The following is a 45,163-nucleotide window of genomic DNA, read 5'->3' as shown; positions in this document are numbered from 1 at the left end:
GTCGGGCGGGGGTTGCAGACCAATGAGGGTGTCGCGGAGCTCGGTGATCGAGGACATGAGACCAATGTACTCGCCAAAACGTTCGACGACGAGGTTTGTACACAACCTATCTGCCATCGAATCAAGCTGTGCGGCAATCTATGTCACACGAACATCAGTGGTGAACCGCAGTGAACCGTGGTGAACAGAAACCCCAGCAGTCACAGGCTGCTGATCGAACAGGGTTGTCATCGCCACTACGCAGCCGACAACAGGAGCGGGTGCGACGCCGAGGATGTGCAACGAAACAGCCGACTGCCCGCGCATTTTCCCTGAGCCCAGCCGAGTCGCACCGCATCGGCAGACGAAAGCGGGTCGCGACCCGGAAGACCGCCGGCTCCGTCATCTGTGCCATCGGATCGGCAACCTGATCAACGCCAACCTGCCATACACCTACGGTCAGTAATCGGAATCCGCGACGTTTCATCCGTCCTCGGTTCCGTGGGTCAGTCGTAGAACGGCTGGCGACCGTAGCGGTCTGCGGTCACGACATCGATGTCGTTTCGCAATGTGAGGTCGCGGATGGTGGCTGTGTTCGCCCCGATCCCGGCCCAGTGAGGATCGGTGTCGCTTGCCAGGCACCAGGCATGGTCAGCGGGCCATACAAAGGCCGGCGGGTCGTGAAACATTGCAGGCGTTTCGTGCGTCAAGGGCTCCTCCCACGCCTTGAGGTCGGACAGTGTGCCGACGTAGACGTGGTAGCCGCGGTTGGGGATGTACATCCGAGGGCCACCCGGTATAGGAGACACGACACCTGAATAGCCGGCCCAGATCGCGAAGTAGCACTCGTCCGAGCTGCGCGTCGCCGCAGCCAGGGCTCTACACGTCCTGGCGACGATGGCGTGCTCGTAGCCCTCATAGGCGGGCTCTGTGAAGTCCTCGCTCGGAACGCTCTGGTGAGGACGGTCTGGATCCGGTATGAAACGGACCCGTGCGTAGGCCTCGAACTCAGGAGGGCCGAACAGCGCTAGAGCTTTCCAAGCCTGGCCCGACGCGACGTCGTCGGTCGCGTCACGACTTCGTGTGATCCAGTCCGCGGCTGAGACGTCAGCACAGAAACGCAGCATGCCACGACTATGCGCCGGACGGGGTTGCCGCGGCCATCCTTTGTGAGAACGCCGGGGCGTCTCATCTGATGCAATATGCAGTCGATTACTTACCAGGTGAACCAGGTCAGACCAGACTTCGGAGCGAAGCAAGAAGTAGAAACCGCGGCCCTCCACATTCCACCAGAATGGAAGCCGCTGAACGGCATAGACATGTCAGACGGAGTAGACATGATCGGGTGGACCCGACATCGGTGCCGGCTCCGCCGCGGTCACCGACATCCTCGCCGACCCGCACATGTTCGCGTTGGACGTCCCGGCCGACTCCTCGGGCAGGAACATCTGCCGACATCGGACCGTGTGGCTGACGATATGGCTATTCGCTTCGCGGGCAGTTCGATGAGCTGAGAGCAGGGGTCAGGCCGCAGAGTCCCTGACCGGAACGGGGGCGATTTTCCGGGCCTGTCGCGACACGCGGCTACCCTGGTCACACGACCCCGGGCCGTTCACGGACCGATCCGGGTGCAACCGACCAGGGAGGGCATCATGGCCATCGATCGGGACAAGAGCAGAGCGGTGTCGGAGGTCGTGCGTCAGCACCCGGCGATGAGCCTGGTCGCGGTGTCACCGGGCATCGCGGTGTTCGTGACGTTGCTGCTGCTCGACCAGACCTTCCTGGCGATCCTGTTCCTCGTCCTGGCCGTCGGCGGGGGCGCATACCTGCTGACGCGCAAGCGCTGACGGTGTCGCCTGTTCAGCACCCGCGGCGAGCTGGGCGACCCCGCTACAGTGGTGCCCAACGAGCACCCGGCAGGGTTGAAAGCGCGGTGAAGGGAGTCGGCGTCGTGGGCACTGAACCGGGTCGGCGCGCCTGCGCCGGACGGACTCCCGGGTTGCGGACGAGTCGGCTGGGCGGCTGACCATGTCCACCCGCGTCGATGCCTACATCTGGGCCATCCGTCTGACCAAGACCCGATCGGCGGCGGGCGCCGCGTGTCGGGGCGGGCACGTCCGCGTGAACGGGGTGACCGCCAAACCGGCCCAGCCGGTGGTGCCGGGTGACGAGGTCCGCGTACGGCTCGCCGGACGGGAGCGCATCGTCGAGGTCACCAGGACGATCAGTAAGCGGGTGTCGGCGCCGATGGCCGCCGAGTGCTTCATCGACCGGTCTCCGCCGCCGCCGCCGAAGGAGATCCTCGCGAGTCAGCCGCGTCGCGACCGCGGTGCCGGTCGGCCGACGAAACGTGAACGGCGTCAACTGGATCGGCTGCGCGACGGCACCTTCCTCATCGCGGTTCTGGCAGCGATCACGCTTCTCGTCGGCGCCTGCTCGGACGACGAGCCGACGTCAGATCCAAACTCTCCGAACACGCCCGAGGCGCCCGCCCAGGCCGGTTCCGGACCGTTCTTCGGCGAATGCGGCGGCGTGTCCCTCGACGAGGTGGTCCGCATCACCGGGTTCGGTGGACTCACCGAGACCGTGAACAACACTTCGGTGTGCGAATGGGACACGACCGGTTCGCGGACGGGTGCCGTCGCCTCGTTCAATTGGTATCGCGGATCGCCGATCGGTCGTGAGGAGGCGAACGTGAAATTGTCGCGCGACGTCACCAACAGACTCGAGATCGACGGCCACGAGGGATTCATCGGTTACACGCAATCAGGGCAGATCTGTGAGGTCGGCGTCGGTTTCGGCGCGGACTTCTTCGAATGGTCGATCCGCGGCGACGCGGCGACACCACGGCCGATCGAAGAGATCTGTGACGCCGCACGCGAGCTGGCGACGCTGTCGATAGAGCGTGCGTCGTGAAGCGCGCCCTCATCGTGATCGCCGCGCTGCTGCTGGGACTGACCGCCCTGGCTGGGTGTGCGCGCACCGTCGACGGTGAGGCGGTGCCGTTGGGGGCCGCGGACCAGTCCGGCAGCAGCGACATCGACACCGACCAGTTCGACCGGCTCTTGCTGGAATGCGATGTGCTACCCGACGCGATGATCGCCGATGTCGTCGCCGGCGGCGGGTTCGCCGAACGGTCGTTCAGCGGGGCCATCTGCCGATGGTTGGTCTCCGGCACCACCGACGTGGTGAGTGTGACGTTCAACTGGTTCGAGTGGGGCAACGTCAACGTGGAGAAGGAGACGGCCAAGAAGCTCGGGTTCCAGACCGAGAACATCAAGGTCGCCAGCCAGTCGGCGTTCACCCAGCGCAGTCCCGACCGGCCGGGCGTCTGCGGTGTGACCGCCCGCGCGCCGAGCCGCGGCATCTTCACCTGGTTCGTCGAACCTCGCAGCGCGCCCCAGGGCGATCCGTGCGCGGCGCCGATCAAGCTGATGGAGTTGCTGCTCCAGGGCGGTCAGTAGAAGTTGCTCACCCCGGGAGCGGCCCGACGACGACGCTGGCCGCGACCACGAGTTCGTCGCCGGTGCCCGGCATCAGCAACCACACGGTGAGCCGGTCGCCCTCGCGCACCCGGCGCAGGACCAGCCGCGTGCCCGGCACGATGGGCCGGAGATACTCGATGACCACCCGGTGCGGAGCGTCGACCAGGTCGGGATGCTCGACCAGTTCGTCCTCGATCGCCTCGAGGTAGGCGGCATTGTTGAGGTGCTTGAACGGGTCGAAGTCGGTGATCCGGAGAACGTGTTCACGGTCGGGGAAGTCGATGTCGGCGGCGTCGGGGGCCTTCTCGGGGTTCATCGACCGCCAGCGAAGGCGGTGCTCGTCGGTCATCGCCGACAGCATCGCGAAGGCGTCGTCGGACAGGCGTGACGGCACGCCCTGCTCGTTGACGTTGATCCAGAACGCCTCGGTCTCGATCAGGCCCGCGGGACGCGGTCGGGGGTTGAACCGGTTTGTCTCGTGCTCGGCGGTGAGGCGCACGCGCATGTTGGTCCAGCGCGTCGACAGGGCACCGCACCAGCGCTGCGCGGTCACCGTACCCGGCCAGGTGATGGGCTCGATGACATCGATGATGGTCCGCCGAACGATCCAGAACGGGTCGGTCGCGCTGAACTCGGTTGCCTCGAGGTTGTCGTTGGCGACGTCCTGCAGGTAGCGGGCCACCGCATCGAGGCGCACACGCATGTCCTGATCGACGTCGCCGGTGCGGACGCGATAGCCCACCTCGTAGAACTGGGCACCAGGCTTGCGATCCGGGAGTGATGCAACCGACACTGCTGGCGTAACCTGGCTCACTCGAGTCCCTCCGATAGGTCGCCGGTATCTTTGCGGCTAAGATACATTCAATCGGAAAAATAGAACACGTTCTACGTGTCGGATCACGAGGAAACAGCAGATGGCGCATGTGATTACCCGCCCATGTTGCAACGATGCCAGTTGCGTCAGCGTGTGTCCGGTGAACTGCATCCACCCCACGCCCGACGAGCCGGAGTTCCTCACGGCGGAGGCCCTCTACATCGATCCGGAGACCTGCATCGATTGCGGCGCCTGCATCGACGAGTGCCCGGTGGAGGCGATCATCCCCGACGATCAGCTGGACGAGCGTGACGAGCCGTACCTCCAGATCAACGCGGACTACTACAAGGACCACGACGTCGAGGGCGGCCTCGTGCCACCGCGCAAGGCACCCAAGCTGCCCGAGAAGGAACTGCACGTGGCCATCGTGGGTGCCGGGCCGGCGGCCTTCTATGCCGCGGAGGAGCTCGTCCGCAAACCGGCCATCAAGGTCGACATGTTTGACCGGCTGCCGACGCCCTACGGACTCGTGCGCGCCGGGGTCGCACCGGACCACAGCGCCACCAAGGGCGTGGAGAAGACCTTCGCCTCGGTCGCGGCGAAGAAGAACTTCAGCTACTACCTCAATGTCGAGGTCGGCAAGCACATCAGCCACGACGAGCTGGTCGCCCGCTACCACGCGGTGATCTACGCGGTCGGCGCCGCGACCGACAAGCGGCTGGGAATCGAAGGCGAGGATCTGCGCAATTCGGTCGCCGCGACCCAGTTCGTCGCCTGGTACAACGGTCACCCGGACTTCGCCGACCTCGACGTCGATCTGTCGGGCGAGCGGGCCGTCGTGGTCGGCAACGGCAACGTGGCACTCGACGTCGCGCGCATCCTCGTCACCGACCCGGACGAGCTCGCCAAGACCGACATCGCCGACCACGCCCTCGCGAAGCTGCGTGAATCCAACATCTCCGAGGTGGTGCTCCTGGGCCGCCGCGGCGTGGCGCAGGCGGCATACACCAACAGCGAGTTCCTGGCACTCGGTGACGTCGACGGTGTCGACGTCGTCATCGACCCCGACGAGCTGGTCCTCGACCCGGCCTCGGAGGCGGCGCAGTCCGACGACACGCTCGACTCGACGATCGCCACCAAGGTGCGTCTCGCCCGAGAATTCGCCGAGCGTCCGCAGACGCCGGGCAACAAGCGCATCGTGTTCCGGTTCCTCACGTCTCCCGTCGAAATTGCCGGTGACGGGGAAGTGGCTACGCTTACGTGCGTGCGCAACGCCTACGCCGACGCGACCGGGACAGTCGCGGTGACACCCACCGAGGATCGGTTCGACCTCGAGACCGGACTGGTCCTGCGGGCCATCGGTTACCGGGGCGTGCCGGTCACCGACCTACCGTTCGACGAGGGGCACGGCGTCGTCCCCAACACCGAGGGGCGGGTCCAGACCGCGGCCGACGGCGATGTGATGCCCGGCCTGTACGTCACGGGTTGGATCAAGCGAGGAGCGACAGGGGGTATCGGCATGAACCGCATCTGCGGTCAGGAGACCGCGCAGGCGGTCATCGCGGACTTCGTCGCCGCCGCGTTCGACGACCCCTCGACCTCGCGGGACGACGTCGCCGCACTCGTGGCCGACCGCGGCGCCAACCGCATCGACCTCACGGGCTGGAAGGCGATCGACGCCGCCGAGAAGTCCGCGGGCAGGGCCACCGGCCGGGTCCGCACGAAGTTCGTCAGAATCTCCGAGTTCGAGGCGGCTGCCACCGCCGGGGCGCAGTGACCGTGCGCATCGCACTGCTCTCGTACCGAAGCAAGCCGCACTGCGGTGGCCAGGGCGTCTACGTCCGCCACCTCTCCCGCGAACTGGCACTGCTGGGGCACAGCGTCGAGATCTTCTCGGGGCAGCCCTACCCCGAACTGGACCAGGTGGCCATCGACGCCGGGGTCACCGTCACCAAAGTGCCGAGCCTCGGTCTCTACGACGAGCCGGACCCGTTCCGGACGCCTCGTCCGGGCGAGTACCGCGATTGGATCGACGTGCTCGAGGTCGGCTCGATGTGGACGGCGAGCTTCGGCGAACCGCTCACGTTCAGCCTCCGGGTGGCGCGCCTTCTCAAAGAGCGCCGCGACGACTTCGACATCGTGCACGACAACCAGTGCCTCGGTTACGGACTGCTCGACATCCAGAAGGCCGGGTTCCCGCTGATCGCGACGATCCACCACCCCATCACCCGCGACCGCACACTGGCGGTGAAGGCGGCCAAGGGGTGGCGCAAGATCAGTGCCTGGCGGTGGCATTCGTTCCTGCGCATGCAGGGGCGCGTCTCACGCCGTATCCCCGAGCTGCTCACCGTTTCCCGCAGCAGCGAGGTCGACATCCGCAAGGCCTTCGACATCCCGTCGGGTCGGATCACCACCATCCCGCTGGGGGTGGACACCGAGATCTTCACGCCGGCCGCCACGCGCGTTCCCGGACGTATCGTGTGTGTCGCCAGTGCCGACGCGCCGCTGAAGGGTGTCTCGTACCTGCTCGAGGCGGTCGCGAAGCTGTCCTCCGAGCGGGATGTCGAATTGGTACTGGTGTCTAAGTTGGACCCGAACGGTCCGTCCGCCAAGATGATCGAGGATCTGGCGATCGGCGATCGCGTCTCGGTGGTGTCCGGCCTCGAGGACTCCGAGATCGCCGGCCTGCTCGCCTCCGCCGAGGTGGCGTGTGTGCCCTCGTTGTACGAGGGGTTCTCGCTGCCGGCGGTCGAGGCCATGAGTTGCGGAACGCCGCTGGTGGCAACCCGGGCCGGTGCGATCCCCGAGGTCGTCGGCACCGCTGAGGAGGCGGCGTTGCTGGTGCCGCCGCGGGATTCCGGATGCCTGGCGCAGGCGATCGGCCGGCTGCTGGACGATGCCGATCTGCGGACGCGTCTCGGCGACGGTGGTCGTCGACGCGCCGAGGAGCACTACAGCTGGGCAGCAGTGGCCGCGAAGACTGCGGCTCACTACGAAACCGTGCTCGCCGGACATCGGCGGGCAACAGAAGGGACATCGAGTGCTCACAGTTGATTTCGACCGGCTTGGCGTTGGACCGGGCACCAAGGCGATCGACATCGGGGCGGGGCAGGGTAGGCACTCGTTCGAGATGTTCCGTCGTGGCGCGGAGGTCATCGCCTTCGACATGTCCGAGAGCGACATGTCCGACGTCGGTGAGATGTTCGACGCCATGATGGCGGAGGGTCACGTGCCCGCGTCGGCCAAGGCGCGCGCCGAGGTCGGGGATGCGCTTCGACTCCCGTACGCGGACAACAGCTTCGACGTCGTCCTGATGAGCGAGATCCTCGAGCACATCCCGACCGACGAGGGCGCGATCAATGAGATGGTGCGCGTGCTGAAGCCGGGTGGCGTCGCCGCGGTCACCGTGCCCCGGTACTGGCCGGAGAAGGTGTGCTGGGCCCTGTCGGACGAGTACCACGAGGTCGAGGGCGGACACGTCCGCATCTACAAGGCCTCCGAGCTCGCGGGCAAGTTGCAGCGAGCCGGACTCGAGGTCACCGGCACCGACCACGCCCATGCCCTGCACGCCCCCTACTGGTGGCTGAAATGCGCTGTGGGAGTCGAGAACAACGACAATGTCCTGGTGAAGGGCTACCACCAGCTGTTGGTCTGGGACATGATGAGCAAGCCGTGGCTGACCCGGGTCGGCGAGCAGGTGCTCAACCCGCTCATCGGCAAGTCGGTGGCCCTCTACCTGCGCAAGCCCGAGACCGCCACCGCGTCTTCATGACGGGGGCCTCCAGGACGGGAGCCCCATGACGGCCGTCCCGGCGATCCCCAGTGTGGTCACGGCCGAGCAGATGCGGGCCACCGGTGCCGCGATCGTCGGCATGCAGGAGGCCGACGGTGCGTTGCCGTGGTTCCCGGGCGGGCAGACCGACCCATGGGACCACATCGAATCGGCGATGGCGTTGTCCGTGACCGGGTTTCACTCCGAGGCAGAGGCGGCTTACGAGTGGTCGCGGCGTAAACAGCGCGACGACGGGTCGTGGCCGATCCGCACCGTCGTAGGAAAGGTGGAGGACGCCGGCACCGACAGCAACTTCTGCGCCTACATCGCGGTCGGGGTCTGGCATCACTATCTGATCACCGGTGACGACGCCTTCTTGCAGAAGATGTGGCCGGTGGTCTGGTCGGCGATCGACTGCGTGCTGCGCTTCCAGCGTGAGGACGGTGCGTTCCGCTGGGGCGGCGACCACCGGACCGGAGCGATGTTCGGTGAAGCGCTGATCACCGGGAACGCCAGCATCTTCCAAGCGCTGGACTGCGCGATCCGGATCGCCGGTGAGATGGATCAGCCCGACGCCGACTGGATCGCGGCGCACAGTGTGCTCGGCGACGCGATCCGTGCCGACGTCACGCGTGACGAGTGGCAGACCTTCACCCCGCCGTCCGAACACTCCATGGACTGGTACTACCCGATCCTCGGCGGCGCCGTCCGCGGACGCGACGGGCAGGAACTCATCGCGCGGCGGTGGGAACAGTTCGTGGTGCCCGGCAAGGGTGTTCGCTGCGTCGACCATCGTCCCTGGGTCACCGGCGCCGAGACCTGTGAGCTGGCACTGGCACTCGATGCCCTCGGTGACACCGCCGATGCCATCGAGCTCATCGCGTCGATTCAGCATCTGCGCGATCCGGACGGATCGTATTGGACCGGACTGGTTTTCGCCGATGGCAAACGCTGGCCCGTGGAGAAGAGCTGCTGGACCTCGGCGGCTGTGATCCTGGCGGCCGATGCGGTGAGCCGCACCAGCGTGGCCAACGGGATCTTCCGGGACGTCCGCCAGCGGCTCGTCGCACCGACTCCCTGAGCCGGCTGCGGAGGGCGCGGCCATCCGCGCTCCCTGAGGAGCGCGTCGAGGTCGACGAGAGCCACGAAGGGGTGGCGACGTCATCTCACCAGGACCCTTCGTGACGTGCCCTCCGCAAGCTCCGGGCGCTCCTCAGGGAGCAGGGGGTGACGCGCCCTCCGCAAGCTCCGGGCGCTCCTCAGGGAGCAGGGGTTGACGCGCCCTCCGCAAGCTCCGGCTCCTCAGGGAGCAGGGGTTGACGCGCCCTCCGCAAGCTCCGGCTCCTCAGGGAGCAGGGGTTGACGCGCCCTCCGCAAGCTCCGGCTCCTCAGGGAGCAGGGGTTGACGCGCCCTCCGCAAGCTCCGGCTCCTCAGGGAGCAGGGGTTGACGCGCCCTCCGCAAGCTCCGGCTCCTCAGGGAGCAGGGGTTGACGCGCCCTCCGCAAGCTCCGGCCTCCTCAGGGAACAAGAGCCAGGTGGTTCTTTCGACTCAGGGAGCGGGGGTGGGTCGCTTCGCTCGCACCTCCCACAACGGCCTACACGACCGCCGGGGTGATGCCGAGCTTGCCGGCCAGCTTGGCGAGGTAGCCGCTCGCGCGCTCGACCGAGTCGTCGGGGAGGCCGTACAGCACTGTCGTGACCCCGATCTCGCGCCACTTCTCGAGCTTCTCGGGTACCGGCCGGAAGTCGAGGACGACGATCTCGGGGTCGCCCGCACGACCGGCGTCGGACCAGATCTGCTTGAGCAACGACACCGACCCCTCGATGTCCTCCTCGCCGGGTGTGGTGATCCAGCCGTCGGCGCTGCGCGCGATCCACTTGAAGTTCTTCTCGTTGCCTGCCGCGCCCACCTGGACCGGGATGTGCGACTGCGTCGATTTGGGCCACGCCCAGCTGGGGCCGAAATTCACGAACTCGCCCGCGAACTCGGCCTCTTCCTTAGTCCAGAGCGCGGTCATCGCCTCGAGGTACTCGCGCAGCATCGTCCGCCTGCGCTTCGGCGGGACGTTGTGGTCGGCGAGTTCGTCCAGATTCCAACCGAATCCGACGCCGAGGGTGACCCTTCCGTTCGAGATGTGGTCGAGCGTCGCAATGGTCTTGGCGAGCGTGATGGGGTCGGACTGCACCGGCAGTGCGACCGCGGTGGCGAGCCGGATGCGTTCGGTGACGGCCGCGGCGGCGGCGAGTGACGTCCAGGGATCGAGGGTGCGCATGTAGCGCTCGTCGGGCAGGGTCTCGTCACCGGTGCGGGGATGCGCGGCGTCGCGTCGAGTCGGGATGTGGCCGTGCTCGGGAACGTAGTACGACGCGAAACCTGCGTCCTCGATGAGCGGGGCCAGGACGTGGGGCTTGAGCCCGCGGTCGCTGGTGAACTGCACGATCCCGAAATCCATGGGGCCCTCCGACGGCGTCGTTCGGTCGTCCGCGTTTTCCGGACGGTTGACTGGACACTAGTCTAGGTGATCGGCGTCACCCAGGCCAGAGGGCATCGGGGGCCTCACCGACTCATCCCTGCGGGTCGGTGGCCAGACCCGGCATGACGAACCGCTCGAGATGGCGTCGGACCTGCCGCGCGTCGTCGATGTCGAGGGCCTCACCCGGGGAGGTGCCGAGGCTGATCAGGACGCGCGCAACCCATTCGGACACCTCGTACGGATCGTGCGCGGGGTGTATCTCCCCGCGGGCGGCGGCCTGTTCGACGAACGGAAACCAGAACGCTGCCAGGTCGGGAACCAGCTTGACGACACCGACACCGGCGCATTCGGCGAACTCCGTGGGTTCCTCCGTGCGGAGTCGGAGCAGCAGCGTGCCCGGGTCGTCGTAGGCACCCCGGCCGATCCGGACGCCGGCGGTGAGTTGCCCGACCAGGTCGGGGATGGCGTCGAGTTCGGCCCGGGCGTCGCGCCAGAACGACTCGGTGAGACGGACGATGGTCGCGCCGATCATGGACGGTTTGTCCGGATAGTGCCGATACAGCCACGCGCGGGACACGCCTGCCGACTCCGCGACCTGCTGCATGGTGGTCGCCCGGATTCCCTTGTCGGCGAGCAGCTTCTGCGTGGCGTCGAGCAGTCGTTCGTGGACCGTCGTGGTCGAGGCCTCGGTCACTGACTCCTCCTGTGGTCGTGGTCGGTGCGCGCCGCGTCCCCACATCCACATGTCTGCTCAGGAGGGCGCTGCGTAGACAGTTCGCGGATTCTGTGTACACGATACGTCTCATCGTGTAGACACAAATCAGATTGTGTCTACATCCAACGGGTCCACCGAGGGGGCAGTGTGCCTTTACCAACCACCGCGATCATCGGCGCCGGTATCAGCGGGCTGACCGCCGGCAAGATGCTCACCGACTACGGCGTGCCGTACACCTGCTTCGAGAGTTCGGACCGGGTCGGGGGCAACTGGGCCTTCGGCAACCCGAACGGTCACAGCAGTGCCTACCGGTCGCTGCACATCGACACCTCGAAACACCAGTTGTCGTTCCGCGACTTCCCGATGCCCGACGAGTATCCCGACTTCCCGCACCACACCCAGGTCAAGGCCTACCTGGACTCCTACGCCGAGGCCTTCGACCTCTACTCCTCGATCGAGTTCACCAACGGAATCGAGCATGCGACCCGACTGGACGGGGGCGGCTGGGAACTGGAGACCCAGGGCGGTGAGCGCAGGCGGTTCGACCTGCTGGTGGTGGCGAACGGCCATCACTGGGATCCGCGCTGGCCCGATTTCCCGGGCGAGTTCGACGGAATCGAGATGCACGCCCACCACTACATCGATCCGCGTACCCCGCACGATTTCACGGGTAAGCGCATCCTCGTCGTCGGCCTGGGTAACAGTGCCGCCGACATCGCCGTCGAACTGTCGTCGAAGGCGCTGGACAACAAGCTGACCCTCTCCACGCGGTCGGGAGCGTGGATCGTGCCGAAATACTTCGGGGGCAAGCCCGCCGACAAGTACTACCGGTCGACGCCGTATCTGCCGACGTCGTGGCAGCGCAAGTTCGTCCAGGTCATGCAACCCGTGACCGCCGGCCGGCCGGAGGATTACGGTCTGCCGACACCGAATCACAAGTTCTTTGAGGCACATCCGACGCAGTCGGTGGAACTGCCACTGCGACTGGGCTCGGGCGACGTGACCCCCAAGCCCAACATCAGCCGGTTCGACGGGTCCACGGTCCACTTCGACGACGGGACCGCCGACGACTTCGACATCATCATCTACGCAACGGGTTACAACATCACGTTCCCGTTCTTCGACCCGAACTTCATCAGTGCGCCCGACAATCGGATCGACCTCTACAAGCGCATGTTCTACCCGGGAATCGACGACCTCGTCTTCGCCGGTTTCGCGCAGGCGGTTCCGACGCTGTTTCCCTTCGTGGAATGCCAGGCGCGGCTGATCGGGGCCTACGCCACGGGTCACTACCGGCTCCCGTCGGTACCGGAGATGCGGCAGACGATCGAGGCGGACATGCAGTACTACACCGGACACATGCTCGACCGCCCGCGGCACACGCAGCAACTCGATCACTATCTCTACGAACACAACATGCGGACCAAGGAGATTCCGGCGGGGATCCGGCGGGCCCACCAGCAGGGGCCGCCGACGTGGGCCGGGGTGGCCGACGATCTGGTCTCGAAGGGAGCATCCGCATGACCATTTCAAATGGTGCGACCACCGTACGCTTCCGATCGTCCGACGCCGACTGCGACGCCTGGTTCTTTCCGGGCGCGGAGTCTTCGCCGTTCGAGATCGACGGCAAGCGCCCCGTCGTCGTGATGGCGCACGGTTTCGCGGGGACCAAGGACTCGGGTCTGGCGCCCTATGCGCAACGGTTCGCCGACGCGGGGTTGGCCGTGTTCGCGTTCGACTACCGCGGCTTCGGGCTGTCCGGTGGCGAACCGCGACAGTCGATTTCGCTGGAACGGCAGGCCGACGACTACCGCGCCGCGATCGGCGCCGCCAAGAAACAGCCGGGAGTGGACCCGGAACGGATCATCCTCTGGGGAGTGTCGCAATCCGGCGGGCATGCGCTGACCGTGGCGGCCGACCGGACCGACGTGGCCGCGGTGATCGCGGTGGTGCCACTGGTCAATGGGCTCGCCGCCGGTCGCGTCGCCTACGCCCAGGTCGGCGGGGCGGCGATCGCCCGCTCGACCGCCACGGCAGTGGCCAGTTCGGTGGGTCGACGGCTGGGCCGGGGTCCGAAGATGTTGCGGGTCGTCGGCGAACCCGGCGACGTGGGCGCCGCGCTGACCGCACCAGGGTTTCTGGAGAGCTACCGCGCGATCGCGGGGCCGTCGTGGCGCAACGAGGTCGACGCCTCGGTCGGTCTCGAGATCGGCTCGTTCCGAGTCGACAAGCACGCCGCGCGCGTCGATGCCCCGGTGCTGTTCCAGATCGCCGACTTCGATTCCGCCGCACCGCCGTACGCGGCGTCGAAGACCGCGTTCAAAGCTCACGCCGAAGTGCGCCACTACCCGTGCGACCATTTCGACATCTTCGCGGGCAACGACTTCTTCGAGCCCTGCGTCACGCACGAGATCGGTTTCCTGCGCCGTCATCTGGCATCGAACGCCGACGTTGTGGAAGCGGCTACGCGATGAACCGGGCGGTCGTGATCGGGGGTGCCTCGGGGATCGGACTGGCCACCGTCGACGCGTTCGTCGGCGAGGGGATGCAGGTGGTGGTGGCCGACCGCGACGTCAAACGTGCCGAGCAGGTGGCGGCGACGCGCGACGGGGCGCGGGCGGTGCACATGGACGTGACCGACGAGGACTCGGTCGCAGCGACTTTCGCCGGCATCGGCGACTTCGACACGGTGGTGAACTGTGCCGGACTGTCGAATCCGGGTGCGCTGACCGAACTCGAACTCGACGCCTGGCGCAACACCGTCGACATCTGTCTGACCGGAACGTTCCTCGTGATCAAACACGCCGGCGCCCGGATCGCCGAGGGCGGATCGATCACCTGCATCGCCTCACTCAACGGCCGCCAACCGGGCGCCGGGATGGGGGCGTACTGCGCGTCGAAAGCCGGCGTGCTGATGCTCGTCGAGGTGGCCGCACTCGAACTCGCCGACCGTCGGGTGCGGGTCAACGCGGTGTCGCCGGGGCTTGTGATGACCCCGCTGACCGAGGGCATCGGCTTCGTACCGGGCCTCACCGAGGACTACCTCGACAACACCCCACTGGGCCGGAGCGGAGAACCCGCCGAGATCGCCGACACCGTAGCCTTTCTCGCCTCCGACAAGGCGCGCTGGATCACCGGTGCCGCCTTCGACGTCAACGGCGGTGCGCACCTGAAGCGCTATCCCGACGTGCTCGGCAAGGTGCGGGCGCTGGCCGGCGAGGCCTGACGCTGACGGCCTCCGACGTGGTCAGGACTTCCGCGGTAGCGGCGCGCCCACCTCGCCCGAGTCGCGGCGGAGGACACGCAGCGATCCCTCCGCCCGCACCTCGGTGAACTGTCCGGTTTCCAGTGCCTGGCAATAGATCTCGTACGGCGGGCGGCCGCCGTCGGCGGGGTCGGGGAAGACGTCGTGGATGAGCAGGGCCCCGCCGATGCGCACCCACGGCGCCCAGCCGTCGAGGTCGGTCTGCGCCGCCTCCATGCTGTGGCCGCCGTCGATGAAGACGAAATCCGCCGGTCGGCCCCAGACCTTAGCGGCGACGGCCGACGGGGCGAGCAACCCGACGACGGTGTTGTCGAGCCTGGCGTCGAACATGGTGCGGCGGAAGCGTGCCGAGGTGTCGAGCGTCCCGGTGTGTGCGTCGACGAGGGATTCGTCGTGGTACTCCCAACCGGGCTGGTGTTCCTCGGAACCGCGGTGATGGTCGACGGTCACGATGACGGCGTCGTTCGCTTCGCCGGCCGATCCCAGGAAGACGGTGGATTTCCCGCAGTAGGTACCGATCTCCACGCCGACCTTCGTCGAATCAGGTTGGGACAGATATTCTCCGGCGATCTTGAAGAGCGTCTGGGCCTCGTCGAGCGGCATGAATCCGGGTGCCTCGTCCGCGACGCGGAGGCGGTCGGGGGAGGGTGCGTTCGGCGACTGTGCCGCAGGTTGTGACATGGCATCAGATCCTATCGGGTGTGTGACGGTCGCCGCGTAGGGTGAGCCGTATGAAAGCTCAGGTACTCACCGCAGAGACAGGCCCGTCCGGACTCGAGTTGCAGGACGTTCCCGATCCCACCCCGGCCGACGGCCAGGTCGTCGTCGACGTGAAGTCGTGCGGCGTGTGCTTCCCCGACGTGCTGATGAGTCAGGGCAAGTACCAGCTGCGCGTGCCGACGCCGTTCACGCCGGGCACCGAGGTCGCCGGCGTGGTGCGCTCGGCTCCCGACGGGGCGTCGGTGAAGGTCGGGGACAAGGTGCTCGTGGCGTCGATCGTCGGCGGATTCGCCGAACAGGTCGCGGCCGCGCCCGAACAGCTCCTGCCGCTTCCCGAGGGACTGACCTTCGAGCAGGGGTCGGCGATGGGCATCAACTATCAGACCGCTCTGTTCGCGCTGAAGACCCGCGCGCACACCCAGCCCGGTGAGGTGGTCGGCGTGCTCGGCGCCGCCGGTGGCGTCGGAACCGCGTCGATCATGGTTGCCAAGGCGATGGGCGCGAAGGTCGTCGCCATCGTCCACCGGAAGGGTGCCGAGGACCTGCTGCGCAGCGCCGGGGCCGACGAGATCGTCCAGCTCGAGGAGGGCTGGGGTACCAAGCTCAAGGAGATCGTCCCCAAGGGCGTCGACGTGATGATCGACCCGTCGGGCGGCGAGGTGTTCGACGAGGCGCTCCGCCAGGTCGCCCCCGACGGCCGCTACGTCGTGGTGGGCTTCGCGGCCGGCGGCATCCCGACCGTCAAACTCAATCGAGTCCTGTTCCGCAACATCGCCGTCGTCGGGGCCGCGTGGGGCGAGTACGTGCGCACCCATCCGGAACTGAATCTGCCCGCGAAGCTGCATGAAGAGCTGACGCAGATGATCGCCGACGGGATGGAACCTCAGGTCAACGTCACCTACACGCTCGATCAGCTGCCGGAAGCGTTGACCGATCTCGCCGAAGGGCGGATTCTGGGGAAAGCGGTCGTCAAGATCGGCGAGTAGGCCCTCGGCGGGTCGGCCCGGTTTGCGACGTCGCATCGCCTTCCGCCCAGCGCATCCGTCATCGAAGGGATCTGCCATGTGCCGCAACATCACCGAACTCCGCGGGCTCGAACCGCCGGCCACCGAGGACGAGATCGAGGCGGCCGCACGGCAGTACGTGCGCAAGGTGAGCGGCGTGCGGCATCCGTCGCCGGCGAATGCGGAGGCCTTCGAGGCCGCGGTGGTCGCCGTCACCGCGGCTACCCGCACGCTGCTCGACGTCTTGCCCGAGCGTCGTCAGCCGCCGAAGACGGTGCCCCCGCTCCGGCGCCCCGAGGTGCAGGCGCGGATTGCCGCTCGGGGCTGAGGAGTCCCACACAGGTTCAGCAGTAGGTACCGCGAGGCGATACCTACTGCTGAACTCGTCCTGAGGTGGTGGAGCCTACGAGCCGGCGGCTTCGTCACTGCCGGTGAAGATCGTTTCCGCGAAGTCCCACAACAGATTGTCGAAAGCCTCGATTGCGTAGAAGATTGCAGACAGCATGATATTTCCCGCTTTCACTTCGAATTCGACAGTGGACGCAGGCCGCAACAAAGGCGCACGTCGGCGGCCTGTGGGATAGCGGGATGGGTGCCAGATGATCAAGAGGGGGTTGATTTCTGGCGCGGTGAAGAAATGATGTTACAAATCCCGAATCCCTGTATCATTGGTAGCACGCGAATCGTTTTCCGACAAGCAATTGGCAAATTCCGATAGAGAAGTATCGGCGTCGACCCCACGCAAGTGTCCCCGATGATCGGCGTGAGATGGCCAGGCCGACGGTGGCCTCCGCAGCGCGCCTCGCAGGCGCCCCGTGACGACGACGATCCCCAGCTCAACCGGGTTAAACCCACCGGCGAGCAAAAATTTGGGACACCTCCTGCGCGTGGGGATAGTGTCGACATGGTGTCCAACCACCGATCCCATCGCGCCCGACGGGCCGCGCCGCGCGCCGTGCGCGTCGTCGCGCTGGCACTGACGGTCGCCATCGTCGGCCTGCTGACCATCCTCGGCGGACCTGCGCCACGAGCCCAGGCGGCTCCCGCCGAGAGCTGTGCGCCCGCTGGACTCGCGTCGGCCTCGGCCGCGCCGGTCAACCTCGCCGCAGCCGATCAGGGCGGTGAGGACCGCTACACCACCGAGTCCACCACGCCGCTCGACCAGATCGACGTGAGTCGTCTCGAGTTGCTGTCGCCCGGCAAGATCTCCGTCGGCACGCTGTCGGACGCCGGACCGAGCATCTGCGTCAACGGCGCGGGCGACTTCACCGGCTTCGACAACGAACTCCTCAAGGCCGTCGCCGCGAAGCTGGGTCTGCAGATCGAGTTCAACGGCACCGAGTTCGCCGGCCTGCTGTCCCAGGTGGCCAACAACCGCTTCGACGTCGGGTCGTCGTCGATCACCACCACCGACGACCGGCGCAAGACCGTCGACTTCACCAACGGCTACGACTTCGGCTACTTCTCACTCGTGGCGCCGACCGACGGGGCGATCAAGGGCTTCGGCGACCTCTCCGACTCGACGCGCATCGCCGTGGTCCAGGGCACCGTCCAGGACGACTACGTCGTCAACACCCTGGGCCTCGACCCGGTGAAGTTTCCGGACTACGCCACCGCCTACGCCAACCTCCGGAGCGGTCAGGTCGACGCCTGGGTCGCACCGTCGCAGCAGGCGGAGGGTGCGGTCCGAGAGGGCGACGGCACCGCGATCGTCGAGAACACCTTCAGCGTCAACAACTTCGTCGCGTGGGCCGTCGGCAAGAACAAGCCGCGGCTCACCGAGGCCCTGAACTCCGGACTCGACGCCATCATCGCCGACGGCACGTATGCCGACCTCTACGTCGACTGGGTGCCGCGCGAGCTACCCGAGGGGTGGAAGCCGGGCAGCAAGGCCGCGCCCGCGCCCGAACTCCCCGACATCGCCGCCATCGCCGCCGAGAACGCGGAGAAGGCGGGCCCGGCCGAGGAGACCGCGCCCAAGAGCACCCTGGAACAGCTCGGCGACACCTTCTTCAACTGGGATCTCTACAAGGAGTCGTTCCCGGAGCTGATCAAGACCGGGCTCGTGAACACCTTGATCCTGTCCGTGGTGTCCGGGGTGCTCGGCACCATCCTGGGCATGATCCTGGCGCTCTGCGGCATCTCCCGGTCGCGGTGGCTGCGCTGGCCGGCGCGCGTCTACACCGATATCTTCCGCGGACTGCCCGCCGTCGTCGTCATCCTGATCGTCGGACTCGGTGTGGGCCCGGTGGTCAAGGGCATCACCGGCAACAACCCGTACTGGCTCGGGGCGGTCGCCCTGGCCCTGCTCGCCGCGGCCTACATCGGCGAGATCTTCCGGTCCGGAATCCAGAGCGTCGACGACGGGCAACTCGAGGCCTCGCGGGCCATCGGGTTCAGCTATCGGCAGTCGATGCGTCTGGTGGTGGTGCCGCAGGGCGTGCGGCGGGTGCTCCCGGCGCTGATGAACCAGTTCATCAGCCTGATCAAGGACAGCTCGCTGGTGTACTTCCTCGGGTTGCTGGCCAGCCAGCGGGAGCTGTTCGCGGTCGGCCGCGACCTGAACGCGCAGACGGGCAACCTCTCGCCCCTCGTCGCCGCGGGAATCATGTACCTGATCCTCACGATCCCGCTGACGCACCTGGTCAACTACATCGACCGGCGCCTGCGCACCGGACGTCCCACCGACGTCCAGGACGACCCGCTGCCCCCGACCGTCGTCGAGAAGGGATAGGTCCATGCCTGATCTCAACAAGTCCGAGACCGACACCGAGGGCTCCCAGACGCCGGGCTCCCGGACGCCGAGTGCGACCGCCACCCGGACGGCCGTCTCGCTCACCGGCACCGACCTGCACCTGTCCTTCGGCAAGCACCACGTGTTGCGGGGCGTCGACATCCAGGTCGACGCCGGCACCACGACGACGGTCATCGGACCGTCGGGCTCGGGCAAGTCCACTCTCCTGCGAGTGCTGAACCGGCTGCACGAACCCGACCAGGGCGACATCCTGCTCGACGGCCGGTCGGTTCTGAAGGACAACCCGGACGAACTCCGACGCCGGATCGGCATGGTGTTCCAGCACTTCAACCTGTTCCCGCACAAGAGCGTCGTCGACAACGTCGCGCTCGGACCGCGCAAGTTGAAGGGGCTGAGCAAGGACGAGGCCCGCGAGGTCGCGCTCCGTCAGCTCGAGATCGTCGGGCTGACCAACAAGGCCGATGTGCGCCCGGCACGCCTGTCCGGCGGCCAGCAGCAGCGGGTGGCCATCGCCCGTGCGCTCGCCATGACCCCCGAGGTCATGTTCTTCGACGAGGCGACCTCCGCGCTCGACCCGGAACTGGTCAAGGGGATCCTCGCGCTCATGGCCGACCTCGCCAGCGAGGGGATGACCATGGTGGTCGTCACCCACGAGATGGGCTTCGCGCGCAACGTCTCCGACAACGTGCTGTTCATGGATCACGGTGCGGTCGTGGAGACCGGGCGTCCGGAACAGGTCTTCGACGACGCGACGTCGGATCGGCTGCGGGCCTTCCTGTCCCAGGTGCTGTAGGCGCTCGCCCCGGTCAGCCGATCCCGAAGAGTCTGGAGCCGTTGCGGTAGAACACGTCTCGGAGCCACTCGGCCCCGAGGTCGAGGCGGATGATCGCCTCGAGGGCGTGGGTGTAGCCGTAGGGGATGTTCGGGAAGTCGCTGCCGAACAGGATCTTGTCGCCGGCGTCGGCCAGTCGCGGCAGGTAGTCCGACGGGAACGGGGCGTCCTCTTCGGCGAAGTCGGTGAACGCCATCGTGGTGTCCAGGCGCACGTTGGGGTACTCCAACGCGAGGTCGAGGAACGCGGTGTACTCGGGCATCCCCATGTGCGCGACGATCAGCGGCAACGACGGAAACCGGTGCAGCAGTTCGCGGATGGGGTCGGGTCCGGTGTACGTCCCCGGGGCGGGCCCGGAACCGCAGTGGATGATGACCGGGACCTGGGAGTCGGCGATCTGCGACCACACCCCGTCGAGCAGCGAATCCGTCGGGGCGAAGTCGCCGACCTGGATGTGGCATTTGAAGACCTGCGTGCCGGCTTGGATGGCGCGGGAGACGTAGGTGTGGGCGGACTCCTCGGGATAGAACGTCGCCGTGTGCAGACAGTCGTCGTGGTTGGCGGCGAAGTCGTGCGCCCAGCCGTTCAGCCACTCGGCCATGTTCGGTTTGTGTGGATAGACCAGGGACGAGTAGGCCCGCACCCCGAAGTCGCGCAGGGTGGCGACGCGGACGTCCTCGTCGGCGCGGTAGGTGATCGGCCACTCCCGTCCGACCAACGGCCCGACGGAATCGAAATAAGCCCACACCTTGTCCATCACCGGTCGCGGCATGAAGTGGGTGTGGACGTCGACGATGCCCGGCAGGCCCAGCTCGGCAGAGATCGCGCGCACCTGCCGCGCCTCGTCGGTGCTGAACGGCTCGGGGGCTTCGGGGACGGCACTGTTCACCCGAGTGACCGTACGCCGGTTGCGCGGGCGTCCGCGAGTGCCGTTCAGCCGACCGTGGACACCCCGGGCGCGATCAGCACCTTGCGGTGGTCATTGGGCGCCGAGAGCTCGCGGACGACGCGATCGGTCTCGTCGAGCCCCACGATCCCGCTGACCAGCGTCGACGACCCGATCACGCCCTTGTTCAACTCCGCTGCGGCGGTGTCGAACTCGCGCTTGGTGTAGTAGGAGACGAAGTGCATGGTGATCTCCTTGACGACTCCGGCCACCGGCATGAACGTGTCCGGGCTCAAGCAGACGCCCGCGATGACCACTGTGCCGTGGGTCGCGACCGCGTCGAGGGCGGACGCGATCATCCCCGGCTTGCCCACGCACTCGACGACCACGTCGAAGCCCGATTCGACCTGGGCGGGGAGTTCGTCCGGAGCGCACGCCGCGGACGCGCCGAGATCGAGTGCGGCCGCGCGCCTGCCCGGCGACGGGTCCGAACACACGAGTTCGGTGGCCACGCCGCGGGAGAGCCAGTGCAACGCCGCGAGGCCGACGGGACCGGCGCCGAGGACCAGCACCCGGTCGCCGGGCCGGACGGACGCGCGGGTGACAGCGTGCAGACCCACCGCCAGCGGCTCGACCAGCGCGCCGTCGACCGGGTCGATGTCGTCGAGCAGGACACTCTCGGCGGCGCCGACCACTGCGAACTCGGCGAGTCCGCCGGGCAGGACGCCGAGTCCCAGGGTGCGCGCCGACGGGCAGCGGGCGACGTCACCGGTGAGACAGGCGCGGCACCGGTGGCATCCGATGACCGGCATGGCGGCCACGGCATCGCCGACCCGGAAGGCGTGGGGGACGTCCGGGTCCGCGGGCCCGATGCCGACGACCTCGCCGGCGAACTCGTGGCCCATGATCGTGCCGGCCGGGAGCAGCGGCGCGGTCGACAGGTCGGAACCGCAGATCCCGTTCGCCGCGACCCGCAGAACGAGTTCGCCGGGCCCCGGTGTCGGATCCGGACGGTGCTCGACGACGAATCCGCCTGGGCCGAACTCTCCTGGGCCGGACTCTCCGGGGCCAAGCTCTCCGGGGGCGGTCACCGCGGCTCGCATCAGCCCGCCGACCAGCGCACCGACGGGACATCGACCGCGGAGCGGGGCACGATGAACACCCCTTCGGCGTCGCAGGTGACCCCGTCGGCGTCGGAGATCGTGCCCCGGACGATGCGTTTGCGTCCGCTGTGCTCGGTCACCGACGCCTGCGCGACCAGTGCGCCCAGGGGCGTCGGTCGCCCGTACCGGACGGTGAGGGTGCCGGTGTAGCACGGCCCCTCGACACTGGCCGCGTTGCCGAGGACGTGATCGAGGACCATCGCGCACACCCCGCCGTGCACCTGACCGGGCGGCCCCTCGTAGGCCGCTCCCAGCGTGAACTCACTGCGGACCCCGTCGGCGTCATGCACGACGTCGAGCGGTGGCGCGAGCGCGTTGCGCACGCCGATGACCGCATTTCCCCAGGCCATTCCGGTGTTCTCGCGCGTGTGTCGCACCCCGAAGGCCCCGTCCATCTGGCTTCTCCGCAAGTCGGCCACCACCTCGGCAATCCGTCGGCGTGCTTCTTCGAGGTCGTCCTCGGCGACCTCGGTGCGGATCACCGCGTCGACGAGGTCCCGGACGGTGTCGGTGAGAGGGGTGTAGACCGCGCGGCGACGCGCGACCTCCGCTTCGGAGATGTCCTCCAGGATGAAGTCCATAAGGCTACCGATCAGTCAGTTGTGGCATGGGTAACGAAGTGTGGCGACGCAAAGTAGAACGTGTTCTAATTTAACCACTAGAACGTGTTCTCATTTTGCGGTTCCGAGGACATCGACCCCGGTCGGACATCTGGCTCCGACCGATCCAGCGGTGATCCGCGCGAACCGCGAAATCGATCCCACAGGAGATGGACCGATGAGTGCCGAGACCTTCGACCTCACCGCACGCGACGAGACCTGGGTGAAGCGGGTGCTGCCCGTGCTCAAGCTCGTGGCCAAGACCTACTTCCGCTCCGAGGTCCGGGGCATGGACAAGGTGCCCGACGGCGGTGCCCTCCTCGTGTCCAACCACTCGGGCGGTCTGATGGCCTTCGACGTCCCGGTGATCAGCGTGGCCTTTGCCGACGAGTTCGGGGCGGACCGGCCGTTGTACACCCTGGCCCACGACCTCATCTTCACCGGATCGGGCAAACAGATCTTCGGAAAGGTCGGGTTCCTGCCGGCTCACCCGAAGAACGCGGTCGCCGCCCTGCGGTCCGGCGCGGCCACCATCGTGTTCCCCGGCGGGGAGTGGGAGGCGCTGCGGCCGAGCAGCCAGAGCGCGACGATCGACTTCCACGGTCGGACCGGGTACATCCGCACCGCACTCGAGGCGGGCGTCCCGATCGTCCCGATCGTCACCATCGGGGGCCAGGAGACGCAGCTGTTCCTCAACCGCGGTGACACGCTGGCCCGGATACTGCGGCTCGACAAGCTGATCCGCACCGACACCGCTCCGTTCGCGCTCGGCTTCCCGTTCGGTCTGACCGCGCACCTCCCGCCGAACATCCCGTTGCCGTCGAAGCTGGTCACCGAGGTTCTCGACCCGATCGACATCACCGCCGAGTTCGGCAACAACCCCGAACACGACGAGGTGGACCAGATGGTCCGCAAACGCATGCAGCACGCACTGGACGACCTCGCCCGCAAGCGCCGATTCCCGGTCATCGGCTGATCACCAGGAGACGACGATGATCTCGCAACTCCGCGATCGCGTCACCACACAGATGTGGCTCGTTCGCACCCTCGTCCGCAGCGGCTTTCTCGGTTCGCTTCGGGTCGATCGCTATGTCCGCATGGGGCTCAACCTCCGTCGGCACGGCGGTGCCTCGCCGGTGAGCGGGATCGGCCTCGCCGCGGCGCGCGATCCCGACGGACTCGCCCTCATCGACGAGGCGGGACAACTCACCTGGCGCGAGCTCGATGCCCGCTGTGACGCGCTCGCCGTCGGTCTGCGCGATCTACCCGGCACGACCGTCGGCACCGTCGCCATCCTTTGCCGCAACCACCGCGGTCTCATCGAGGCGCTCGCCGCGACGTCCCGGCTCGGTGCCGACGCGGTACTCCTCAACACCGGGTTCGCCGGACCCCAGCTCGCCGACGTCCTCGAACGTGAACAGGCAGACGTGCTCATCGCCGACGACGAGTTCGACACCGTCGTCGAGGCCGCGGCGCAACGACTTCCGGAACTGCGGCGCATCCGTGCATGGACGGAGTACGAGTCGTCGCAAGGTGTCACCGTCAACGGACTGATCGGCGCGAATCGCGGCGCGCGACCCGCGCGGCCCGATCGTGCCGGCCGGATCGTGTTGCTGACCTCGGGAACCACCGGAACGCCCAAGGGTGCGCGCCGAGGCGGAAGCACCGACGTGGCGTCCCTCGCCGCGATGCTCGACCGGATTCCCTGGCGCGCAGGCGAGTCCATCGTCATCGCGGCCCCGGTCTTCCACGCATGGGGTTTCGGGCAGGTGGCCATCGCGGCGACGATGACGTGCACTATGATCATGCGCCGTCGCTTCGATCCCGTGGCGACGCTCGACATGGTCCGCGACCACGGGGCCACCGGCCTCGCCGTGGTTCCGGTGATGCTCGAACGCATCACGGACCTCCCCGACGACGTCCTCGACGACCACCCGATGCCGACACTGCGCTTCGCCACCGCGAGCGGATCGCGGATGCGCTCCGACGCTCTCGTCGCATTCCTGGACCGGTACGGCGACGTGGTCTACAACAGCTACAACGCCACCGAGGCGGGTCTCATCACCACCGCCACCCCAACCGATCTGCGCACCGCGCCGGAGACCGCCGGGCGGCCGCTCGCGGGTACGAGTGTTCGCATCCTGGACGACGACGACCGCGAGGTCCCCGTCGGCGAGGTCGGGCGCATCGTGGTCGCGAACAACTCCGGGTTCGACGGTTACACCAGCTCGGACACCAAGGCATTCAGCGACGGACACATGGTGTCGGGCGATGTCGGCCGCTTCGACGAGAACGGGCTGCTGTTCGTCGTCGGCCGCGACGACGAGATGATCGTCTCCGGTGGGGAGAACGTGTATCCCCTCGAGGTCGAGTTGGTCATCGGGGCTCTCGACGAGGTGGTCGAGGTCGCGGTGACCGGGGTCGACGACGACAGGTTCGGCCAGCGTCTCGTCGCCCATGTGGTGCGAGCACCGGAGGCCGAGATCGGCGCCGAGGACATCCAGCGGCACGTGCGAGAACAGCTCGCCGGGTTCAAGGTCCCCCGCGACGTCCACTTCCTCGACGAACTGCCGCGCAATGCCACCGGCAAGATCCTCAAACGCGAACTCCCGTCCGCCCCGTCGACCGAACGAAAGGTGAGCTGAATCATGCACGCTGTCAAGCAGATCGACCGCTCCACCGGTGTTCTGGACGCCGAACGGATGTCCGGTCCCGACGCGCTGATGCTGAACATGGAATCGGCGTCGACCCCGATGCACACACTGAAGGTCGCGGTGCTCGACACCTCCCGTCGTGGCCGGCCCCTCGATCTCACCGAGATCGCCGACGTCCTGCCCGACTACCTCGGCATGTTCCCGCGCGCGACCCAGCGGCTCGCGTGGGCTCGCGGACACGGCGCCCGTCCCTTCTGGGTGCACGACAACGACTTCGACGTGCGCCGGCACCTGGACGAGCGTTCCGCCGCCGCACCGGGGGGACGTGCCGAGCTGGACGCGATCCTGTCCGAGCTCGCCGTCCGGCAACTCGATCGGAGTCGGCCGCTCTGGGGACTGACCCTCGTGCACGGTCTCGCCGGTGGGCGGCAGGCGGTCGTCGTCCGCGTCCATCACGCCGTCGCCGACGGTCTCGCCGCACTCAACACGTTCATGGCCGCGACCGCCGGTCCGGATGAGCGGGTCGAGCAGGCGCCGATCTCCGCGACCCGCATCGAGCACGACGACGACGAGCTCACGCGCGCAGCGCGTTCGGAATCCTGGCGTATGGTTCGTCGCCTGCCGTCGGCAGCGTCGGCACTGGCGCGTGCGGTTGTCGCGAAACGCCGGGCCGGCGATGCCGAACTCATCCCGAAACCCCTGACGGTCCGTCGGACGAGTTTCAACGCCCGCAGCGGCGCCGAACGCGTGTGTGCGTCCGGCGACATCCCGCTCGCCGCCGTCCAGCGACTCGCGCTGGCCACCGGAAACACCGTGAACGGGGCTCTGCACGGTGTCATCGCCGGTGCGATCCGGGCGGAACTCATCGCTCGCGGCGAGGAGCCGGGAGTGTCGGTCTCGATCTTCGGGGTATGCAAGGACCTGGCCTCCACCCGTGTGCACGGCAACGAGATCGCCACCGCGATGGCCTATCTCAGGTCGGATCTGGCCGACCCGATCGAGCGGATCGCGGCCACCGGTGAGAGCTGCGCGGCGACTGTTCGATGCCGGCGCGAGGTCGGCTTCGATCTCACCGACGCGCTGGCCACCTACACCGGACGGCTCGGCCCGACCTTCCGCGGTCTGGCCGCGAATCGCGCGCCGCTGGTGATGAACAACATCACCACCGCCAACATGCCGGGTCCGCGCACCACGCGGTGGGTCGGGGACATCGAGGTCGTCGACTGGATCTCGTTCGCGCTGGCCATCGCACCCGCCGACGTCAACCTCACCACCTACAGCTATGCCGGCAGGCTCAGCATGGGCCTCATCGCGACACCGGAGTCGATGCCCGACCCGGCCGGCTTCTTGCGGCGGGTGGCCGACGCGGTCGCCGAGGCCGCCGATGCGCTCGGACGGACGACCGCCGACGAGGACGAGAACAGTACCGCGATGGCGCAGGAGGCGAGTTGATCGACTGGGAGTCGGGAGCAGCACGACTGGGGTTGTTCGCGAAAGTGCTGCCCCGTGCGATCGGCAGTTCGCGTGCGGCCGGCCGCGGGGATCCCGCGACGGGCGTCCCGCCGGCGGACTGCGGTCCGCGGATGGTCGGGGAGACCGCCGTCGACGAGCTGTTCATCGCGGTCAACTCGGTGATCCGGGACATCCCGCCGATCGACTTCGTGGAAGACTGCGTCGACCGATGTGTCGGTGTCGCAGATGAACTGGCTGCCCTCGGTCCGTCGCGAGTCCACCTCGACCCCGGCCCACCCGGCATCGTCTCCCGCAACCGGAAGACCTTCGGGACCACCTCGTTCGATCACATCGACTACTCGGTGGCGGTGCCGCTCCCGGAATCGATCGCCGCGGCCGACCCCTACGCCGACGGGATCGCCTCGGTGCGGGTGCTGTCACGACGACGCGCCGGTCGCCGTTGGTTGATCTGGGTCCACGGGGCGGCTCAGGGTCGGGCCGACGATCTCTACGCGTTCCGCGCGGCCAACCTGTACAACAAGCTCGGTTACGACGTGGTCTTCCCCGTTCTTCCGGCCCACGGCTCGCGGCGAGTCGAGAAGGTGGCCTATCCGGGGTTCGATCCACTGGTCAACACCGTCATCACCATCCGGGCGATCGCCGAGATCCGTTCGCTCATCACGTGGATCGAGAGTCAGGAACCCGCCGACATCGCGATCGCGGGCACGTCGCTCGGCGGACCGATCGCCGCGATGGTCGCCTCGATGGACCCCCGTATCAGCTCGGTGCTCGCCGTCGTGCCGATGCTGCAGATGCATGCCACCCTGGCTCATCACATGGAGCGCGGCGGGTCCAAGGGGCGCCATCTCGCGTCGTTGATGCGGAGCGATCCGGTTCGTGCGGTCTCGTCGGTCATCAACCCGCTGGCGGTGGAACCCTTTCCGACGCCTGAGCGGCGAATGGTGGTCGCGGCGCTCAACGACCGGGTGACCTCCGTGACCGCCGCCCAGCAGCTACACAATCACTGGGGTGGGAAAGTCCATTGGTACTCCGGTAGCCATGTCGGACACGCCATCTCGGGCAGTATCCGACAGGCCACCGACGAATTCCTCCGCGCCGCCCCGCCCCCGCGGTTCGACAGCGAACCGGGCCTGCGGTCGCTGATGTGAGGCAGCGCTGACCTCTTCTGCTCCCTAATCCGAAAGAACGCCCTGTCCCTGCTCCCTGAGCAGCGCCCGGAGCTTGCGGAGGGCGCGTCACGAAGGGTCTTCGCAACCCGACTCACCAGGACCCTTCGTGACGGCCTCCGCAAGCTCCGGCCTCCTCAGGGAGCAGTAGTTGGGCTCGCACCTCAGGGGGGTGGGTTCGTTTCGCTCGCATCTCACGGGGTGCTGTGATACCCCAGTTCCTCCGCGCGTCGAACCAGTGCGAGATTGCGTTCCCAGGATGCGTCGACCGGGTCGTCGGGATGGTGTGCCGACGCCCAGGTGCCGTACACATTGGTCCACACCCCGAACCGGGGCCCGGTCACGAGTTCGCTCCCGTCGCGGGACGCTGCAGCCAGGAGTCGAGTTCGAAGTCTTCTTCGATGCTGCCCTGCTCGACCAGGAAAGCCTTGGTGCCGGTGAGCAATTCGACGGCGCGGGCCGGGAACGGCTCCTCGGAGTAGCCCTCGGGGTTGGCGGCGGCACGGACGGCGGCTTCGGGTGCCTTGGAGTTGCCGAGCTCGGACTGGAGGTACTCCTCCCAGTTCGCCTTCGCGTAGCGGACCGACGACGCGTGCAATTGCTGCCACGTCGCGGCGAAGTCCGGGGTCTTCTCCAGGAACTGGTCACTGCTGACCGTCACGCTGGTGCCGGCCAGATCGGGATGGTCCCGGTAGACCGAGTCGACCAGGTGAAATCCCTTGCCTTCGAAGGTCTGCAGCGCCACCGACGGGATGACGCCGGGCAGCGCCGCTCCGTCGATCTCACCGGAGTTCAACGGTGCCTCCTGATCGGCCGGATACAGGTGGATCAGGTTGGCGGTGATGCCCTGTTCGGCCAGTGCGCCTTGCAGATAGCGGTCGATGTAGGACCCCTTCGGCACACCGATGTTCTTGCCCGCCAGGTCGGCCAGCGAGCGGATCGACGGGTCTTTGGCCACCACGCCGGCATCGTTGTCGAACTGGTTGATCGACAGCAGGCGGGTTTGTAGTCCCGAGCCGCGGGCGACCAGCGCCGGGGTGTCACCGTAGCTCGCCACGTCGAGGCGTCCGCCGATGAGCGCTTGATTGAGATCGGGCCCGTTCGGGAAGTTGAAGACCTCGACGTTGTTGACACCGAGCGGGGCGAAGGCCTCGAGGAGTTCCCCGCGACTGTGGGCGAAGCCGACCGGACCGGCGATCACGTTGCTCGAGCCGATGACGCCGATCCGGAGTGTGTCGATGACCTCGCGCTGCGCCGACGACGCGTCGTCGGAACCGCACGCGGCCACCGCTGCGATTGCCACGCCCGCCGACAAGAGGGCGAGGGCGCGTCTGATCCGGCGCAGCGGTGATCCGAAAGATGATGTGGTGGGCATGATTTCTCTGTTCTGGCGATCTGAAGGGATGAACGGGGTGAGCCGGTCAGTCGGCGTGTTGCTCGACGAGCCGGGGTGGCGGGTCTCCATGCGGGATCGGGGGCCCGACCGCGGTGAGGCTTCCTGGTGCGCGCCCCTTGCCCCAGCCGAGCCGCTCCCGGTAGCTGCCGATCAGCTCGAGCGGCAACGATTCTCGGGTGCCGAGTGGGGACGACTCCGGGCTGACGTAGAGAGCGTCGGTGGGGCAGTACGCCTCGCACATGAAGCAGGTCTGGCAGTCGGACTGCCGTGCGATGACCGGTACGCCGTCGGGTCCGGTGTCGAAGACGTTGGTGGGACAGGCATTCACGCATTTGTCGCAGGCGATACACGCCGACGCGACGACGAGCTCGATCACGCGGGAATCCTGACGGCGAGCCGAGGGGCCGGGTCTGGCCGGCGGACAGCCGATCCGGGTGCGGCGACCCAGACATCGCCGAGTCCGCCGGTGCGGACGTGATCGCCCAGTGCCGGGTCGAGCTCGGGGTGGTCGGCGCGCTTGCTCATCCCGCGGGATTCGGTGCGGGCGAGTGCGGATCGGTAGATCCACCGTCCGACCGCGGTGATCGCAGCCGCCTCCCGCGCGCGGACGCGCCCCGCCGGTGTGCGGGCGCCGTAGGCCGGGCCGGAGACCTCATCCCACAGCGAGTCCAGGGCGTTCAGCGCCGGACCCATACGGTCGCCGTGACGCAGGTAGTTCTTCTCGAAGGGGATCAGTTCGCCCTGTGCGGCGGTCACCACCTCGTCGGGTGTGATCCCGCTCCGGGCGGAGTCCAATCCGACGGTGCCGGCGCCCGAGAGCCGATCGAGTGGGGATGCCCCGCCCGCGTCGCGGGCCGCTCGTGCCGCTGCAGCGCCTGCGAAACCGCCCGACGACATCGCCCAGGCGGAGTTGTGGCTGCCGCCGCCGGTGAAGCCACCGCAGATCCGCTCGCGGGTGGCGGCGTCGCCGGCCGCGTAGAGACCCGGGACGCCGGTCCAGCAGTCCGCGTCGACGATGTCGATGCCACCGGTTCCGCGAACGGTGCCCTCGGCGAGGAGATCGACCTCGAACCGGTCGGTGAACGGGTTGATGCCCCGGCGGTCGAACTGGAGGAAGAAGTTGGGTTGACCCTGGCGCATCTGTGCCGCCACTCGCTCATCGGCCCGGTCCAGCTGTGCGTAGACCTTCTCCTGCAGCAGAGTCCGTGCGATCACCGACCGCCCCTTCGTCGATCCCGCACCCTCGACGATGCGTCCGTCGGCGTGGAAGAAGGTGGCGTAGCCGTAGTACGCGGTCTTGGTCACCGTGGAGCCCTTCGGCACGATCGCGTACGCGTTGGCGAACTCCATCCCGGAGAACGAGGCACCCACCTCCGCCGCCATCAGTGCGCCGTCGCCGGTGTCGACGTTGCTGCCCAGTGCCTTAGACAGGAACGCACATCCGCCCGTCGCCACGACGACGGCGCCGGCCGAGATCCGGAAGTCCCGGCCTGTCTGCCGCTGGTGTCCGGCGGCGCCCCGCACGGCGCCCTGGCTGTCGGTGAGGAGTTGCAGGACAGGGGAGTGATCGAGGATCTGTACACCGCGGCGCCGGACCCACGCGCGCATGCGACGCATGTACTCCGGGCCCTGGACACCGGTGCGGATGGGCTCCCCGGTGTGCTCGTCGATCGGGAACGGGTAGCGACCCTCGGTGCCCAGCCGGTGCATGTTCGCGTAGGTCCTGTCGAGAACCCGGTCCATCCAGGCGTGGTCCGCGAGATACCCACCGAGCGCTTCGCGACTCGCCTTCGCCGCCGAGCGCTTGTCCGGGTCCGGGACGACGTACCAGACCCCGGTCCCGGCCGGGGCCGTCGTACCCGACGCACCGCAGTAACCCTTGTCCACGACGATCACCTCGGCTCCGGCGTCGCGAGCGTGGATGGCGGCCCAGGTCGCGGCGGGACCACCGCCGATCACCAGCACGTCCGTGGACAGGGTCAGTACGTCAGACATGGGTGAACTCCCGGCGTGTCGTTGTCGGTGTCGTTGTGGGGCCGGTGGATTCGGCGTCGGTTCCGCCGACGCCGAGCCCGGCGAGCAGTTGTGAACGGAGGGCGACGAATTCGGGATCGGTGACCTGGCGTGGGCGAGGTAGATCCACGACGATCTCCTGTGCGATCCGGCCGGCCCGCAGGATCAGCGCGCGATCCGCGAGCAGAAGGGCTTCCTCGACGTCGTGCGTCACCAGCAGTGTTGCCGGACGGTGCGCTTCCCACAACCGGGCCACCAGGCGTTGGGCATTGATCCGGGTCAGGGCGTCGAGCGCGCCGAACGGTTCGTCGAGCAACAGCAGGTCGGGCTCCCGGACGAGTGCGCGTGCCAGCGCGGTGCGCTGGGCCTCGCCACCCGAGAGCGTGGACGGCCAGGCGCCGGACTTGGCCGCCAGCCCCACCTCGTCGAGTGCGCGGAGCGCGCGGGCCTCGGTGTCACCGCCGCGCAGCCCGAGCGCGACGTTGCGCCACACCGACATCCAGGGCATGAGTCGGTGCTCCTGGAACACGATGGCCTTGGCCGAGGGTGCCTCGATCGTGCCGGTGAAACCGCGGTCGAGCCCGCCGATCCCCCGGAGAAGGGTGCTCTTCCCGGAACCACTCGCTCCGAGCAGCGCGACGAACTCGCCCCGGGCGATGGTCAGATCCACGCGGTCGAGAACCCGCCGGCCGTCGAACTCGCGCCCGGCGCCGAGGACGCGGACACCGTCGACTCGATCTGCGGACATTCCACTCACCTACCTTCGAATCCGTTGCGCCACGACAGGAACCGACGCTCGAGTATTCGCACGCCGATGTCGGTGAGCAGTCCGAGTACCGCGTAGATCACCAGGACCAGGAAGATCTGATCGGTGCGTAGGTACTCCTTGGCGTCGTTCATCAGGAAGCCCAGACCGACCGGGGTGGTCTGCATCTCCGCGACGACCAGGACGAGCCAACCGATGCCCAGCGCCTGTCGTAGCCCGACGAAGATCTGCGGTAGTGCGCCCGGCAGGACCACGTATCGCACGAGTTCGAAACGCGTCAGCTCCAGCGATTCGGCGGCTTCGATGAGCTTCTGGTCCACGCCCCGGATGCCGGCGAGGAAGTTGAGATAGATGGGGAAGATCGGGGCGACGATGATCAGGGCGATCTTGAACGAGTCGCCGATCCCGAACCAGATGATGAAGACCGGGACGAGGGCCACGGCGGGCATCATCCGCAGCACCTGGACCGGTGCGTTGACCAGGTCTTCGGCGACCTTGAAGAGGCCGGCGGCCGCGCCGAGCACCGCGCCGATGGCGATCCCGATCGCCAGTCCGATCGCGACGCGCCGCCCCGACGCGGCCAGATGGGTCCAGAGTTCACCGGTGCTGATCAGTTCCCAGCCCGCCTCGACCACCTCGGTGGGTGCGGGGGTGGTCGCGCCGAGCCATCCCCGCGCGCCGACCTGCCAGATGACGACGACCAGGATCAGGCCGATGGACTGACGGAGCGTGCGTGTGGCGGCGTGACGGGAGAGCCGTCGCCGACGTACTCGGGCCGCCGGGCCGTCGGACGGCACGTCGACGGGCCCGGCCGCGGACGGGGCGGGGGCGACACCGACCGGTGTCGTGAGTTCTAGAGTCATCGAAATCCGCCTGGGAGAGGGCTGGCAGGACTTCTGGGACGCTACTGAGAACTCGACTCCACCGGCACCGTTGGAGTCATGGTGATTTTCAAACCGCCGCGCGCCGAGACGATTCGGCGGACGGTCAGTTCGGGATCAGGTCCGGATTGGCGTCGGCGAGCAGCTCGTCACGGTCCTCGGCGAGGACGAATCCGCCCGCGATGGCGGCGTCGGCGGCGTTCCGGTAGTGCTTCTCGTATTCGTCGCGCGTTCCGTACCGGGCCGCCAACGCGTCGGCGGGGACGGGGAATGTCGTGCCGAACAGCAGGCAGATGCGGGAGACGGGGTCGGCGACGATCCCGCTGAGGACCTGGGTCGGTGCGTCGACGCACGGCGTCCGGACCCCGCCCCGGACGTTGCCGATGTCGTCCAGCTCGAACACGGGGTCGGCGCCGTCGATGTCCCGGAGGGCCAGCGGGTCGGCTGCCGGCGGCGGATCGCCACCGTCGGCCCAGGATCGCAGGTGCCGCAACGCAGCCCGCAGGACGAAACGCTGCTGACCCCGGTTGACGGGGTCAGGGCAGCCGAGGAACTCCTCGAAGTCGCCGACCTGGTGCAGGTCGGCGTGGGACGTGCCCGCCATTTCCCACACGCGTAACCGGTCGGAATCCGGTTGCCGCGCAGTGTGATAACGGAAGTTGGTCAGGACGTCGGTCTCGGTCTGCACCACGAACACCGGTGCGTCGAGGTCGGCGCGGATCGTGGTGGGCTCGCGCCCGAAGACGGTCGCCACGTCGATGCCCGAACCGACCTCGCCTGCGGGCAACCCGGCGGCCGCGCGGCTGTGGATGAGGTATCCGTCGAACGGCGCCGCATCCGGGCCGATGGCGTTCACGTAGGTCGTCAGGGCCATCGCCGACTGTGATTCGCCGATCGCGAGCACGGTGGCGACCGTCAGGCCCGCGAGGGGATGGTCGGCCCCAGCGGTGTCCCGGGCGGCCCGTCCGATCGAGCTGAAGATGTCGTAACAGTACGCATCACCAGGATGGTGGAGTCCGGCATACCGTTCCGGGTCCTTGGCGGCGAGACTCTGCGGCGCACCGGTCGCGACGCCGACCGAGCCCGTGCCGCCCTCCACTCCGACGAACTGGGCCGAGACCCCGATCCAGGCGTGCCCGGAACGGACCAGTTCAGCAGCCACATAGGAGTATTCGGGGGCGGCGTCGGCGCCACTGCTGACGTTCAGCCACTCGACGACAACGCAGCCGCTGAACGTCGCGGGCTCCGCTGGGCGTCGGACGACGACCCGGGTCGTGAACTCGGCGGCGGGCGCGGGCGGGTCCCCGACGATCTTCTCGGCCACCCCCGACGCCGCGTACTCGATGTCGGTGTATCCGGCCGCGGCGAGGTCGGGGAGGGGAGAGGCGCTGAGCAACGAACACCCGTCGCCGCCCTGTAGGACTCGAAACCGCATAGGTCGACTCACTTCTTCTTCCGGTGCTGCTTGATCACCTCACCGAACATGAAGTGCATCTTGGTGCCCTGCGGCCAGCCTACGTAGTAGCAGAGGAAGAGGCTGATCTCCTCGAGCTGCTCTGGGGTGAGCTCTCCGTTCCCGAGTGCGGCACCGGCCTGGATCTCGGCGACGTCGATGTTGTTGCTCGCGGCGAGCGCGCCGAGCAGGAGCAGCCGACGATCACGGTTGGACAGACCGTCTCGCGCCCACACATTGCCGAACACCTGGTCGGCGGTGTGTGCGAAGTAGTCGCCCGGGCCGTCGCTCACCTCCCAGCCGTAGACCTCTGACATCTTGGCGAGGCCGCGCTTGCGTGCCTCGTCGGGTGTGTCGTCGGAGATGTTGGAACGGGTCATGCTGGTTCTCCTTCGAGGTGGGGGACACCGAGCCCGGTGGCCAGGTTCCGCAACGCGAGCTGCCCGAGGGGCAGGTCGACGCCGAGTTCCTCACCGAGTGCGAGTGCGAGCGTCAGGTCCTTCTCGCCCAGGGTACGGACGCCGGCGAGGATTCCGTACCAGGGATCGTCGCGCTCGACGGGAGCGGTGGTGTCGCGCAACATGATCGCCCCGGCCCCACCGGTCACGGCGTCGGAGTGCCGGACCACCTTGCCGAGCTTGGTGATGTCGATGCCGGCGGCCTCGGCCAGTCGCGCGGCCTCGGTGGTCGCGGTGAACGAGATGAAGTGGAGGAGGTTGCGCGCCAGCTTCATCCGGGTACCCGCGCCGACCTCGGGCCCCGCGTGGACCAGCATGTCGGCGGTCAGCGCGAACGGTTCCTTCAGCTTCTCGTACGCGTCCCGCGGTCCACCGACCATGATCGCGAGGCGGCCCGACGCCGCGCCCATCGCACCACCGGAGATCGGTGCGTCGAGCAGTGTCACCTCGCGCGCCGCGCACAGATCCGCCAGTTCGACGGCGGTCTCCGGCGCGATGGTCGAGTGGACGGTGATGACGGTGCCCGGGCGAGCTGCCGACAGCAGGCCGTCCGGACCCGCGACCACGGTTCGGACCTGCGCGTCGTCGAGCACGCAGATGCCGATGATGTCGGCCGACGCGGCGAGATCGGCGAGCGATTCCGCAGCGGTGGCGCCCTTCTCCACGACCTTCGCGACGGCGTCGGACGACAGGTCGAACACCGTCAGCCCACCCGCCCAGGCGGCGAGGCTCCCGGCCATCGGCCCACCGATGTTGCCGAGTCCGACATACCCCAGACGGATGGGGGACGACTCGCTCATGAGCGGATGACCTGGCCGCCGTCGACGTTGAAGATCTGCCCGGTGATCCACCCGGCTTCGTCGGACAGCAGGAACAGGCACATTCCGACGAGATCCTCGGGAGTGCCGAAACGCTTCAGCGGCAGCCGGTCCACGATGTCGGCGACCATCTCCTTGGGCGTCGTGCTCCGGGTCGCCTCGGTGTCGATGGGTCCCGGGGCGATCGCGTTGACACGGATGTTCTGCCCGCCGAGCTCGGTGGCGAGCTGCTGGGTCAGCCCGTTGACGCCGACCTTGGCCAGCCCGTAGAAGCCGCTGTACAGCCATGCGGCGGTCGAGGACTGGTTGACGATGGCGCCGCCGCCGTTGGTCATGTGCGGGTAGACCGCCCGGGTCACGTTGAGTGCACCATCGAGGTTCACGCTCATGAACTTCTTGTAATAGTCCCAGGGCACCGTGATGAGGAAGTCGAGTTTCATCCCGCCGTAGATCGCGGCGTTGTTCACCAGACCGTCGATCGAACCGTAGGCGTCGACGGTGGCGGCGGCGAGCGCCTTCGCCGAATCCTCTTCCGCGACATCGGTGCTGACGTACAGTCCGCCGATGTCGGCCGCGACCTGCTTGCCCTTCTCGTCGGCGAGGTCGGCGACCACGACGTTCGCGCCCTCCGCGGCGAGGGCACGCGCATAGGCCTCGCCGATCCCGCCGGCGGCGCCGGTGACGATGATGGTCTTGTTCTCGAAACGCTTAGAACTCATTGTCCTGCTTTCTGTGTGGATGATGTGCTGGCCCTTCGTGGCTCGCTTCGCTCGCACCTCAGGGGGCGGGGGCAACGGCTCGGTTTGTCGCACCTCAGGGGGCGGTCGAATCTGCTCCCTGAGGTGCGAGGAGCGATCGCGCGAGGCTTTTGCTCCCTGAGGTGCGAGGAGCGATAGCGCGAGGCTTTTGCTCCCTGAGGTGCGAGGAGCGATAGCGACGAGCCTCGAAGGGTCACGCCGGGCGGGCGACGGCCTTGGTCTCCAGGTACTCCTCGAAACCGGCGACACCCATCTCGCGGCCGATGCCCGACTGTTTGAAACCGCCGAACGGGACGTCGGCGGAATACCAGATGCCGCCGTTGACGCCCATCGTTCCGGTACGAACTCCGTTGACGACCTTGTTGATCCGGTCCTCATCGGTCCCGTAGACCATGCCGGACAACCCGTACGGCGAGTCGTTGGCGATGCGGATCGCGTCGTCGTCGCCGTCGTGGGGGATGATCACGAGCACCGGGCCGAAGATCTCTTCCTGCGCCACTCGCGCCGAGTTGTCCAGACCCGAGATCAGGGTCGGTTCGACGAAGAATCCGGCGGGCCTGTCGGCGGGACGGCCGCCGCCGATCTCGATCGTGCCGCCCTCACTGGTGGCGAGTTCGATGTAGGACTCGATGCGCTGGCGCTGCCGGGCCGAGATGACCGGTCCGCAGATGGTGCCGCCGTCGGTCGGGTCCCCGGCGGGCAGGCCGGCCATCGCGTCGCGGGTGGCCGTGATCGCCTCATCGAGGCTGCCGCGCGGCACCACGAGACGCGTCGTGATCGCGCACCCCTGGCCGGCATGGGTGACGACGTTGAACGCGGCCATGGCGCAGGCGGATCCGATGTCGGCGTCGTCGAGGACGATGAAGGCCGACTTGCCGCCCAGCTCCAGGAACACCTTCTTCAGCGACTCGGAGGCGGCCGCCATCACCTTCTTGCCCGTCGCGGTGGAGCCGGTGAACGAGACCAGGTCGACGCGAGGGTCGGTGCTGAGCTGGGCGCCGAGCTGATGGTCGGTCGAGGTGACGATGTTGAGGACGCCCGGCGGGAAGTCCGTCTCCTCGGCGACCACCTTGCCGACGAGCGCCGCACACCACGGGGTGTCGGGCGCGGGCTTGAGCACCACCGTGCACCCGGCGGCGAGGGCGGGTCCGATCTTGGCGAAGTTGATCTGGTGCGGGAAGTTCCACGGGGTGATCGCGCCGACGACGCCGACCGCCTCCGAGCGCAGCTCACGGTGGTTCTTCAGTCCCATGGGTTTCGCGGTGCCGAGGTCGCGAGTCCACTCATAGCTCTCGGCGAGGTCGGCGAAGTAGCCCAGATCGGTGACGGGTCCCTCGAACTGCGGGCCGTGGGTGAGGAACGACGGGCATCCCACCTCGGCGATGGTGAGCTCGCGGAGCTCGTCGCCGTGGGCGAGCAGTGCGTCGCGCAGCTGACGCAGGCAGCGAGCGCGGAAGGCGTGATCGCGCGACCAGTCGGTGGTGTCGAAGGCGGTGCGCGCCGCCGTGATGGCGGCATCCATGTCGGCCGCGGTGGCGTCGGCCGCCTGCCCGATGACCTCCTCGGTCGCGGGATTGACGACGTCGAAGACGCCACCGCTCCCGGGGGTGAGCTTGCCGTCGATCAACAGATCCGACGCGGATTCGGGGCGAAGAGGCATGAGCTGGAACTCCATCTGGACAGGTGTCTGGACTCGCGTTCAAACCTAGTGTAGCGTGGCTCACATGTCCAGTCCCGTGTCTCAGGAATCCACCCGCCGCAGGCTGACCCAGCAGCAGGCGGAGACGGTCACACGCCTCACCGATGCCGCGGTCGACGTGCTGAACGCCGAGGGTTTCGACGGTCTGACCGTGCGGTCGGTGGCCAAGATCGCCGGGGTCGCGCCGGCTACCGCCTACACCTACTTCTCGTCGAAGAGTCACCTCGTCGCCGAGGTGTTCTGGCGTCGCCTCTCGGCCGGGGTGCTCGAACCGGATCCCGGTGCACCGCGGAGTGAGCGCGTCGCGCAGGTGCTTCGGGAGGTCGCGCTGGTCGTGGCCGGCGAGGGGCAGCTGGGTGGTGCGGTCACGGTGGCCCTGCTGGGCAGTGACCCTGACGTCGAACACCTGCGCGTGCGAATCGGCGCATTCATCCGGCGTCGTCTCGCCGCCGCCCTCGAAGAGGACCCGGAGAACCCGGGCCCGCTGCTCGACGCCCTGGAGATGATCTACTCCGGCGGCCTGGTCTACGCCGGTATGGGGCACATGACCTACGAGCAGACCTCCGAACGTCTTGTCGCAGCCGCACATCTACTGATGGAGAAGTGATGACCGAAACGACGGCGGTGTCGGGGATGGAGCACGAGCTCCCCTTCGACCCGTATGCCTATGGTTTCCACGAGGATCCCTACCCGACCTATTCCCGTCTCCGCGCGGAGGCTCCGGTCTACTACCACGGCGGGATGAACTTCTGGGCCCTCGCCGGACACGCCGACGTCCGTGCCGCATTCCGTGACACACAACGACTCTCGAACAGCTGGGGCGTGTCGATGGACCCCTCGGCGTACGGTCCCGACGCGCACAAGTCGATGTCGTTCCTCGCCATGGACGACCCCAAGCACATGCGTATCCGCAAACTCGTCTCCAAGGGCTTCACGCCTCGCCGCGTCAACGAACTCACCGGCCGGATCACCGCCCTCACCCATCAGCATTGGAGCAGATGTCTCGACAAGGGCGAGTTCGACTTCGTGCACGACTTCGCCGCCCTGCTCCCGATGGACGTCGTGTCCGAACTGCTGGGAGTGCCCGAAGCCGATCGCACCCGGCTGCGCCACCAGTCCGACCTGCTGTTGCATCGCGAGGACGGCGACCTCGACCTTCCCGAGGCGGCGGTGTACGCGTACATCGAACTGCACAAGTACTATTCGGAGCTCATCGCCGACCGTCGCAAGAACCCCGGCGAGGATCTGGTCTCGGCCCTCATCGCGGCCGAGATCGACGACGACGAGACCGGTGAGAAGACGAAGCTCACCGAGGACGAGATCGTCGGGTTCATGGTTCTGATGGTGGTGGCGGGCAACGAGACCACCACCAAACTGCTTGCCAACGCCCTGTATTGGGGCTGGCGCAATCCGGACGAGCTCGCCAAGGTCTTCGCCGACCCGGAAGTCGTCGTCCCGGACTGGACCGAGGAGACGCTGCGCTACGACAACTCGACGCAGATCGTCGTGCGGCGGGTGATCGAGGATGCCCCTTATGGCGACTTCGTGATCCCGGCGGGCGACCGTGTACTCCTGCTCGTCGGTTCGGCGAACCGCGACGTCGAGGTGTTCGGCGCCGACGCCGACCGGTACGAGATCGGCCGCGACTGCGCCCAGTCCCTGATGAGTTTCGGCCTGGGCGCCCACTTCTGCCTCGGGGCGCACCTCGCGCGCCTCGAGGCCAACATCGGCCTGACCGAAGTGATCAAGTCGATCCGGGCAGTGGAGATCGATGCCGACAAGGCGGTACGGGTCCACTCGGTGAACGTGCGCGGCTTCGCCGAGCTCCCGGTGAAGGTGACGGTGCGCTGATGGCTTTCCGTCCCCATCCCGAGCGCCGACCGGTCCTCGTCGCGGGCGCGTCGTCGGGAATCGGCGCCGCCACGGCCGAATTCCTCTCCGCCGCGGGCCATCCCGTCGCCCTGGCCGCCCGCCGGTTGGAGAAGCTACAGGAACTCGCCGACAAGATCACGGCCGCCGGCGGCGAAGCCGTCGCGGTACCGTTGGACGTCACCGACGAGCAATCGGTGTTGGATTGCGTGGCGAAGGCCGAGGCGGCGCTGGGGCCGCTGGAGATCGTCGTCGCCGGCGCCGGTGATCTCGCAGTCGGTCTCTCCTACGAGACCGGCACCGATCATTTCGCCGATCAGATCAACATCCACCTCACCGGCGCGTACCGTATCTACCGCGCCGTGATCGGCGGCATGATCGACCGTGCGCGAGGCGATTTCGTGTTCATCGGGTCCGATGTCGCCATCCACCCCCGGCCGTGGTCGTCGGCCTACGTAGCCGCGAAGTCCGGTATCGATGGGCTGGTGGCGACCATTCAGCTCGAGCTCGAGGGAACCGGTGTCCGTGCGGGAGTCGTGCGGCCCGGGCAGACACTCACCGGCATGGGGATGAACCTCGACCCGAAGACGACCGAGAACATGCTGAACGACTGGATCACACACGGTCTGGCCCGTCATGGCAACTTCCTCTCGCCCGAACACATCGCGCAGGCCGTCGCCGCCATGGTGACCATGCCTCGCGGTGCGCACATGCGGTCGGTCGAGGTGGAGGCCGAAGGCGCAGTCAGCGACAAGAAACGACAGGCAGCACAGGAGAAGGGGACGGATGGATGACCGCCATCACCGAATCAGGCCTGAAACAACCGAATCGCGTCTCGGGTGGCGAGGGCGAACACGGACATCTCGACGAACTCGCCACCGATCCGCTCGCACTGTTCTGGCGCGTGCGGGAGGAATGCGGGGACGTCGGCATGTTCCAACTCGCCGACCGTGAGGTTGTTCTCGTCTCCGGATCGGCCGCGAACGAGGAATTTTTCCGCGCCCCCGAGGAGGACCTCGACCAGGCCGCCGCCTACCCGTTCATGACACCGGTCTTCGGCGAGGGCGTCGTGTTCGACACGAGTCCAGAGGAGCGGTCCAAGGCGATCCACAACTCGGCGCTCAAGGGCGCGCACATGAAGCAGCACGCGGTGACCATCCCCAACGAGGTCGAGCGGATCATCGCCGACTGGGGGGACGAGGGCGAGATCGATCTGCTGGACTTCTTCGCCGAGCTGACCCTCTACACGTCGTCGTCGTGCCTCATCGGGCGGAAGTTCCGGGAGCGGCTCAACGGGCACATCGCCCACCTGTTCCACGATCTCGAGAAGGGCACGGACCCGATCGCCTACGTTGACTACAACGCCGACATCGAGAGCTTCCGCAAGCGCGACGAGGCCCGGGCCGAACTGGTCGAGTTCATCCAGGGCGTGATGGACGAACGGATCGCGAATCCGACCGAGGACAAGGAAGATCGCGACCTGATGGACGTCCTCGTCCAGGTCGGATTCGACGCCAACACCATCACCGGCATGTTCATCTCGATGATGTTCGCGGGCCACCACACGACGTCGGGCACCGCCGCGTGGACCCTCATCGAACTGCTGCGCAACCCCGACTACATGCAACGCGTGTACGAGGAGCTCGACGAGATCTACGGCGAGACCCCGCCCGGCGAGCGCCCGGAATACACCTTTGCGCACACCCGTCAGATGCCACAGCTCGAGAACGCGCTCAAAGAAGCGCTGCGGCTGCACCCGCCGCTCATCATCCTCATGCGCGTGGTGCAGAACGACTTTCACGTCGAGGACTTCGAGGTGAAGGCCGGGCAGTCGATCGCCGTCTCGCCGGCGATCTCCAACCGGCTGCCCGAGGACTTCCCCGAGGCGGACACCTTCGACCCCGACCGTTACGACAAACCGCGGCAGGAGGATCTGGTCAATCGCTGGACCTGGATCCCCTTCGGCGCCGGTCGTCACCGTTGCGTCGGTGCGCAATTCGCGATCATGCAACTGAAGGCCATCTTCTCGGTGCTCTTCCAGAACTACGAGTTCGAGATGTTGCAGCCGCCGGAGAGCTACCGCAACGACCACTCGAAGATGGTGGTCCAGCTGCAGCAACCCTGCCGCGTCGCCTACCGCAAGCGTCAGGACGCGTGATGCGCGTCGAGGTGGACCTGGACCTCTGCCAGGGACATGGGATGTGTGAGCTCGAGGCGCCCGAGGTCTTCGCCGCGCACACCGATCATGTGGAGATCCTCGACGCGACCCCGGACGAATCCCAGCGCGCCGAGGTCGAGGCCGGCGTGCACTACTGCCCGACTCAGGCCCTTCGGATCATCGAGGACTGAGCTCCGACCACGTCGCCCACGCAAGACCCGAACGATCGAATAAAGGTGGAACACATGTCTTTTGACCGTGCCGAACTCGACGAGATGAAGGAGCGGTGGCTCGCCGCCAACATCGAGGCCGAAAAGGCGGGGGACTGGAAGCCCCTGGCCGACTTCTACACCGAGGATGCCACCTACGGGTGGAACTACGGCCCCAACAAGGATTTCATGGCCGTCGGCCGCGAGGAGATCCGCGAGCTCGCCCTCGGACAGGAGATGGAGGGTCTGCAGGGGTGGGAGTACCCGTACCAGGCGTGGGTCATCGATGACCAGACCGGCGACATGATCGGACTGTGGAAGCAGATCTACGAGGGCACACGCGACGACGGCAGCCACTACGCCCTCGAGGGCATCCAGGGTAGCTGGTTCAAGTACGGAGGAAACTTCCAGTTCCGTTGGCAGCGTGACTTCTTCGACTACGGCAACGTCTCGGCTCTCTTCATCGAGATGATGAAGAACAACGCGATGAGTGAGCCGATGCTCAAGCGTGTGGAGAAGTCGGCGCCGGGTAATCTGCCGGGTTGGTACGACTTCGGCAAGGCCCCGGTCGCGTTCTGGTGAACTGACATGACTTCCACAGCCCCGACCTACCAAGGTCTGAGTCAGGATCAGCTCGCCGTGCTCGTACCGGAACTGCTGCTGTCGGGTCAGATGATCGACCGCAGCGGCATGGCGCATCTCATCAGCGCCTTCGGCAGGGACGTGATGGGCAAGGTCGCCATCGAGGAGTGGATGGCCGCGAGTCCGGTCTACACGCATCGCATGCGCACGGCCCTGGGTATCGACGGCGACGGTGTCGAGGACATGTTCAAGTGTCTGCAACTCGACATCGGTGCGCCACCCCAGTTCATGGACTTCCGATACCGCATCGACGACGAGTACCACGGGTCGTTCGTGCTCGATCACTGCGGCGCGCTGCTCGACGTCGAACCCCTCGGCGACGACTACGTGACCACCATGTGCCACGACATCGAGGACCCCACCTTCGATGCGACGGCGATCGCGACCAACCGGCGCGCACGAATCCGTCCGGTTCATCGCCCCCCGCGTCGACCGGTCGATCGCACGCCGCACTGTGAGTGGACGGTCACGATCGAACCGGATCGAGACGAGCTGCCGCTCCCACCGGATTCGGTCGACATGTTCGAGACGAGGGCCGGTCAACTCGTCCTGTCGGCCATCGACACCACGGAGACCGACGGCTGGGTCGACTACCGCGGCCCGCTCGTCGAGGATCTGCAGTTCGCGGAGTGGTCGACGTCGGCTCTGGTGCGGGTCGCCGAGGAGGTTGCGCTGCAACACCAGTTGCTGTCGCTGGGCTTCCTCGTCAGCCTGCGCAGGTATGCCGAGAGCGAGGCGCAGACCACCGAGATCTTCCGCAAGCAGCTGATCGGCATCGCCGGACTCGCTGCCGACCGGATTCGCGTCGCGCTCGATCTGTCCGCCGACGCCGCAGGTCTCGCCCAGGTACTGGCACTGCATCCGTGTTTCGGTCCGACCCAGTACACGGGACTCACCGCAGAGGCCGACGGGGACACGGTCACCGTCCGAATCCCCCGGGAGTCCTATGCGATGACCGACGGCGGTTGGACGTCGATACTCGATGTCGACCACGTCGAACCGTTGCAGGCGGCGGCGACCGCCGTCGATCCGTATCTCGTCGTCGCGGACGCGACCGAGGCCGACGGCGATCTCGTCGTCCGGATCACCAAGGCGGACACGCCGCAGAAGGAGTACGGTGAGGTGGCCGTCGCACGCTTCAGCGGGGGCGCGAGTTTCGAATTCGTCGACCGCGGGCGGTCGATCCCGATCACGCCGGTGGGCAGCTCGGCGTGACGTCGGGCGGCGGTTGGTCACCTGGCGGCGCGGGACTGGGGGGCCGGGTCGCCGTTGTCGCAGGCGCGACCCGCGGTATCGGACTGGCCGTCTCGTATGCGCTGGCCGGACAGGGAGTCTCGGTCGTCGTCAACGGTCGCGACGGACAGGCCGTCGACGACACCGTCGCCGAGATCCGCGGCGGCGGCGGATATGCCGTGGGCGTTCGCGGGTCCGCGGGTGACGACGGAGTGGCGCAGGCGATGGTCGAGGCGGCGCTGGCGGAGTTCGGTGCCCTCGACATCGCCATCAACTGCGCCGGCATCGCCGAACCTCCCGGTTCGACGGTGCTGACGATCGCTTCCGACGAGTTCCGCGAGCAGATCGACGCCCACCTGATGAGCGCCTTCCATCTCCTACAGGCCGCGGGGAGGGTGTTCGTCGAACAAGGATCGGGGTCGGTCGTGCTCACGGGTTCGGCGGCCTCGCTCGGAATGTTCGGTGGCAGCGGCTATCCCGCGGCGAAGGGCGGCGTCAACGCACTCGCCCTCGCCGCGGCCGCGGACCTCCGGGATCATCACGTACGCGTCAACGTGGTGATGCCGGGAGCGAAGTCGAGGTTGTCCTCCGGCGACGACTACGTCGCCCACATCGAAGGACTCCATCGTCGCGGAATCCTCGACGACCCCACGCGCGACGCGGCGCTCGATCCCGCCCCGCCCGAGTACGTCGCCCCGCTGTACGTGTTCCTGGCCAGTGACGCGGCCGAGCACATCACCGGCGAGATCTTCAGCGCTGCCGGTGGATTCATCGGCCGGTTCGAGTCGCAGCAGGCGAGTTTCGTCGCTTACCGCGACCACAAGGGCACCTCGCCCTACAGCCTTGACGAACTCGCCGGCATCCTGGCCGGGCCGGCGGCTCCCTGAACCGAGAGGACCCGCCCACGAGCGTGAGTGGTCAAATTCTTGCTCCCTGAGCTGAGGTGCGAGCGAAGCGGCCAAATCACTGCTCCCTGAGCCTGGATATTTCACTGATGTTGCTGGTGTTCGGCGTGTGATACGCGAAAGTGCCTGTCTGCCTTGTGATTATTGA

The 45,163-nt window shown here is 67.4% G+C and carries 45 protein-coding genes; 26 read left to right on the top strand and 19 right to left on the bottom strand.

The genetic code is table 11. The features are described 5' to 3' along the window. Positions 1–485 precede the first annotated feature (485 nt). On the bottom strand, positions 486–1,106 hold the full coding sequence (locus B1818_RS24615; RefSeq protein WP_231742476.1) for a hypothetical protein: 621 nt from the start codon (positions 1,104–1,106) through the stop codon (positions 486–488). Between the two features lie 525 nt (positions 1,107–1,631). On the opposite strand from B1818_RS24615, the gene B1818_RS23075 reads away from it, so the two are divergent. From B1818_RS23075 to B1818_RS23065, 3 genes are all read left to right on the top strand, one after another. After that, positions 1,632–1,826, top strand: coding sequence for a hypothetical protein (locus tag B1818_RS23075; protein WP_058252431.1), 195 nt, complete (start codon positions 1,632–1,634; stop codon positions 1,824–1,826). Positions 1,827–2,007: 181 nt separating this feature from the next. Continuing rightward, positions 2,008–2,895, top strand: a complete 888-nt coding sequence (locus B1818_RS23070) for a DUF3558 family protein (protein ID WP_078114130.1) — start codon at positions 2,008–2,010, stop codon at positions 2,893–2,895. Continuing rightward, positions 2,892–3,443 (top strand): DUF3558 domain-containing protein, encoded by a 552-nt coding sequence (locus B1818_RS23065; protein ID WP_078114129.1) that lies wholly within the window; start codon positions 2,892–2,894, stop codon positions 3,441–3,443. Before B1818_RS23070 ends, B1818_RS23065 begins: the two co-directional genes overlap by 4 nt. A 7-nt stretch (positions 3,444–3,450) precedes the next feature. Here the strand turns inward: B1818_RS23065 and B1818_RS23060 are convergent, their stop codons facing one another. Beyond that, the gene (locus B1818_RS23060; protein ID WP_078114128.1) at positions 3,451–4,278 is read right to left on the bottom strand and encodes an acyl-[acyl-carrier-protein] thioesterase; all 828 of its coding nucleotides are present in this window, start codon (positions 4,276–4,278) and stop codon (positions 3,451–3,453) included. A 100-nt stretch (positions 4,279–4,378) separates the two neighbouring features. Between B1818_RS23060 and B1818_RS23055 the strand changes: the two genes are divergently transcribed. The 4 genes from B1818_RS23055 to B1818_RS23040 are packed head-to-tail and all read left to right on the top strand — an operon-like array spanning position 4,379 to position 9,131. Then, positions 4,379–6,055: an FAD-dependent oxidoreductase gene (locus B1818_RS23055; protein WP_078114127.1), complete on the top strand. Its 1,677-nt coding sequence runs from the start codon at positions 4,379–4,381 to the stop codon at positions 6,053–6,055. A 2-nt stretch (positions 6,056–6,057) separates the two neighbouring features. Beyond that, entirely contained in the window at positions 6,058–7,332 is a 1,275-nt protein-coding gene (locus B1818_RS23050) for a glycosyltransferase family 4 protein (protein WP_078114133.1), read from the top strand. Further along, positions 7,319–8,050, top strand: coding sequence for a class I SAM-dependent methyltransferase (locus B1818_RS23045; protein WP_078114126.1), 732 nt, complete (start codon positions 7,319–7,321; stop codon positions 8,048–8,050). Before B1818_RS23050 ends, B1818_RS23045 begins: the two co-directional genes overlap by 14 nt. 25 nt (positions 8,051–8,075) lie before the next feature. Next, the gene (locus tag B1818_RS23040) at positions 8,076–9,131 is read left to right on the top strand and encodes a prenyltransferase (RefSeq protein WP_058252425.1); all 1,056 of its coding nucleotides are present in this window, start codon (positions 8,076–8,078) and stop codon (positions 9,129–9,131) included. Between the two features lie 515 nt (positions 9,132–9,646). On the opposite strand, the gene B1818_RS23035 is transcribed toward B1818_RS23040, so the two are convergent. Next, positions 9,647–10,504 carry an LLM class F420-dependent oxidoreductase gene (locus B1818_RS23035; RefSeq protein WP_058252424.1) on the bottom strand — a complete coding sequence of 286 codons (858 nt, stop codon included), beginning with the start codon at positions 10,502–10,504 and terminating at the stop codon, positions 9,647–9,649. 112 nt (positions 10,505–10,616) lie between these two features. Beyond that, positions 10,617–11,219: a TetR/AcrR family transcriptional regulator gene (locus tag B1818_RS23030; RefSeq protein ID WP_171011674.1), complete on the bottom strand. Its 603-nt coding sequence runs from the start codon at positions 11,217–11,219 to the stop codon at positions 10,617–10,619. 168 nt (positions 11,220–11,387) lie between these two features. On the opposite strand from B1818_RS23030, the gene B1818_RS23025 reads away from it, so the two are divergent. The 3 genes from B1818_RS23025 to B1818_RS23015 are packed head-to-tail and all read left to right on the top strand — an operon-like array spanning position 11,388 to position 14,466. After that, on the top strand, positions 11,388–12,764 hold the full coding sequence (locus B1818_RS23025) for an NAD(P)/FAD-dependent oxidoreductase (protein ID WP_058252423.1): 1,377 nt from the start codon (positions 11,388–11,390) through the stop codon (positions 12,762–12,764). After that, positions 12,761–13,714 carry an alpha/beta hydrolase gene (locus B1818_RS23020; protein WP_058252422.1) on the top strand — a complete coding sequence of 318 codons (954 nt, stop codon included), beginning with the start codon at positions 12,761–12,763 and terminating at the stop codon, positions 13,712–13,714. Before B1818_RS23025 ends, B1818_RS23020 begins: the two co-directional genes overlap by 4 nt. Next, positions 13,711–14,466 carry an SDR family NAD(P)-dependent oxidoreductase gene (locus B1818_RS23015; RefSeq protein WP_078114125.1) on the top strand — a complete coding sequence of 252 codons (756 nt, stop codon included), beginning with the start codon at positions 13,711–13,713 and terminating at the stop codon, positions 14,464–14,466. The genes B1818_RS23020 and B1818_RS23015 overlap by 4 nt, the downstream gene beginning before the upstream one ends. Positions 14,467–14,487: 21 nt before the next feature. Here the strand turns inward: B1818_RS23015 and B1818_RS23010 are convergent, their stop codons facing one another. Then, entirely contained in the window at positions 14,488–15,186 is a 699-nt protein-coding gene (locus B1818_RS23010) for a class I SAM-dependent methyltransferase (protein ID WP_078114124.1), read from the bottom strand. A 50-nt stretch (positions 15,187–15,236) separates the two neighbouring features. Here B1818_RS23010 and B1818_RS23005 point away from each other — a divergent pair, with 50 nt between their 5' ends. The 4 genes from B1818_RS23005 (at position 15,237) to B1818_RS22990 (ending at position 19,777) form a co-directional block, all read left to right on the top strand. Beyond that, positions 15,237–16,211, top strand: coding sequence for an NADPH:quinone oxidoreductase family protein (locus B1818_RS23005; RefSeq protein ID WP_078114123.1), 975 nt, complete (start codon positions 15,237–15,239; stop codon positions 16,209–16,211). A 76-nt stretch (positions 16,212–16,287) separates the two neighbouring features. After that, positions 16,288–16,557, top strand: coding sequence for a DUF2277 domain-containing protein (locus B1818_RS23000; RefSeq protein WP_058252418.1), 270 nt, complete (start codon positions 16,288–16,290; stop codon positions 16,555–16,557). A 576-nt stretch (positions 16,558–17,133) separates the two neighbouring features. Next, entirely contained in the window at positions 17,134–18,963 is a 1,830-nt protein-coding gene (locus B1818_RS22995; RefSeq protein ID WP_176455983.1) for an ABC transporter substrate-binding protein/permease, read from the top strand. A 4-nt stretch (positions 18,964–18,967) separates the two neighbouring features. Then, on the top strand, positions 18,968–19,777 hold the full coding sequence (locus B1818_RS22990; protein ID WP_068971161.1) for an amino acid ABC transporter ATP-binding protein: 810 nt from the start codon (positions 18,968–18,970) through the stop codon (positions 19,775–19,777). 13 nt (positions 19,778–19,790) lie between these two features. Here the strand turns inward: B1818_RS22990 and B1818_RS22985 are convergent, their stop codons facing one another. The 3 genes from B1818_RS22985 to B1818_RS22975 are packed head-to-tail and all read right to left on the bottom strand — an operon-like array spanning position 19,791 to position 22,446. After that, the gene (locus B1818_RS22985) at positions 19,791–20,705 is read right to left on the bottom strand and encodes an amidohydrolase family protein (protein WP_058252415.1); all 915 of its coding nucleotides are present in this window, start codon (positions 20,703–20,705) and stop codon (positions 19,791–19,793) included. Positions 20,706–20,749: 44 nt separating this feature from the next. Next, the gene (locus B1818_RS22980; RefSeq protein WP_078114122.1) at positions 20,750–21,805 is read right to left on the bottom strand and encodes an alcohol dehydrogenase catalytic domain-containing protein; all 1,056 of its coding nucleotides are present in this window, start codon (positions 21,803–21,805) and stop codon (positions 20,750–20,752) included. Further along, positions 21,805–22,446, bottom strand: coding sequence for a PaaI family thioesterase (locus tag B1818_RS22975; protein WP_078114121.1), 642 nt, complete (start codon positions 22,444–22,446; stop codon positions 21,805–21,807). Before B1818_RS22975 ends, B1818_RS22980 begins: the two co-directional genes overlap by 1 nt. Before the next feature lie 196 nt (positions 22,447–22,642). Here B1818_RS22975 and B1818_RS22970 point away from each other — a divergent pair, with 196 nt between their 5' ends. The 4 genes from B1818_RS22970 to B1818_RS22955 are packed head-to-tail and all read left to right on the top strand — an operon-like array spanning position 22,643 to position 27,739. Then, positions 22,643–23,440: a lysophospholipid acyltransferase family protein gene (locus B1818_RS22970; RefSeq protein WP_058252413.1), complete on the top strand. Its 798-nt coding sequence runs from the start codon at positions 22,643–22,645 to the stop codon at positions 23,438–23,440. Between the two features lie 16 nt (positions 23,441–23,456). Beyond that, a complete protein-coding gene (locus tag B1818_RS22965) occupies positions 23,457–25,109 on the top strand; it encodes an AMP-binding protein (protein ID WP_058252412.1) in 1,653 nt (550 codons plus the stop codon). 3 nt (positions 25,110–25,112) lie between these two features. Next, positions 25,113–26,570: a wax ester/triacylglycerol synthase domain-containing protein gene (locus B1818_RS22960; protein WP_058252411.1), complete on the top strand. Its 1,458-nt coding sequence runs from the start codon at positions 25,113–25,115 to the stop codon at positions 26,568–26,570. Continuing rightward, the gene (locus B1818_RS22955) at positions 26,567–27,739 is read left to right on the top strand and encodes an alpha/beta hydrolase family protein (RefSeq protein WP_065629695.1); all 1,173 of its coding nucleotides are present in this window, start codon (positions 26,567–26,569) and stop codon (positions 27,737–27,739) included. Before B1818_RS22960 ends, B1818_RS22955 begins: the two co-directional genes overlap by 4 nt. A gap of 212 nt (positions 27,740–27,951) precedes the next feature. On the opposite strand, the gene B1818_RS24085 is transcribed toward B1818_RS22955, so the two are convergent. The 11 genes from B1818_RS24085 to B1818_RS22905 form a co-directional block, all read right to left on the bottom strand. Continuing rightward, complete coding sequence (locus B1818_RS24085) at positions 27,952–28,101, bottom strand: hypothetical protein (protein ID WP_231742467.1); 150 nt, start codon at positions 28,099–28,101, stop codon at positions 27,952–27,954. Beyond that, positions 28,098–29,132 carry an ABC transporter substrate-binding protein gene (locus tag B1818_RS22950; RefSeq protein ID WP_078114120.1) on the bottom strand — a complete coding sequence of 345 codons (1,035 nt, stop codon included), beginning with the start codon at positions 29,130–29,132 and terminating at the stop codon, positions 28,098–28,100. Before B1818_RS22950 ends, B1818_RS24085 begins: the two co-directional genes overlap by 4 nt. Positions 29,133–29,178: 46 nt before the next feature. Further along, positions 29,179–29,529: a ferredoxin family protein gene (locus tag B1818_RS22945; protein ID WP_058252408.1), complete on the bottom strand. Its 351-nt coding sequence runs from the start codon at positions 29,527–29,529 to the stop codon at positions 29,179–29,181. Continuing rightward, positions 29,526–31,148 carry an FAD-binding protein gene (locus B1818_RS22940; RefSeq protein WP_078114119.1) on the bottom strand — a complete coding sequence of 541 codons (1,623 nt, stop codon included), beginning with the start codon at positions 31,146–31,148 and terminating at the stop codon, positions 29,526–29,528. Before B1818_RS22940 ends, B1818_RS22945 begins: the two co-directional genes overlap by 4 nt. Next, entirely contained in the window at positions 31,141–31,914 is a 774-nt protein-coding gene (locus B1818_RS22935; RefSeq protein ID WP_058252406.1) for an ABC transporter ATP-binding protein, read from the bottom strand. The genes B1818_RS22940 and B1818_RS22935 overlap by 8 nt, the downstream gene beginning before the upstream one ends. Positions 31,915–31,919: 5 nt before the next feature. Then, positions 31,920–32,795 (bottom strand): ABC transporter permease, encoded by an 876-nt coding sequence (locus B1818_RS22930; protein ID WP_058252405.1) that lies wholly within the window; start codon positions 32,793–32,795, stop codon positions 31,920–31,922. Positions 32,796–32,919: 124 nt separating this feature from the next. After that, on the bottom strand, positions 32,920–34,248 hold the full coding sequence (locus B1818_RS22925; RefSeq protein WP_058252404.1) for an alpha/beta hydrolase domain-containing protein: 1,329 nt from the start codon (positions 34,246–34,248) through the stop codon (positions 32,920–32,922). Positions 34,249–34,256: 8 nt separating this feature from the next. Beyond that, positions 34,257–34,646, bottom strand: coding sequence for a carboxymuconolactone decarboxylase family protein (locus tag B1818_RS22920; RefSeq protein ID WP_058252403.1), 390 nt, complete (start codon positions 34,644–34,646; stop codon positions 34,257–34,259). Continuing rightward, positions 34,643–35,524 (bottom strand): NAD(P)-dependent oxidoreductase, encoded by an 882-nt coding sequence (locus B1818_RS22915; RefSeq protein ID WP_058252402.1) that lies wholly within the window; start codon positions 35,522–35,524, stop codon positions 34,643–34,645. Before B1818_RS22915 ends, B1818_RS22920 begins: the two co-directional genes overlap by 4 nt. Next, a complete protein-coding gene (locus tag B1818_RS22910; protein WP_058252401.1) occupies positions 35,521–36,261 on the bottom strand; it encodes an SDR family oxidoreductase in 741 nt (246 codons plus the stop codon). The genes B1818_RS22915 and B1818_RS22910 overlap by 4 nt, the downstream gene beginning before the upstream one ends. A gap of 232 nt (positions 36,262–36,493) precedes the next feature. Then, on the bottom strand, positions 36,494–37,960 hold the full coding sequence (locus tag B1818_RS22905; RefSeq protein ID WP_058252442.1) for an aldehyde dehydrogenase: 1,467 nt from the start codon (positions 37,958–37,960) through the stop codon (positions 36,494–36,496). A 64-nt stretch (positions 37,961–38,024) separates the two neighbouring features. On the opposite strand from B1818_RS22905, the gene B1818_RS22900 reads away from it, so the two are divergent. From B1818_RS22900 to B1818_RS22865, 8 genes are read left to right on the top strand one after another with little or no spacing between them, the layout of a single operon-like run. Next, entirely contained in the window at positions 38,025–38,606 is a 582-nt protein-coding gene (locus B1818_RS22900; RefSeq protein ID WP_033206302.1) for a TetR/AcrR family transcriptional regulator, read from the top strand. Then, a complete protein-coding gene (locus tag B1818_RS22895; RefSeq protein WP_058252400.1) occupies positions 38,606–39,850 on the top strand; it encodes a cytochrome P450 in 1,245 nt (414 codons plus the stop codon). Before B1818_RS22900 ends, B1818_RS22895 begins: the two co-directional genes overlap by 1 nt. Beyond that, positions 39,850–40,662 (top strand): SDR family oxidoreductase, encoded by an 813-nt coding sequence (locus tag B1818_RS22890; RefSeq protein ID WP_078114118.1) that lies wholly within the window; start codon positions 39,850–39,852, stop codon positions 40,660–40,662. The genes B1818_RS22895 and B1818_RS22890 overlap by 1 nt, the downstream gene beginning before the upstream one ends. Next, positions 40,659–42,026, top strand: a complete 1,368-nt coding sequence (locus B1818_RS22885; protein WP_078114117.1) for a cytochrome P450 — start codon at positions 40,659–40,661, stop codon at positions 42,024–42,026. The genes B1818_RS22890 and B1818_RS22885 overlap by 4 nt, the downstream gene beginning before the upstream one ends. After that, entirely contained in the window at positions 42,026–42,217 is a 192-nt protein-coding gene (locus tag B1818_RS22880) for a ferredoxin (RefSeq protein ID WP_058252397.1), read from the top strand. The genes B1818_RS22885 and B1818_RS22880 overlap by 1 nt, the downstream gene beginning before the upstream one ends. A gap of 54 nt (positions 42,218–42,271) precedes the next feature. Then, positions 42,272–42,817: a hypothetical protein gene (locus B1818_RS22875; RefSeq protein ID WP_078114131.1), complete on the top strand. Its 546-nt coding sequence runs from the start codon at positions 42,272–42,274 to the stop codon at positions 42,815–42,817. Positions 42,818–42,823: 6 nt separating this feature from the next. Next, the gene (locus B1818_RS22870) at positions 42,824–44,092 is read left to right on the top strand and encodes a hypothetical protein (RefSeq protein WP_058252395.1); all 1,269 of its coding nucleotides are present in this window, start codon (positions 42,824–42,826) and stop codon (positions 44,090–44,092) included. After that, the gene (locus tag B1818_RS22865; RefSeq protein WP_078114116.1) at positions 44,089–44,997 is read left to right on the top strand and encodes an SDR family NAD(P)-dependent oxidoreductase; all 909 of its coding nucleotides are present in this window, start codon (positions 44,089–44,091) and stop codon (positions 44,995–44,997) included. Before B1818_RS22870 ends, B1818_RS22865 begins: the two co-directional genes overlap by 4 nt. The last annotated feature ends 166 nt before the right edge of the window (positions 44,998–45,163 follow it).

Source organism: Gordonia sp. IITR100 (assembly GCF_002009645.1).
Lineage (GTDB): Bacteria > Actinomycetota > Actinomycetes > Mycobacteriales > Mycobacteriaceae > Gordonia > Gordonia hongkongensis.
This window is presented reverse-complemented; position numbering and strand designations above follow the sequence as displayed.

Bases quoted from the DNA above. Each gene is read 5' to 3' on its own strand.
- B1818_RS24615 (WP_231742476.1), bottom strand. From the start codon at position 1,106: ATGCTGCGTTTCTGTGCTGACGTCTCAGCCGCGGACTGGATCACACGA.
- B1818_RS23075 (WP_058252431.1), top strand. From the start codon at position 1,632: ATGGCCATCGATCGGGACAAGAGCAGAGCGGTGTCGGAGGTCGTGCGT.
- B1818_RS23070 (WP_078114130.1), top strand. From the start codon at position 2,008: ATGTCCACCCGCGTCGATGCCTACATCTGGGCCATCCGTCTGACCAAG.
- B1818_RS23055 (WP_078114127.1), top strand. From the start codon at position 4,379: ATGGCGCATGTGATTACCCGCCCATGTTGCAACGATGCCAGTTGCGTC.
- B1818_RS23040 (WP_058252425.1), top strand. From the start codon at position 8,076: ATGACGGCCGTCCCGGCGATCCCCAGTGTGGTCACGGCCGAGCAGATG.
- B1818_RS23035 (WP_058252424.1), bottom strand. From the start codon at position 10,504: ATGGATTTCGGGATCGTGCAGTTCACCAGCGACCGCGGGCTCAAGCCC.
- B1818_RS23020 (WP_058252422.1), top strand. From the start codon at position 12,761: ATGACCATTTCAAATGGTGCGACCACCGTACGCTTCCGATCGTCCGAC.
- B1818_RS23015 (WP_078114125.1), top strand. From the start codon at position 13,711: ATGAACCGGGCGGTCGTGATCGGGGGTGCCTCGGGGATCGGACTGGCC.
- B1818_RS23010 (WP_078114124.1), bottom strand. From the start codon at position 15,186: ATGTCACAACCTGCGGCACAGTCGCCGAACGCACCCTCCCCCGACCGC.
- B1818_RS23005 (WP_078114123.1), top strand. From the start codon at position 15,237: ATGAAAGCTCAGGTACTCACCGCAGAGACAGGCCCGTCCGGACTCGAG.
- B1818_RS23000 (WP_058252418.1), top strand. From the start codon at position 16,288: ATGTGCCGCAACATCACCGAACTCCGCGGGCTCGAACCGCCGGCCACC.
- B1818_RS22995 (WP_176455983.1), top strand. From the start codon at position 17,134: ATGGTGTCCAACCACCGATCCCATCGCGCCCGACGGGCCGCGCCGCGC.
- B1818_RS22990 (WP_068971161.1), top strand. From the start codon at position 18,968: ATGCCTGATCTCAACAAGTCCGAGACCGACACCGAGGGCTCCCAGACG.
- B1818_RS22980 (WP_078114122.1), bottom strand. From the start codon at position 21,805: ATGCGAGCCGCGGTGACCGCCCCCGGAGAGCTTGGCCCCGGAGAGTCC.
- B1818_RS22975 (WP_078114121.1), bottom strand. From the start codon at position 22,446: ATGGACTTCATCCTGGAGGACATCTCCGAAGCGGAGGTCGCGCGTCGC.
- B1818_RS22970 (WP_058252413.1), top strand. From the start codon at position 22,643: ATGAGTGCCGAGACCTTCGACCTCACCGCACGCGACGAGACCTGGGTG.
- B1818_RS22965 (WP_058252412.1), top strand. From the start codon at position 23,457: ATGATCTCGCAACTCCGCGATCGCGTCACCACACAGATGTGGCTCGTT.
- B1818_RS22960 (WP_058252411.1), top strand. From the start codon at position 25,113: ATGCACGCTGTCAAGCAGATCGACCGCTCCACCGGTGTTCTGGACGCC.
- B1818_RS22950 (WP_078114120.1), bottom strand. From the start codon at position 29,132: ATGCCCACCACATCATCTTTCGGATCACCGCTGCGCCGGATCAGACGC.
- B1818_RS22940 (WP_078114119.1), bottom strand. From the start codon at position 31,148: ATGTCTGACGTACTGACCCTGTCCACGGACGTGCTGGTGATCGGCGGT.
- B1818_RS22935 (WP_058252406.1), bottom strand. From the start codon at position 31,914: ATGTCCGCAGATCGAGTCGACGGTGTCCGCGTCCTCGGCGCCGGGCGC.
- B1818_RS22930 (WP_058252405.1), bottom strand. From the start codon at position 32,795: ATGACTCTAGAACTCACGACACCGGTCGGTGTCGCCCCCGCCCCGTCC.
- B1818_RS22925 (WP_058252404.1), bottom strand. From the start codon at position 34,248: ATGCGGTTTCGAGTCCTACAGGGCGGCGACGGGTGTTCGTTGCTCAGC.
- B1818_RS22920 (WP_058252403.1), bottom strand. From the start codon at position 34,646: ATGACCCGTTCCAACATCTCCGACGACACACCCGACGAGGCACGCAAG.
- B1818_RS22915 (WP_058252402.1), bottom strand. From the start codon at position 35,524: ATGAGCGAGTCGTCCCCCATCCGTCTGGGGTATGTCGGACTCGGCAAC.
- B1818_RS22910 (WP_058252401.1), bottom strand. From the start codon at position 36,261: ATGAGTTCTAAGCGTTTCGAGAACAAGACCATCATCGTCACCGGCGCC.
- B1818_RS22905 (WP_058252442.1), bottom strand. From the start codon at position 37,960: ATGCCTCTTCGCCCCGAATCCGCGTCGGATCTGTTGATCGACGGCAAG.
- B1818_RS22900 (WP_033206302.1), top strand. From the start codon at position 38,025: ATGTCCAGTCCCGTGTCTCAGGAATCCACCCGCCGCAGGCTGACCCAG.
- B1818_RS22895 (WP_058252400.1), top strand. From the start codon at position 38,606: ATGACCGAAACGACGGCGGTGTCGGGGATGGAGCACGAGCTCCCCTTC.
- B1818_RS22890 (WP_078114118.1), top strand. From the start codon at position 39,850: ATGGCTTTCCGTCCCCATCCCGAGCGCCGACCGGTCCTCGTCGCGGGC.
- B1818_RS22885 (WP_078114117.1), top strand. From the start codon at position 40,659: ATGACCGCCATCACCGAATCAGGCCTGAAACAACCGAATCGCGTCTCG.
- B1818_RS22880 (WP_058252397.1), top strand. From the start codon at position 42,026: ATGCGCGTCGAGGTGGACCTGGACCTCTGCCAGGGACATGGGATGTGT.
- B1818_RS22875 (WP_078114131.1), top strand. From the start codon at position 42,272: ATGTCTTTTGACCGTGCCGAACTCGACGAGATGAAGGAGCGGTGGCTC.
- B1818_RS22870 (WP_058252395.1), top strand. From the start codon at position 42,824: ATGACTTCCACAGCCCCGACCTACCAAGGTCTGAGTCAGGATCAGCTC.